Origin of the sequence: Streptomyces sp. rh34 (genome assembly GCF_002551245.1) — a bacterium.
Taxonomy (GTDB): Bacteria; Actinomycetota; Actinomycetes; order Streptomycetales; family Streptomycetaceae; genus Streptomyces.
The window spans coordinates 1-57671 of record NZ_NTGZ01000009.1; the positions used below are offsets into that span (position 1 = coordinate 1).

Annotated in this window: 42 protein-coding genes and 3 pseudogenes; 10 read left to right on the forward strand and 35 right to left on the reverse strand. The window is 68.6% G+C overall.

Features of this window, described 5'->3' with window-relative positions; genetic code table 11:
* Window positions 1-206 precede the first annotated feature (206 nt).
* From CR470_RS03825 to CR470_RS03890, 13 genes and pseudogenes are all read right to left on the reverse strand, one after another.
* Window positions 207-728 (reverse strand): hypothetical protein, encoded by a 522-nt coding sequence (locus CR470_RS03825; protein ID WP_179892123.1) that lies wholly within the window; start codon window positions 726-728, stop codon window positions 207-209.
* Window positions 729-1217: 489 nt separating this feature from the next.
* Window positions 1218-4379, reverse strand: coding sequence for a non-ribosomal peptide synthetase (locus CR470_RS03835; RefSeq protein ID WP_179892124.1), 3162 nt, complete (start codon window positions 4377-4379; stop codon window positions 1218-1220).
* 77 nt (window positions 4380-4456) lie between these two features.
* A complete protein-coding gene (locus CR470_RS03840) occupies window positions 4457-5257 on the reverse strand; it encodes an NAD(P)-dependent oxidoreductase (RefSeq protein ID WP_179892125.1) in 801 nt (266 codons plus the stop codon).
* A 113-nt stretch (window positions 5258-5370) separates the two neighbouring features.
* Window positions 5371-7200, reverse strand: a complete 1830-nt coding sequence (locus CR470_RS03845; protein ID WP_097866166.1) for a non-ribosomal peptide synthetase — start codon at window positions 7198-7200, stop codon at window positions 5371-5373.
* On the reverse strand, window positions 7197-8405 hold the full coding sequence (locus CR470_RS03850) for a pyridoxal-phosphate-dependent aminotransferase family protein (RefSeq protein ID WP_097866167.1): 1209 nt from the start codon (window positions 8403-8405) through the stop codon (window positions 7197-7199). Before CR470_RS03850 ends, CR470_RS03845 begins: the two co-directional genes overlap by 4 nt.
* Window positions 8406-8470: 65 nt before the next feature.
* On the reverse strand, window positions 8471-9811 hold the full coding sequence (locus tag CR470_RS03855) for an MFS transporter (protein ID WP_097866168.1): 1341 nt from the start codon (window positions 9809-9811) through the stop codon (window positions 8471-8473).
* Between the two features lie 100 nt (window positions 9812-9911).
* Window positions 9912-10121 carry an MbtH family protein gene (locus CR470_RS03860; RefSeq protein WP_097866169.1) on the reverse strand — a complete coding sequence of 70 codons (210 nt, stop codon included), beginning with the start codon at window positions 10119-10121 and terminating at the stop codon, window positions 9912-9914.
* Window positions 10122-10167: 46 nt separating this feature from the next.
* Window positions 10168-11523: a condensation domain-containing protein gene (locus CR470_RS03865; protein ID WP_179892126.1), complete on the reverse strand. Its 1356-nt coding sequence runs from the start codon at window positions 11521-11523 to the stop codon at window positions 10168-10170.
* A 269-nt stretch (window positions 11524-11792) separates the two neighbouring features.
* Window positions 11793-14972, reverse strand: coding sequence for a non-ribosomal peptide synthetase (locus CR470_RS03870; RefSeq protein ID WP_143663763.1), 3180 nt, complete (start codon window positions 14970-14972; stop codon window positions 11793-11795).
* A gap of 89 nt (window positions 14973-15061) precedes the next feature.
* Window positions 15062-16093, reverse strand: coding sequence for a guanitoxin biosynthesis L-enduracididine beta-hydroxylase GntD (gntD, locus tag CR470_RS03875; RefSeq protein WP_097866172.1), 1032 nt, complete (start codon window positions 16091-16093; stop codon window positions 15062-15064).
* Window positions 16094-16116: 23 nt separating this feature from the next.
* Window positions 16117-17235: a capreomycidine synthase gene (gene vioD / locus CR470_RS03880; protein WP_097866173.1), complete on the reverse strand. Its 1119-nt coding sequence runs from the start codon at window positions 17233-17235 to the stop codon at window positions 16117-16119.
* Window positions 17236-17480: 245 nt separating this feature from the next.
* Window positions 17481-17781, reverse strand: a pseudogene (locus CR470_RS41440) (IS701 family transposase); the annotation flags it as partial.
* 217 nt (window positions 17782-17998) lie between these two features.
* Window positions 17999-19210 carry a cytochrome P450 gene (locus CR470_RS03890; RefSeq protein ID WP_179892127.1) on the reverse strand — a complete coding sequence of 404 codons (1212 nt, stop codon included), beginning with the start codon at window positions 19208-19210 and terminating at the stop codon, window positions 17999-18001.
* A gap of 720 nt (window positions 19211-19930) precedes the next feature.
* Here CR470_RS03890 and CR470_RS41250 point away from each other — a divergent pair.
* From CR470_RS41250 to CR470_RS03905, 4 genes and pseudogenes are all read left to right on the forward strand, one after another.
* Window positions 19931-20113, forward strand: a pseudogene (locus CR470_RS41250) (hypothetical protein); the annotation flags it as partial.
* The gene (locus CR470_RS03895; protein WP_097866200.1) at window positions 20113-22005 is read left to right on the forward strand and encodes a non-ribosomal peptide synthetase; all 1893 of its coding nucleotides are present in this window, start codon (window positions 20113-20115) and stop codon (window positions 22003-22005) included. The pseudogene CR470_RS41250 and the gene CR470_RS03895, both read left to right, overlap by 1 nt.
* An 80-nt stretch (window positions 22006-22085) precedes the next feature.
* Window positions 22086-22532, forward strand: coding sequence for a phosphopantetheine-binding protein (locus CR470_RS03900; RefSeq protein WP_179892128.1), 447 nt, complete (start codon window positions 22086-22088; stop codon window positions 22530-22532).
* A complete protein-coding gene (locus CR470_RS03905) occupies window positions 22529-25912 on the forward strand; it encodes a thioester reductase domain-containing protein (RefSeq protein WP_097866176.1) in 3384 nt (1127 codons plus the stop codon). Before CR470_RS03900 ends, CR470_RS03905 begins: the two co-directional genes overlap by 4 nt.
* A gap of 208 nt (window positions 25913-26120) precedes the next feature.
* Here the strand turns inward: CR470_RS03905 and CR470_RS03910 are convergent, their stop codons facing one another.
* The 5 genes from CR470_RS03910 to CR470_RS39350 form a co-directional block, all read right to left on the reverse strand.
* Entirely contained in the window at window positions 26121-26669 is a 549-nt protein-coding gene (locus tag CR470_RS03910; protein ID WP_143663764.1) for a helix-turn-helix domain-containing protein, read from the reverse strand.
* Between the two features lie 1010 nt (window positions 26670-27679).
* The gene (locus CR470_RS03915) at window positions 27680-28201 is read right to left on the reverse strand and encodes a DUF4232 domain-containing protein (protein WP_179892129.1); all 522 of its coding nucleotides are present in this window, start codon (window positions 28199-28201) and stop codon (window positions 27680-27682) included.
* 312 nt (window positions 28202-28513) lie between these two features.
* Window positions 28514-28951, reverse strand: coding sequence for a hypothetical protein (locus CR470_RS03920; protein WP_097866179.1), 438 nt, complete (start codon window positions 28949-28951; stop codon window positions 28514-28516).
* Window positions 28952-29541: 590 nt separating this feature from the next.
* Window positions 29542-30255: a hypothetical protein gene (locus CR470_RS03925; RefSeq protein WP_097866180.1), complete on the reverse strand. Its 714-nt coding sequence runs from the start codon at window positions 30253-30255 to the stop codon at window positions 29542-29544.
* 194 nt (window positions 30256-30449) lie between these two features.
* Window positions 30450-30602 carry a hypothetical protein gene (locus CR470_RS39350; protein WP_179892130.1) on the reverse strand — a complete coding sequence of 51 codons (153 nt, stop codon included), beginning with the start codon at window positions 30600-30602 and terminating at the stop codon, window positions 30450-30452.
* Between CR470_RS39350 and CR470_RS41445 the strand changes: the two are divergent.
* Window positions 30601-30861 (forward strand): annotated as a pseudogene (locus CR470_RS41445) (transposase); the annotation flags it as partial. The gene CR470_RS39350 and the pseudogene CR470_RS41445 sit on opposite strands and share 2 nt — an antisense overlap.
* Window positions 30862-31575: 714 nt before the next feature.
* On the opposite strand, the gene CR470_RS40290 reads toward CR470_RS41445, so the two are convergent.
* The 4 genes from CR470_RS40290 to CR470_RS03945 form a co-directional block, all read right to left on the reverse strand.
* Entirely contained in the window at window positions 31576-32142 is a 567-nt protein-coding gene (locus tag CR470_RS40290) for an amidohydrolase family protein (protein ID WP_306667783.1), read from the reverse strand.
* Window positions 32143-34623 carry a S8 family serine peptidase gene (locus CR470_RS03940; protein ID WP_179892131.1) on the reverse strand — a complete coding sequence of 827 codons (2481 nt, stop codon included), beginning with the start codon at window positions 34621-34623 and terminating at the stop codon, window positions 32143-32145.
* Window positions 34518-35129: a protease inhibitor I9 family protein gene (locus CR470_RS39355; RefSeq protein ID WP_179892132.1), complete on the reverse strand. Its 612-nt coding sequence runs from the start codon at window positions 35127-35129 to the stop codon at window positions 34518-34520. The genes CR470_RS03940 and CR470_RS39355 overlap by 106 nt, the downstream gene beginning before the upstream one ends.
* Window positions 35130-35470: 341 nt before the next feature.
* On the reverse strand, window positions 35471-37627 hold the full coding sequence (locus tag CR470_RS03945) for a M4 family metallopeptidase (protein ID WP_097866182.1): 2157 nt from the start codon (window positions 37625-37627) through the stop codon (window positions 35471-35473).
* A 178-nt stretch (window positions 37628-37805) separates the two neighbouring features.
* Between CR470_RS03945 and CR470_RS03950 the strand changes: the two genes are divergently transcribed.
* On the forward strand, window positions 37806-40529 hold the full coding sequence (locus CR470_RS03950; protein ID WP_097866183.1) for a helix-turn-helix transcriptional regulator: 2724 nt from the start codon (window positions 37806-37808) through the stop codon (window positions 40527-40529).
* 129 nt (window positions 40530-40658) lie between these two features.
* Here CR470_RS03950 and CR470_RS03955 read toward each other — a convergent pair whose 3' ends face one another.
* Window positions 40659-41105 carry an Lrp/AsnC family transcriptional regulator gene (locus CR470_RS03955; RefSeq protein ID WP_242442166.1) on the reverse strand — a complete coding sequence of 149 codons (447 nt, stop codon included), beginning with the start codon at window positions 41103-41105 and terminating at the stop codon, window positions 40659-40661.
* Window positions 41106-41671: 566 nt separating this feature from the next.
* Between CR470_RS03955 and CR470_RS40295 the strand changes: the two genes are divergently transcribed.
* Window positions 41672-42469: a hypothetical protein gene (locus CR470_RS40295; protein ID WP_257138400.1), complete on the forward strand. Its 798-nt coding sequence runs from the start codon at window positions 41672-41674 to the stop codon at window positions 42467-42469.
* Between the two features lie 226 nt (window positions 42470-42695).
* On the opposite strand, the gene CR470_RS03975 is transcribed toward CR470_RS40295, so the two are convergent.
* On the reverse strand, window positions 42696-44024 hold the full coding sequence (locus tag CR470_RS03975) for a class I SAM-dependent RNA methyltransferase (protein WP_097866184.1): 1329 nt from the start codon (window positions 44022-44024) through the stop codon (window positions 42696-42698).
* A gap of 206 nt (window positions 44025-44230) precedes the next feature.
* Window positions 44231-46279 (reverse strand): APC family permease, encoded by a 2049-nt coding sequence (locus CR470_RS03980; RefSeq protein WP_097866185.1) that lies wholly within the window; start codon window positions 46277-46279, stop codon window positions 44231-44233.
* A gap of 322 nt (window positions 46280-46601) precedes the next feature.
* Here CR470_RS03980 and CR470_RS03985 point away from each other — a divergent pair, with 322 nt between their 5' ends.
* Window positions 46602-47270, forward strand: a complete 669-nt coding sequence (locus CR470_RS03985; RefSeq protein ID WP_007454533.1) for a potassium channel family protein — start codon at window positions 46602-46604, stop codon at window positions 47268-47270.
* Complete coding sequence (locus tag CR470_RS03990; protein WP_097866186.1) at window positions 47270-47947, forward strand: potassium channel family protein; 678 nt, start codon at window positions 47270-47272, stop codon at window positions 47945-47947. The genes CR470_RS03985 and CR470_RS03990 overlap by 1 nt, the downstream gene beginning before the upstream one ends.
* 77 nt (window positions 47948-48024) lie before the next feature.
* On the opposite strand, the gene CR470_RS03995 is transcribed toward CR470_RS03990, so the two are convergent.
* From CR470_RS03995 to CR470_RS04030, 8 genes are all read right to left on the reverse strand, one after another.
* On the reverse strand, window positions 48025-48816 hold the full coding sequence (locus CR470_RS03995; protein WP_097866187.1) for a DUF3159 domain-containing protein: 792 nt from the start codon (window positions 48814-48816) through the stop codon (window positions 48025-48027).
* Window positions 48817-48819: 3 nt separating this feature from the next.
* Window positions 48820-49245, reverse strand: coding sequence for an OB-fold nucleic acid binding domain-containing protein (locus CR470_RS04000; protein WP_170757205.1), 426 nt, complete (start codon window positions 49243-49245; stop codon window positions 48820-48822).
* A gap of 75 nt (window positions 49246-49320) precedes the next feature.
* Window positions 49321-50016: a response regulator gene (locus CR470_RS04005; RefSeq protein WP_097866189.1), complete on the reverse strand. Its 696-nt coding sequence runs from the start codon at window positions 50014-50016 to the stop codon at window positions 49321-49323.
* A 151-nt stretch (window positions 50017-50167) separates the two neighbouring features.
* Entirely contained in the window at window positions 50168-52711 is a 2544-nt protein-coding gene (locus tag CR470_RS04010; protein WP_097866190.1) for a sensor histidine kinase, read from the reverse strand.
* A gap of 179 nt (window positions 52712-52890) precedes the next feature.
* The gene (locus tag CR470_RS04015) at window positions 52891-53625 is read right to left on the reverse strand and encodes an ABC transporter ATP-binding protein (RefSeq protein WP_097866191.1); all 735 of its coding nucleotides are present in this window, start codon (window positions 53623-53625) and stop codon (window positions 52891-52893) included.
* A gap of 143 nt (window positions 53626-53768) precedes the next feature.
* A complete protein-coding gene (locus CR470_RS04020) occupies window positions 53769-54542 on the reverse strand; it encodes a DUF3710 domain-containing protein (RefSeq protein ID WP_097866192.1) in 774 nt (257 codons plus the stop codon).
* Window position 54543: 1 nt separating this feature from the next.
* The gene (gene dut / locus CR470_RS04025) at window positions 54544-55074 is read right to left on the reverse strand and encodes a dUTP diphosphatase (RefSeq protein ID WP_030080026.1); all 531 of its coding nucleotides are present in this window, start codon (window positions 55072-55074) and stop codon (window positions 54544-54546) included.
* Entirely contained in the window at window positions 55071-55655 is a 585-nt protein-coding gene (locus CR470_RS04030; RefSeq protein ID WP_029182603.1) for a PaaI family thioesterase, read from the reverse strand. The genes dut and CR470_RS04030 overlap by 4 nt, the downstream gene beginning before the upstream one ends.
* A 58-nt stretch (window positions 55656-55713) precedes the next feature.
* Here CR470_RS04030 and CR470_RS04035 point away from each other — a divergent pair, with 58 nt between their 5' ends.
* Entirely contained in the window at window positions 55714-56172 is a 459-nt protein-coding gene (locus CR470_RS04035; RefSeq protein WP_097866193.1) for a DUF3093 domain-containing protein, read from the forward strand.
* A gap of 60 nt (window positions 56173-56232) precedes the next feature.
* Here the strand turns inward: CR470_RS04035 and CR470_RS04040 are convergent, their stop codons facing one another.
* The gene (locus CR470_RS04040; protein ID WP_097866194.1) at window positions 56233-57186 is read right to left on the reverse strand and encodes a hypothetical protein; all 954 of its coding nucleotides are present in this window, start codon (window positions 57184-57186) and stop codon (window positions 56233-56235) included.
* A gap of 13 nt (window positions 57187-57199) precedes the next feature.
* A complete protein-coding gene (locus tag CR470_RS04045; RefSeq protein WP_003965732.1) occupies window positions 57200-57496 on the reverse strand; it encodes a DUF4193 domain-containing protein in 297 nt (98 codons plus the stop codon).
* Window positions 57497-57671: the final 175 nt, after the last annotated feature.

Here is a 57671-nt window from a genome sequence, read left to right on the forward strand (position 1 = left end):
AGCGGCCGGACGAACTCCCACTCAGCATCCGACAGTTCATGGCGACGTATCACGAAACCATGATCCACCAGCGACGATCATTTGAAGACACCGCCTAGGACGGACGGCCTCGGGCGAGTCCGGCTGCAGGTGTAACGGCGGGCTCGGGTATGGAAACTGCCTGAATGCCTCCACCTGAAACGTCGGTGGTGCTGACCGCGGTGGCGTCAGTCGTCAGCTGTGACAAGGAGGGTGAGTGTCGCTGCCGAGCGGTCGATGAGGACGAGTTCGTGGTAGTCGACGTGGATCGGGCCATAGTCGTGGAACGCGTCCTCGGGAAGCTGTCCCAGCAGGTATCTGCTGGCTGCCTTGCGGATCGGGGTGTAGATCTCCTGACGCAGGCGCGATGCGAGTGGTTCCGGTACGTCCCCATGCTGGTTGGCCCAGGAGCGGACGACATCGACCGCCGTATCGGCATCGATGGTCTCGTAGGCCTCGGGAGCGATGCGGTCAAGCCACCACTGGCCGTGCCGCGGCCAGTCTTGAACGCCGGCTCCGTCGTACGTGTCCCGAAACTGAGGATGCGCGATCAAGGCGGCCAGCACGTCTCGATCATCCGGTGCCTCGGACGATAGCTGGAAACGCTTGGCGTTGATCCAGCGGTAGCCGTGGGAGCCCTCGCCGAAGTCGAAGTCTCGGAAGTTGATGAAAGGGCTGTCCAGGTGGGCGAGGACGGGCAGTGGTTCCATGGTGGTCATCGTAGATTTTGCCGCTACTCACCCCCGTCGGTGAGCACTGTCCTGACCAGCGACTATTCCTGCCGGTGCCCATATCCGGGACCGGCGATTCCGCTCGGACGCACGGCTTGTGAAGTCGTGCGTCGGCTTGACGGCGAGGGTGATGTCGATGCCGAGGGTGCGGGCGAGAAGCTCGGCGGGCAGCTCGGTGGCGAGCACCCGGCACAACTGAACCATCGGGTAGTCCGCCTTCTCCGCATGGATGAACCGGCACAACTCGCTTGTTTGAGGAGTCGACGAGCGCCACATTCAACTCCGTCCCGACCTCATCGACGGCTGACTTGCCGGCACCGGACTCAGCCCTACCCACGACGTGACCACAACCCTAAGAAGGCGGTAAGTCCTTTCCAACGGCCCCGGCGGCTCAGGTCGAGTCACCGGGCTGAGCGTGCGGCAGGCCCTCCGGCTCGTGGCGGTGGCGGTCGTCCCACTCACGGTCGGTCAGCCGACCGGTTGGTCGGCCCCCGCCGCCACGATCAGTCGGGCGGCGTTGGTGACCGAGGAGTCCATGAAGAACTCGGCGATCGGGACTTGCACCGTGAACACACTCTTGAGGCGGGACAGGAGCCGCAGCGCGGCCAGAGAGTGGAAACCCAGCGCGAAGATGTCCGTCCGCAGGTCGATCGTCGGTACTTTGAGTACCTCGCAGTAGACCCCCGCGATCTTGACTTCGAGCTCGCTGCCCTGCACTTCCTCGGGGACGACACGCTCGCGGCTCTGCAGCGCGAGCAAGGCTGCTTGGTCAACCTTGCCATGCGAGGTGAGCGGGAACCGTTCCACTACGGAGATGTGAGCCGGAACCAGGTGTGGGGGAAGCTGGGTACGAACGTACGCCGCGACCGTCGCCTCGTCGGCGTAGGCACCGATCAGGAACGCGATCAGCTCAAGCTCGGCCGCTGGACCAGCCTCGGTGCGCCGAGGCACGACCAGGCTGCGCGCCACGTCCGGATGGCCGTCGAGTACCGATTCGATCTCGGCAAGCTCGACCCGATGGCCGCGCAGTTTGAGCTGACGGTCCACGCGGCCGAGGAATTCGAGGTCACCTTCGGTAGTCCATCGGCCTTGGTCGCCGGTGCGATACATACGTGCGCCCGGCTCGGCCGCGAAGGGGTCCGCCAAGAAGCGCTCGGCGGTCTGCTCGGGCCGGTTGAGCAAGCCGTCGGAGACGCCGGGGCCGGCCAGGTAGATCTCCCCCGGCACGCCGCGTCCAACCGGTGCGAGCAAAGCGTCGAGCACGTAGACGGCGGCGTGCGGCATGGGTCGTCCGATCGGCAGCGCCTCGCGGTCGAAGTCAGCACCGGGCTGGTAAGTCGTGCTGGTCACCGCCGTTTCGGTGAGCCCATAGACATGGGTGAGCGGAATCCCGAAGTCCAGCCAACGCCGGTAGACCTCGATCGGCGCGCGTTCGCCGCCGACCAGCACGCGCCGCAAGGTGTGCGGAATGGGGACAACAGACGGGTCGATCAGGCGCACTACTTCGATCCAGTAGGCGGTGGGGAGCTCACACAGAGTGATCTCGCGCTCTCCGAGGAGGTGCAGCAGTTCCTCCGGGCCGGTCCGGCCGAGCACGCCATCGAAAAAGACGACGCAGCCACCGGCCAGCCAGGTGGGGAAGAGCTCCTCGACATGTACGTCGAAGGTCATCGCGGCGAGCTGCAGCATCCTGTCTTCCGGGCCCAGATCGAACGTGTCCACCGCGGCACGGGTGAACGCGGTCAGGTTGACATGGGTGACGAGGGTGCCCTTGGGCACGCCCGTCGAGCCGGAGGTGAACGGGACATAGGCGACCTGACGGCCCGTCATAGCGATGTCCTCGAGATCTTCACCGGTCTGGGCCTCGATCGAGGAAGCAACCGCCGGATCGTCGAGGGCGAGCACGTGGTGGGCCCCGGCAAAGTTCTCGGCAAGGTCCATGACCGTGAGCACCAAGCGGGGCGCGGTCTCGGCGAGGACGTGGGCGTTGCGGCTGCCGGGCGCGTCCGGAGCCACAGGGACGTAGGCCCCGCCCGCCTTCAGCACGGCGAGCACGGCGGACGGCCAGGAGGAGCCATGGGGGAAGGCGAGCGCCACCCGCTCGCCCGTGCGAAGACCTAGCTGACGCAGATGCCGCGCGAGCCGGTTGGCCTGGCTGTTGAGCTGTGCGTAACTGACTGGAGTTCCGTCTTCACACTCGATCGCCGGCGCATCCGGGCTCTGTCGGACCCGTCGCTCGAACAGCCCGTGCAGGGTGGCCGGCTCGTCCCCCGGCACGGGTCGGCCGGTGAGCTCCCGATCGGGTGCGGCGTCGGTCGATGTGCGAAGCGCTCCCAGTGGGAGCTCGGGGTGGGAAACGGCCTGGCCGAGCAGCGCCAGGTAGCTGTCGGCCATTGCCTCGATGGTGCCCGGGTCGAACAGCTCACTGTCGTATTCGAACTGCAGGCTCAGCTCCCCCAGCGCGTCCACAGCGCCGAGACTGAGACGGAACCGGGCCCCGCCATTGGACAACTCGTATAGCTCCGTCACCGCGCAGCCCGGCAGCGTGGCCTCGAACTCCGTGGACTGCTCGAAGGAGAACATCGTCTGGAAGAGCGGGGTCTCACGCGAGGTGCGTTGGGAGTCGACCCGTTTGACAAGCTCGGTGAAAGGCGCGTCTTGTGAGGAGAGCGCGTCGAAAGTGCTCAGCTGGAGTTCGCGGACCAGGGAGGCGAAGGACACGTCCGCGTCCAGCCGCAGTCGCAGGGGCACGGTGTTGGCGAACAGCCCGATGAGCGACTGGTACTCGGGCCGGGTCCGGCCGGCCAGAGGTGTTCCGATCAGCAGGTCGTCCTGACGGGTGTAGCGGGCCAGCAGAACGCCCCACACACCGCCGAGCGTCGCGAAGGGCGTGACCCCGAGCCGCTTGGCGCAGACGTAGGTATCGGCCCGCAGTTGCTCCGGCACCACTGTCGTGAACGCTTCCCCCCGGTAGTCCCGGGACGCTCCTGAACTGTGATCGACCGGCAGCGCGAGGATCGTCGTCGCACCGGCCAATTCCCGAGCCCACGCGTCGAGCGCGTTGCCGTAACCGCCGTCCTCGGTGGTGCGCCGCTGTTCGGCGGCGAAGTCACGGTACTGCAGGGTGAGGTCAGGCAGACCGGGCTCACCGCCCGCGTGCCATGCGGCGTAGAGCGCGACGAACTCGGTCCAGAACAGACGCAGCGACCAACCGTCCGCAACGATGTGGTGCATATTGAGGAAAAACACGTAGGCGTCATCCTCAAGACGTAGCGCGGCAGCCCGCAGAAGCGGGCCGTTCACAAGGTCGAAGGGCTCGCGAGCGGCGTTATCGACGAACACACGCCACTCGTCGGGCCGGGAGCGAAAGTCGAACACAGGCAGCGCGAAGGGCTGCGGCGGATCTGTGATCAGGTAAAATTCACCGTTCTCCTCGCCCACCCGCGAGCGCAGCACCTCATGCCGACGCACGATCTCGGTCACGCAGCGCTCGGCGAGCTCCGTGTCCCACGCGCCACGCAGTCGGATCACCATCGGTATCCCGTAAACGCTGCGGTCCGGAGCGAGTTGTTCAGCAATCCAGATCTGCTCCTGCAGGAGGGAGATCCTCTCGATCTGTCGGTTGCCCATGGGTGCTCCGGTCGGGTGCGTGGCCTTCGGAGTAGTGGTTGACTCGGTCATCGTGTCCCGCTCTTCCTGACAGTCGGCTAGTAACCGAGTTCCCGGTCGACCAGGCCGATCGGCTCAAGGCCGTTCGCCAGTCGACGAATGTTGCGCAGGACCAGGTCGACGAAGGGTCCGAGTGCGTGATCCAGATCGCCCGCGCAGTGCGCGGTGATCACACAGGTGGGAAGGGACCACAGCGGGTGCTCCGGAGGAAGCGGCTCGGGGTCGGTGACGTCCAGGCCGGCGCCGGCAATCCACCCGGAGGTCAGCGCACGAACGAGGTCATCTGTGATGACGAGTCCGCCGCGCGCCACGTTCACCAGGCACGCGTCCCGACGCATGGACCTGAGTCTGACTGCGTCGATCAGACCGGCCGTGTCCGCGGTCAGCGGCGCCGCGAGGAAGACGACACGGGCCTCGGGCAGCCATGCGTCGAGGCGATCGGGCGTGCCGACCTCGGCGCCCGCCATCGGGGCGCCGCCGCGGCACACCACCTTGGCGCGGACCCTGAACGGGCGCAGCAGTGCGAGCAGTGCCCGGGCAATGCCGCCGCCGCCCACCACAAGCACCTCGGCGTCCGTCAGCCCGATGGCGGGGCGCGGCAGCCACGCGCCGGCCCTCACGGAGGCAGTGCCCTGACGCAGCACGGTCAGCGCGAGCATGAGGGCGTGTTCAGCCACCAGCTCGGACTGGACGCCCACGGCCCGGCTCCAGCGGATCTTCTGATCCATGAGCGGCAGGTAGCTTTCGACGCCGGTGCTCGCCAACTGGACCCAGCGCACCGACGGCGCGCACTCCAGTGCAGCTGCCAGCGCCGAGGGCCGCTCGCCGGTCCAGATCAAGCCCTGAGCCCGGGCTGGCGGAGCCAGTCGAACGCCTGAGGCATGCAGCGCTGTCATGAGGTCGGCGGGCGCCGGTTCCGGAAGCACTGCCACTGGTAGGTCGGGAAGCATGGTCACCAGCCACCGCCCGGCTTACCCACCGCCGTGACGTCCGCCTTCGCGTCGGCCAGCGCTGCCACTCCGCGTACCGAATACGCGTCGAAGACCGCGCGGAAACCGAGGCTGATGCCCAGGTGTTGGCCGATCCAGCTGATCAGCCGCACCATGAACAGCGAATCCCCACCCAGGTCAAGCAGGTTGTCGAGCACGCCGATCTCGTCGATTCCCAGCAGCTCCGCCGCGGCGGCGCCGACGCGCCGCTCGATCTCACCTGTCGGCGGCACGAACTCGGTGGGCAGGTCGGGCCGACGCTTCGGCGGCTGTGGAAGCATCGCGTGGTCGATCTTCCGATGCGTCGTCAGCGGGAAGTCGTCCATTCGGATCAGCGCTGAAGGGATCAGGTAGGCCGGCAGTTCGTCGGCGAGGAAGGAACGCAGCTCACCGCCGCTCACGGTGTCCCGGTCAGCAGTCACGTAGCCGATCAGACGCTGCTCACCCGAGACGTCTCGACCAGTCGTGACCAGGGCTTGACGCACCGCTGGGTGCCGGTCGAGCGCAGCCTCGATCTCGCTTGGTTCGACGCGATATCCACGCACCTTGACCTGTTGGTCGCCACGTCCGAGGAATTGCAGCCGGCCGTCGGGAAGACGACGTACCCGATCGCCGGTGCGGTACAACCTGGCCCCCGGGATCCCCGAGTAGCGGTCGGCGACGAACCGCTCCGCGGTGACGTCGGGTTTGCCCAGGTAACCGCGTGCCAGCGAGTCACCACCGAGGAGCAGCTCGCCCTCGGCGTCCGCGGGAACGAGATCGAGCCGCTCGTCGACGACGAACATGCGGGTTCCGGCGATGGCATCGCCTATGGACAACACCCCGTCCCTGGGTGCTTGTCCGGGCGGCACGCTCCAGTACGCCGCGGTCGCAGTGGTCTCGGTCGGCCCGTAGACGTGCACCAGCGGAAGGCGGAAGCGGTTCCACTGCTGGACGGCTTCGGGCATGGCGCGGTCTCCTCCCATGACGACCAGGCGCAGCGATGGGGGCAGTGCCCCGCCGGTGTCCACGAGGTGGCGAACCAGCAGGTGCCAGTGCGCCGTCTGCATCTCCAGCAGCGTGACGTCGTGCGCGGTCAGGAAGTCGAGCAGGGCCCCCACCGGGGAGAGCGCAACCCGGTCGGTCGGGAACACGCTTGTCCCGCCCTGTACGAGTGGGGGGAACAGTTCCTCGAGTGAGGCGGAGAATGCGGCGGCGGCCAGCATCAGGTAGCGATCACGCGGCCCCATGCCGAACTCGGCACTCGCGGCGGCTGCGAGATTCGCCAGGCCGAGATGGGTGATCATGACGCCTTTGGGCGCTCCGGTGGAACCTGAGGTGTAGATCACGCAGGCCAGATCGTCCGGCGCGGCTGCGGGGGCGCCCGGACGGGGAGGCAAGCGGCCCCGGTCCGGCGCAAGCGTCGTGACGGGCAGGCTGGTTGCCCCCTCCTGCGCTCCGTCCACGATGAGAATCTTGATACCGGAGTCCGCCGCGAGGAAACTCTTGCGCTGGTCGGGGTAGTCCGGATCGACAGGCACGTAGGCCGCTCTCGCACGCAGCACGCCGAGAATCGCGACCAGCAGGTCAACGGAGTGACGCATCATCACGCCGACGCGATCGCCGGGAAGCACTCCCGCCTCCGCCAGGCGCGCCGCCATGTGCTCGGCTTCGGCGTCGAGTTCGGCGTAGGTCAGCGCCCGCTGTGCGTCCTCGGTGGCGCACGCGTGCGGCGTCACCCTGGAGTGCTGTTCAAGCAGGTGCGGGATGAGCTTCGGCGCGTCGTTACGTGCTGATGGAACGGCGGCGTTCACGCAGCGGACTCCTCTGGGTTGGGCGACGTCGACGTCAAGGGGCTCGCGGCGGCGGCGTCGATCTGCTCTGCCATCAGCTTCACGATGGGTGTGACGCCACTGCCCGGCAGCACCGGGGCGCCAAGGGCTGCCAACCCGGTCTCAAGCGCGGCCAGCGCGGCAACCAGGTCGAGCGGGTCGGTGTGGCCGCAGTGACCGACCCGTACCACTTGGTCGGCCAGTTCTCCGTTGCCGGTGGCCAGTTGGACGCCTGTGTGCTCGACAACCGCATCGACGAGAGGTCCCGCGCCTATTCCGGGCGGTGTGAACGCGGCCGTCACGATGCCGTTGCGCGCTACTTCTGGGGTCAGCAGCCGGAGTCCGAGGCCGCGCAAGCCCGCTCTGGCCATCCGGCCGAGCTCCGCATGCCGCCGGTGGCGCTGCTCCATGCCTTCAGCGAGTACCTGTTCGAGCGCCGCAGACAACTGGAGCAGCACGCCGACCGCCGGCGTCCAGGGGGTACGCGGGATGGAGTGGTTCAGGCTGTCACGCGTGATCGTCCAGTCGAAGTAGTACCGCAGATGCCTGGCCTCGGCGTGCCGGCGCCAGGCGCGCTCACTGACCGAGACGAAAGAGACCCCTGGCGGCGCCATCAGCGCCTTCTGAGTCCCGCCGACCACGACGTCCAACCCCCACGCGTCGGCCTGCATTTCGCAGCCGCCGGCCCCGGAGGCCGAGTCCACTACCGTCAGCACACTGCGGGTCGCGCGCCCGATGGCCTCGAGGTCGGTGACGACGCCTGTGGAGGTCTCGCAGTGCACGACGATCGCCGCGACGATTCGCGAGTCGGCCTCCAGACAGGCTTCGACGACCGCAGGGTCCGGCTCGCAACCCCACTCGACGTCGAGCACGACGGTCTCCAGGCCATAAGCGCGGCACAGCGCCACCCAGCGGCTTCCAAAGGCACCGTTGTCCACCACGAGTACCTTTTCCCCTGGACTGAAGAGGTTTTGCACCGCGCTCTCGAACGCACCGGTGGTGCTTGACGAGAAGATCAGCACGTCCCCCGCGGTACCCAGCACCTGCCTGAGCCCGTCGATGATCCGTGTGAATACGCGTGCGAAGTCCACGGTGCGCTCGTCGACCATGGGATGCGTCGCCGCCGCGATGACCGCGGGCGGCAGCGGGGTCGGACCGGGTATGGCCAATCTGTCCTTGTAAATCATCTTCCTGATTCCTTCGTGCCGCGGAGGTCCGGCTTCGTCAAGGTTCGTGTGCGGTCGAGTACCGCTCAGCTGACCGACGCCTCACTGCCGCCGTCCGGCATGTGCGGTTCGATGGCGCGCTTGCGGAGCCCGGCATCGTCCGGCTCGTTCTGCGCCTGTAGCTCTGGTTGCTCAACCCTGGTCAGGGCAAGGGCGAACAGTGCCGTGCCCACCACTGCGACCACAGCACAGCCCACCAGGACCGGGCGTAGGCCGAACAGGATGCCCAGTGGGCCGGCTACGGCGAAGCCGACCGGCTGGGCGATCTCCGAGGCCATCAGGTCGAAGGCGGCCACCCGGCCGAGTACCGCGCTCGGCACGGCTCGCTGCATGAGGGTCTGGAAGAACACTCCTTGCAGGCCGATCGCGCAGCCGGAGAGCAGTGCGGCACCCGCCACCACCGCCGTCGGCACGCCGGAGCCGAGAGCCAACGCTTCGAAGACGATCAGCGGTGGCAGCCACGCCATGAAGACCACCGGCCGCTTCGGCTTGATCCGCCCGGCGGTGAACTGCGCACAGACCACGCCGATGGTCATGCAGGTGCCGATGACACCCCAAGCTGCGGGACCGCCCAGATGGGTGTCGGCCACCAGCGGGCCGAGGACCGCGAGGGGAGCCAACAGGACCAGCGAGAACAACGTCCACTGCAAGGTCAGCAGCCATAGCCAGGGGCGCATTCGAAACTCACGCCATCCTTCACCCAGCTGCGCGAGCGTCCCGCCCTTGCGATCCGGCTCGGCTCCGCTCCCAGCGGGGATCCTGGCGAATATGAGGCAAAGAGTAACGAAGAACATCAGCACGCTCTCCACCAGGAAAGCGGCTCCCGAACCGTACACCGCCACGACCACTCCTGCCGACGCAGGGGCCGCCGTCCAAGCCAGCGAGGAAAAGGTGCCGACCAACGCATTGGCCTCGTCCAGGTCCTCTTTCGCAACGATGTCCGGCATGATCGCCGTGCTGGCCGGACCGAATAGCGCGTCAGCGCCGCCGTATACGACTGCCAGAGCGAAGAACCAGCCGAGGGTCGCAGTATGCGTGAGTAGTCCCACGGCCAAGGTCGCCGCCGCGACCAGGCGTACGATCGACGAAGCGATGAGCAACGCGGCACGCGGAAAGCGGTCCGCCGCGACGCCGGCAAACAGCGACAGGACGAGCGAAACCGCCGCCTGAACTCCGAGGACAAGGCCGAGGTCACTCACAGAACCAGTGGTGTGGAGGATACCGAAGCTCTCCGCAACCGGCAGGAATCCGTTGGCCATGCTGGAGCCCAGCCGGGCGGCCAATAAGCAGGTGAAGTGCCGGTCAGTCAGCAGCCGTCTGCGTTTGCCTCGACGTTCTCGTTCGCCGGATACCACTACATCGCTCATTGCGCCTCTTTCCGCGCGTGCTGGTTTCAGGCCCCGGCACGAGGGCTGGGTGATGGCTTCTTTGGGTCCGGTCGGGCGGCGGTGCCACGCCGAGGTGCCCTCAAGTGGTTGTCGCCTCGGCCAGGGACCTGGGCCGCATGTCCGTCCAGTTCCGTTTCACGTACTCCAGGCAGTCCTCTCGCCCGGCTTCGCCGTGCACTACGGTCCAGCCCTTGGGCACAGTGATGGCGGCGGGCCACAGCGAGTGTTGTCCCTCAGCATTGACCAGCACCAGGTACACGCCGTCCTGGTCCTCGAATGGATTCGCCACTGCTTTCACTCTCCTAGGTAAGTTGTCATCATTCGTCAGCGGCCGCTCAACTCGATATGCGTGCCGCATTCATGGGCAGGTCGACTGTGCTGATCGGTGCATCCGGGTCCGCGGCAAGGGCGGCCAGCATCCGCCGGTAACCGTCGGCCACGTGCTGCGCGGTCTCCCGCTCGAACATGTCGAGCTGGTACTCCAGGAACACATCCACCCCGGCGGGCTCCTTGCCCGGGCCGAAGTTCTCCCGCAGGCTCAACGCCAAGTCGAACATGGAGCTGCCGCCGTCGATTTCCACAGGCACGTCGGTCAATCCGTCGAACGTGAGCCCGGCGTCCGCGTCGCTCTCCAGGGTGAGCATGACCTGGAAAAGCGGGTGACGGGTCCGCGAGCGGGGAGGATTGAGTGCCGTGACCAGGCGATCGAAGGGGATGTCCTGGTTGTCGTAGGCATCAAGGGCGACGGTCTGGACCCGCTTGACCAGGTCTCGCGGTCTCGGGTCGCCGGACACGTCAACGCGGAATACCAGCATATTGACGAAGTACCCGATGAGATCGGTCAGCGCATCATCCATGCGGCCGGCCACGGGTGAGCCGATCGGAATGTCGGTGCCCGCACCGAGCTTGCTCAGCAGCGCCGCGAACCCGGCCTGCAATACCATGAACATGGTCGCGTTCTCGGTGCGGGCGACCTCGACCAGTGCCGCATGCAGATCGGCGTCGAGGGTGAACTCGATCGTGCCCCCGGCGAAGTCGGACATCGGTCGGCGCGGGTAGTCCGCCGGCAAGCGCAGTTCCTGGGGCATGCCGTCGAGCACCGAACGCCAGTGCGCGAGCTGTCTCGACGCCAGGCTGTCCGGATCGTCCTCGCGGCCCAGCAACTGCCTGTGCCAGAGCGTGTAGTCGGCGTACTGGACAGGCAGCGGCGGCATAATCGGCTCGGCACCACGGCGCCTCGCCTCGTAGGCCCGGGCGAGGTCTCGGGTGAGCGGCCCCAACGACCAGCCATCGCTGACGATGTGGTGCATCGAGATGAGCAGCACGTGCTCCTGCGGCCCCAGTGCGAACAGCCATGCCCGAAGGGGCAGATCGCGCACAAGGTCGAACGGGCGTTCCGAGCACTCGTGCATCGCCTGATGCAGCTCTTCCTCGGCAAGCTCCTCGTACTCCAGTCTCACCGCGCATTCCGAGATATCCAGGACAACCTGGTGCGGCATGCCCGCACAGTCCCGGATGACCGTGCGCAGCGATTCATGTCGCCGCACGACGTCTCGCAATGCCTCCTCCAGGGCTGTGCTGTCCAGCTGCCCCGTCAGCCGCGAAGCGAGCTGCATGGTGTACATCGAACTGCCCGGATTCATCTGATGGATGAACCACAGTCCGAGTTGCCCGAACGACAGAGGGATCACGACTGGTCCCCAATGATGTTGGCGGTACGGGAGGATCGGATGTGGCTGATGGCGCTTTGCCCTTGATGGCTCAGGAGGAAGGATCGCCCGGTCCTCCGGGACGCTCCGACGGCTGATTGAGCGCTACGGGCATCGCTGGTGACCCAACAGGCGACGTTCGCCCCTCGGTTCGATCGGTCACGCATACGGCTTGACACAGTCATGGAGATCCCTACTGCTCTGTGCGGTCCCAGCCGCCCACACGGAAGTCATCCGGCGCCCGCCGTGGGTCAGCGGACCATCGGGAGGAGTGCCGGCCGGGTGATGACGGCGATCTGACCGGAGTCGATCTGCGCCGCGAGCAACGCCGCGGTGGGCGCCTGGAACAGGGCCTTGATACCGATCTCCACACCCATGACACTGCGGATCCGGCTCAGCAGACGCACCGCGTGCAGAGACTGGCCGCCGAGTTCGAAGAAGCTCTCGTCCACGCCGACCCCAGCAAGGTCCAGCACCTCGCTGATCAGCCTGCACAGTTGCTGCTCACGCCCGGTGCCCGGGCTGCGGTCGGTGACGGATGCACGATCATCCGGAGCAGGCAGGTTACGCCGGTCCACCTTGCCGTTCGTGGTCAACGGCAGGTTCTGCAAGCGCACCACGGCAGACGGGAGCATGTAACCGGGCAGCTGTGACGCGGCGTGGGCGAGGATCTCCTCGTCGGGCGCCTGGGCCACCACGTAGGCGACGATGTGCCGCAGCCCCGGTCTGTCTTCGCGTACCACCACGGCGGTCTGTTCCACATCTGGGTGCGCTGCGATCACGTTCTCGATCTCGCCGAGCTCGATCCGGAAGCCGTTCATCTTGACCTGGTCGTCCCGGCGCCCGACGAACTCAAGATTCCCGTCGTCACGCCGACGGGCCCGATCTCCGGTGCGATACATCCGCCCCCCGGCCGGGCCGAAGGGGCTGGCAACGAACCTGGCCGCAGTGAGGTCGGGTCGGCCGAGATATGCGCGGGCCAGCCCAGCGCCGCCCAGGTACAGCTCGCCCGCCACACCCACCGGCAGCGGCCGCAGGCCCTCGTCCAGAACAAAGATCTGGGTGTCGGCGATCGGCCGGCCGATGGGTGGCGGTTCGTTCCCCTCGTTCCCCGTCAGCGGGCCGATCAGCGTTGCGCACACCGTGGCCTCGGTAGGCCCGTAAGCGTTGAACATATGGCAACGCCCGGACCAGCGTGCGGCGAGGTCGGCGGTCAGGCTTTCCCCGGCTACCACGATGGTCAGGTCCGCGGGCAGATCCTCGTCGGGGGAAAGCGAGGCGAGTACCGAGGGCGGCAGGGTCACGTGCGTCACGGTCTCCCGGACAAGCACTGCTTCGAACGAGCCCCCGACGAAGTCGTGAAGACCCGGGACGAACACCGCCGTGGCGCCGCTGAGCAGGGCCATGCAGAGCTCCGAGACGGAGGCGTCGAAACTTGGACTGGCGAATTGCAGGACCCTGCTGCCGGACCGTACGCCGAATGCCTCGATCTGCGCGCCGGACAGCCCAGCGAGGCCCTCGTGCGTGACCGTCACGCCCTTCGGTGTCCCGGTCGAACCGGAGGTGTAAATGACGTATGCCGGGTGCGCGAGGGTGAGGGGGTGCGACCGCTGTGCGTCGGAGAGGTTCGACGCGTCCGCGTCCGTGTCACGCCCGGTCTGCTCTTCGTCGAGGACCAGGATCGGCGTCGTCCAGGGCTGGGCCGTGGCGCCGGCGGCATCGGTCAGCAGCAGGGCGGGACGCGCGTCGCCGACGATGTACTCGATTCGCTTGGTCGGACAGGCCGGGTCGAGCGGTAGGAACGCGGCACCCGCCTTGCTGATCGCGAGGATGGCCAGGACGAGGAGCGGGCCGCTGGGCAACGCGACCCCCACCAGCTCCTCGGGTCCCGTTCCGCGGGCGATCAGAGCTCTGGCAAGCCGGTTGGCCCGCTCGTTGAGTTGTCGGTAGCTCCACCGCAATGCGCCGCAGGAGACCGCGCATGCGTCGGGGCGCCGCGCGACCTGGGCCTCGAAGAGCGAGGGGAGGACGACGGGATCGTATGGTGCGCCGTCTCCGCTCTGCTGCGCTACCAGCAGAGCGTGCTCCTCCTTCGACACCAGTGGAATCTCGCACAGCGGTCGGTTCGGCGAGCGGACCGCGTTGGCGAGGAAGGTGGTGTAGTGCGTTGCGATGCGGCGGATCGCCTCCGGCGCGAACAGGTCGGTCGCGTACTCGATTTCCGCTTCGAGTCGGCCGTCCCGCTCAACGACCTCGATACTCAGGTCGAGTTTGCTGACGGTACGCGGTGGCGGTGCGGCCCCCTCGATCGTCAGTCCCGCGACGTGTACGGACTCCTCAAGCGCCTCGTCGTAGATGAATGCCGTCTGGAACAGCGGATTGCGGCTCGGGTCGCGTGGCGGACGAAGTCGCTCGATGACGTTCTCGATCGGCGCTTCCTGATAGGCGAGACCTTCGATGGAAGCCCGGCGTGTCTGGTTGACCAGTCCGTGGAAGGTCTGATCTCGCTCTGGACGTACCCGGAGGGCCAGGACATTGACGAACATGCCGATCATTTCCTCGGTGCCCGGCTCGGTCCGACCGGCCATGGGGGTGCCCACCAGCAGGTCCTCTTGGCCTGCGTAGCGGCCGAGAACGGCAGCCCAGCCGGCGAGCATGACCACGTAGGGGGTGACGCTCCAGCGGCGGGCCGTCTCCGCGAGTTCGACGCCCAGCGAAGCCGGAAAGGTGAAGGAGTGGCTGGCGCCATGGAAGCTCATGCGTGAGGGGCGCTGGTAATCGGTGGGCAGTTCAAGTGCGAAGGGCGCGTCCCCGAGCTGGGTACACCAGTGCTCGACCTGACTGGTCAACAGGCCCTCGTCGAGCGAGCGACGTTGCTCAACGGCGTACTGCCCGTAGGTGAAAGGCAGCACGGGAAGCGCGGGTGTGCGGCCCTCGGCCCCCGCGGCAAGAAGTTCGACAAGCTCCTGGACCAGCACGCCGGCCGAGACTCCGTCGAAGATCAGGTGATGTATGTCCACCAGCAGGCGGTGATCCGCGGGACCGAGGCGGTACAAACCGAACCGCACGAGCGGCCCATGCGAGAGGTCGAACGGAGCTGCCGTCGCGGCGCTCACCCGCTCAGTCATCTCCTGCTCCGAGGCCACATCCTGTGGATCGAGTCTTACGGGGCGAGCGGGGACGACGACGAACCGGGGCGAGCCAGACGCGATGGACACCACAGAGTGCAGCACTTCGTGCCGTTCAACGATATGGGTCAGAGCCACCTCGAGCAGCCCAGGGTCCAGCTCGCCGCGCAGGGCGAACACCACCGGGGTCCCGTAGTGCGAGCCCGCATCGGCGAGCTGCTCGGAGACCCAGATCCGCTCCTGTGCCAGGGAAAGGGGGAAATCCCTGTCAACGCGGCGGTCCTGGCCGTCTTTCGGTTGCATCGCAGAGTCTTGGGTAGTCGACACTGACGTCTCCCAGTCGTTTCCGGGCAGGGTCCGTCCGGCCGCGAGGGCCGAGGCGCTGTAGGTCGTCAATGGATCACTCGCGCGTCGTGGCTGATCCTGCGATCGCGCGACTTCCGCAGGTCGCGCGCCACGTTCAGCCTCTTGAGCCAGCGGTCCGTACCGTCGAAGCGGGCAGTGAATGGCACCCTGCCGTGCACGATCTTGTAGTTGTCCAGGAAGAGCAGTTCACCTGGTTCGAGCACGTGATCTCGTATGTTGCGATCGACCTCCGCGACGATGGCCTTCATTGCGCGGGCGCTGTCCGGGTCGGCGTATGCGTCCTCCATGAAGAAGGGATCGATGCGTAGATAGGGTGCTGCGCGGTCGCCGGAGAGGATGGCGACTCGGTCGGGCTTGCTGTCCTTGGCCATGATCCATTCATAGCTGCGCGAGAGCAGCTCGCGCTCGCGCGTCGAAATCGCCCGGTTGTCTTCGCCGTGGTGGGGCAGATGCGAGCGGTCGGGCTTGATCGGGTACCGCTCCTGACAGAGCAAGTCCCTGATCTCAACAGTGAGCTCGAGGTCGTCGACCGAGGCGAAGGTCGTTGCCACCCGGTCGTGGTTGCGTAGACAGGCCAGGCCGAGGTAGTCGGCCCGCAGCGGGTGGAACGCCTCCTCGGTGTGCCAGGTCAGCAGTTCTTCGCTGCCCGAGCCAAGCTGCTCGTTCTCGTGACCCTTGATCGGAAAGATGTCGTGCATGATCCGGCCGTCCTGCTGGGTCGCCCAGGCGATGGGGTCGCCCAGCAGGGATGCGCAGAGCATGAAGTACACCTCCGCGGGGAGCGTGGACGCCTGGCCAACGTGGGTACGCCAGTGCTCGGGAGTGGGCCCGACAGCAACGTCGTCGATCCGGAAGCCGCGGATGGACAGCACGCCACCGGAAGCCTCCAGGCGGAACGCGTTCAACTCGGCCCGCAGCCGCTGCGGCAGTTCGTGTGCGTACACCGCGCACTGCCGGACGAACTCCGGGTCACTGATCGAGTGGAACTTCGCCGTGAGCGAAGCGAGTAATTCGTGGACTGTCTTCAACTCGATGTCCGAGAGTTCAATGCTCTGCATGTTCGTCAGGGTTCCTTTCCGCCTCACGGTTGGTGACTCGCGGCGAACTCAGCGCTCAAAATGTCCAGACCCTTGCTCAGTTGGCTGCGATCGCCGCCAAAACCGAGTCGGACGCGGCACGGGTGGTCGAAGGCCCGACCGGGGACGAGCAGTACGTTGCTGGTCTCTCCCAGCCGCCGGCAAAGCTCGGTCGTGTCCCGCCACGGGCGCAGTTGCGGGAACGCTGTCACTCCGCCGAGGGGCAGTGGGAGGTCGACACGATCCTCGTGTCGCGCGGCCCAGTCGGCCAGCAGACGCCGGTTCTCTGTGGCGTTCTTCAGCTTGGGAGCGATGAAGGCTTCTGCACGGCGTACGACGCGCAGCGCGATGAACTCGATCAGCGGAGAGAGGCTGAGGGTGATGCGGTCGCGCAGGTTGGTCATCGCCCGCAGAAGCTCCGGGTCGGCCATGCACCATCCGAAGCGCATGCCGGGTAGACCAAAAGCTTTTGAAAAGGTTCCGATCGACACAGTGCGCGGATAGGTCAGTCCGGGGTCCGGCAGCGGTGCGTCATCGTAGACCAGGTCCGTGAAAGCGCCGTCCCACAGGAGATAGGCGCCAACATTGTCAGCAATCTCAAGCAGGCGATGGAAACCAGGAAGGTCGAGTGTCGCGCCGGTCGGGTTGTGCGGAAAGTTGACCACAATAACCTTTGTGCGCGCAGTGACGAGCCTCGCGAGTTCCTCCACGTCAGGCCGGAATGTGTCCTCCTCGCGCAGTCGCCAGCGCAGAACCTCGCACCCCATGGACTCTGCGACGGATACGTGCGAGTGGTAGGCCGGGTGCAGGGCGACGACTTGATCACCTGGCTCTAGGAGGGTCTGGAGCGCGACGTAGATAGCCTCGCTGGCGCCGTGCGTAAGCATCACCCTGCGCGCGTCACCGTCCCCCCAGCGCGAGGCGATGGCCTCGCGCAGGTCGTCCCGGCCCAGGCACGGGCTGTCCCGGAAAACGATCTGGTCCACATCACCGGGCTCGATGCCGGCGAGTTGTCGCACCTGTCCGAACGAGTAGTCAAGAACCCCGCTCGACCCTATGTCTATCGCAGCGTCATGGTAGTGGTCGCGCATCCAGTCTTCGAGCAATGCCCCATCAAAATTCATCGTTCTCCAGAACCTTGTCCGCGCGACCCGAGAACCGCGACCCCATCCAGAGATCACAAGAGGTAAGTAGATTCAGTCCGCCAGAGATGCCGATCTCGCGTTTCTGGTCCAATGCCTGTGATTCCTCAAACTCCCAGATCGAGGGTGTGAGGTCTTCTGTGGAGCAATGTATGCCCTCTCCGATATGGGAAGTTGACAGATATTGCCCGCTGCGGGATCTGCGTTGCTGCCCATGCGGCTGTGCGTGCAGTTGCAGGCTGCTTGCGCGGCAGTTCAAGCCGCCGGTCGTTGACCTGCTCGGTCTCCCAGGGCGACTCGGACAGGAAGAACTGCAGCCGCTGCGCCCCCGGGCATCCCCGCGCCGGCGACCGGCTCCGCCGCTTCCAAGCAGGTGATCGCCTGGTTCCGCTCCCGCGGCGCCGGCAGCCCGGTCAGGTACTCACGAAATCCCCGCCGCTGGGCCCGGCCGAGGAAGAGGTCACCGAACCGGGCCGCGTATTCCTCCAACGGCCCCGGCGCAGGCCGACACGGACGGCGAGCAGTCAACGTGAGCCATCACCAAGCCGGTTGACTCCTGCCACCGGCCTTCGACCAGTCCGACCTGCCGCAACCCACACCATCGCCGGATTTGACGGACTACCGCCGTCGTCCCGTCGGAAAGCCGCTGTGCGCAGCAACGGTGCCCGACCGAGGTCGAACGGGCGGTCCGCCAGTTGCCGCACGGCATCAAGGAGCTCCCCTTCGGCCGGGGCGCATGCCACATTCAGGCGATTGCCTCAAAAGTGATCGGAAGGGATGCGAGGAAGCGGAAGTTTATGCTTTCGAGCCACTCGGGCTGCGCCACCTCGCACTTCCAGTTGGTGGTCCGACGCAGCAGCGTCCGCAGTGCGACGTCGATCTCGGTGAGAGCCAGCGAGGCGCCCAGGCAGTAGTGGATGCCGTGCCCGAACGACAGGTGGTCAGCGGCCGGTCGGGAGACATCCAATAGGTCAGGGTCGGTGTAGCGGCGGGGGTCACGATTCCCTGAACCAAGAACCAGGGTCACCGACTGGCCGGCTCGGATCAGGTGCTCACCGAGGTCGATGTCGGCGAGCGCCTTCCGAGTGGTGAACTGGACCGAACTGTCGTATCTCATCAGTTCGTGCGTGGCGGGTGTCATCAGCTCAGGATCTCTGCGCAGCCGCTGAGTCTGCTCGTCGTTGTTCAACAGGGCGAGGGCCGCGTTCCCGATCAGATGGGTGGTAGTCGCCTGCCCCGCGTCGATGAGCAGCAGGAGGTTGGCGAAGACTTCGTCCTCGGTGTAGTCGGCTGACCGGAGTTGGGGACTGATCATCTGGCTGAAGAAGTCATCGGCCGTGCTGTTTCGACGAGCGGTGGCAGTGCGGTCGAAGGACTCCCTCAGTGCCTGTATCCGCGCGTTCTGGGAGCCGGACTGGGTAAAGAACTCATGCAACAGCCCCTGCCAGCTCTCCAGGAGGTGGGTGGCGTCGTCGGATACGCCTGCCAGTTTCGCGATCACGCCACGGCTGAGCGGTTCCGAGAAGTCGTGAATGATGTCCATGCGCCCGCTCGGCAGGACCTTGTCGAGCAGTTCGTCAGCCAACTCCTGGACATGAAAGCGTAGTTCCCGGGCAAGGCGGGGAGACAGGCTCGGCCTGATCAGTCGGCGCAGCCGGGTGTGATGCGGCGGATCATTGAACAGCATCATGTCTGACAGTGTGCGAGCCAGCAGTGCAACGTCGCCACGGGCTTGTTCGGGGAAGCTCTCATAGAAATCCGATATTCTGGCCACAGAAAGACGCCTGTCTTTCGAGAGAGCGAGAATTTCCGGATGGCCGAACACCGCCCAGGTCTGCATCCATTCATCCCACTGCACTGGCGATTTTGTACGCACCTCGGCATAGAATGAATATGGTTCCGCCGCATGTTCGGGATCGAGCAGGTGAGAAAGATTCGTCGTATGGGGAGTGCGCATGGAAGGTCCTCCAGTCCACCGCATCGAATAGGTCGAAACCCGATGCCTTGAGTGGGGGGTCTAGATCGATAGGAGTCGGCTTTCATTGTTGACTCTGCATCGAATATTGCCGTAACGGAATTCCCCAGCATCGATCTGACAACGGCGGTCGAGCCAGACCACGAGGTACGGGACAGCTCCTGGATCGCCGAACAGGGTCGTCCAGTAACTCAGGGGTCAGATTGCCGCGAGCGCACAGAGTACGCGAAACGAGCAGGGTTTCAGGAAAGAAGAGTCGGATGAACTCGCGCACCGGTTCCTCCCTTTAAGACCCACCGGATCATGAACGATATACGGGAGTCAGGCACTGCTCCGGTGATAGAATATCGAGATAGGCTAGCAACGCCCGCGAGTTGGCGTCAAGCGCCGCCGGCAAAGCACGGTTGACAGTTATTGCGCTCTCCTGGACACATATTGCGCGCCGCCTCGCCGGCCCTTCCTGCGGCATTGACGCTGGGGTGAACGGATGCCAGAGTGAATCCTCTCCTGTCTGAGCGGAGTTCAGTGACCGTCCGATGAGCGTGTACTGCTCATGTTCGCCCGCCACTCCTGCCCATAGGAATGCAGTCTGTTTTCGTGAGTTGATACCCGTAGTACCTGATCCGCTGGCAACGCCAGCCGGGTTGTGACTGAACTGCTTGGACACACCGATCTCCGTGACGACTTCGACTTCTTCGAGCTGGGGGAGATTCACTGCTGATCACATTCCTTACCCTCCAGCTCGACCAGCGTCTCGGCTTTCAGGCCCCCGCCCGGGCGATGGTGGCCACTCGCACGCCGGGGCGGCAGGCCGAGGTCGTCCTTGGCCTGTTGGCACGCCATGAACCGAGCAGCATCAGCCGAGAATTAGTGTGGGAATTTTGATGACCTTGCCAGAACAGAACTTTGTGTCGAACGCTCCACACGAGGAGCTCAGCCCAGTCCATGCGGTCGTGGCCCGGATAGCCGGCAGTGATCCGCTGAGGGTCGCCGTTCGGAGCAGGGACACCGAGCTGAGCTACGGCGAGCTCGACGCTTGGGCCAGGCGCATCGCAGCGTCTGTCCGTGCGGCAGGTGCGGGCAGAGGCGAGCGAATCGGTGTGCTCGTCGAACCTTCGAACGCGATGATTGCCGCCGTGCTCGGAATCCTGTACGCCGGTGCCGCGTACGTCCCGGCAGACCCGGCCCACCCTGATCAGCGGATCGCTGATGTGTTCGCTGACGCGGGCGTCTCTGCCGTGATCGTCGCAGACGGCACGTCTGCCCGACTGCCCACGCTCACATGCCCGGTCATTCGAGCGGAGGACGCCCGAGAAGGAGAAGAGACCACGGCGGCGGCGGTCGCGGTGACACCCGAAGACGCCGCATACCTCATCTACACCTCGGGCAGCACTGGCGAGCCCAAAGGCGTCCTGGTCGAGCACCGTCAGCTGTCCGCTTCCACTTGGGCACGCCGCAGGGTGTATCCCGGCGCTCCAGTCTTTTTGCTTGTGTCGCCCTTGTCCTTCGATTCCTCGGTTGCCGGGGTGTGGGGGACCCTGACCGCGGGGGGATGCTTAGTCGTAGCCGCATCTGATGAAATCCGCGATCCTGAGCGCCTGGCCCACCTGGTGGAACGCCGGCAGGTGACCCGGCTGCTCTGTGTACCGCTCCTCTACAGCGCACTGCTGGACGCGGCGGAACGGCAGGGCAGGCGGCTGGATGCGCTGGATACGGTGATCGTGGCCGGCGAGTCGCTGGCTGAGGGATTGATGGAACGCCATTTCGCCTTGCTCGGCCGCACCGTCGCCCTGGTCAATGAGTACGGCCCGACCGAGGCCACTGTATGGGCTAGCTTCCGCCGTTACGAGGCCCCTGGACCGATATCCATCGGCGGGCCGGTGCCTGGTGTCCGCCTGTACCTGCTGAATGAGGAGCTGGAGCCGGTCCCACGCGGTGTGAGCGGAGAGTTGTTCATCGGCGGAACAGGGGTAGCGCGAGGATACTTCGGCCGCCCTGAAGCGACTGCCCAGGCTTTCATCGGCGACCCTTTCACCGATGTCGAGGGCGCCAAGATGTACCGCACGGGGGACCTCGCCCTGTGGAACGACGATGGTGAGTTGGAATTCCTCGGCCGCCGCGATCAACAAGTCAAGATCCGTGGCCATCGGATAGAGCTCGGCGCAGTCGAGGCTCATCTGCGCACTGCACCAGGGGTCAGCGACGCCGTCGCGGTGACGAACGCGGAGCGGACCCAGCTTGTCGGGTTCGTCCTGTCGCCTCCTGATATTTCTCCAGAACCAATCCGCGAGCACGTGGCCCGCAGGCTGCCGCAAGCCATGGTTCCGAACTGGATCCACGTGCTCGATCGGTTTCCAGTGACCGCCAACGGCAAAATCGACCGAAAGCACCTCAGCACTCTGGCAGAAACCTATCCGGGCTCCCAGACAGAGGATGCAGCCGCCGCCTCCACGAACGACACGACTGGACGAGTGTCCGACGCGTGGGCCGAGGTACTGAAGCGGAATGGCGTTCCGATCGAGGTGAATTTCTTCGATCTGGGCGGCCACTCGGTCAAGCTCTTCGAGCTTCAGAACGCCCTTGAGCGGCATACGGGGGTTCGGCTCTCGGTTGTGGCTCTGTTCTCGCACACCACGGTGGCGGCGCAGGCAACGCTGATCCGTGACGGCGTGCCGTCGGACGATGATTCGGCTGTGGTCGGGCGAGCGGCATCGGCCAGGCGCTCTCGCGCGCTGCGAGCACGGCGCCGGCGTTTGGAGGCAGGGGAACGACGGTGACGGTGGAGTTCTCAACGTCAGGGCAACCAGCCGGAAGGACTCGTCTCATGCAGGTCAACAGGGAGAATAGGGAGGTAACCGTGCCCGCGCACTTGATGCCGTCGGCCATCGTTGTCCTCGACCGCATGCCCATGACGACGAAGGGGAAGGTGAACGATACTGCGCTGCCCTGTCCCCCCTCCTCGCGCCCCGAGCCGAGCCGGTCGTACACCGCCCCGGACAGCGCGGCCGAGCGGCGCGCGGCCCGGGTGTGGCAGCAGCAGCCGACGCTGAACCGGGTCGGCGTCCACGACAACTTCTTCGACTCGGGCGGCAATTCGATACGGCTGTCGGCCGTCCTCGCGGCGCTCCGGAAACACCCGGAGTACCAGGACCTCATCACCCTGACCGACCTGTTCCGGCACCCGACGGCGGCCGCCGTGGCTGCCCGTCTCGACCGGACGGCCGAGCAGGAGGCGGCCCGGCGCGGCGGCGACCGCCGGGCCGCCCCGCACAAGCTCCGTTCCAGGAAGGGCACGACGCGATGACGACCGAGGAAGCCGCACAGCACGACCTTGAGCAGGCGGTGGCCGTCGTGGGGATGAGCGGACGCTTCCCCGGCGCCCCCGACCTCGACGCCTACTGGGCCAACCTGCGCGACGGCGTCTGCTCGCTGTCCGAGTTCACCGAGAAGGAACTGCTCGCCGACGGGGCGGACCCGGCCGAGCTGCGCAATCCCGCGTTCGTCCCGGTGCAGGGGCATCTCGCTGACGCGGACCGCTTCGAGGCCGGGCTCTTCGGCTTCAACCGCACCGAGGCGGCCGCCCTGGACCCGCAGCACCGGGTGCTCCTGGAGACCGCCTGGTCGGCACTGGAGGACGCCGGGTACGCCCCGCTGAACGCACCGCCCCGCACCGGCGTCTACATGGGCGGCAGCTCGACGGACCACGCGCTGGCCGCCGAGACGGACCCGGCGCTCGCCGCGTCGATCGGCGCGATCCAGATGCGTATCCTCACCGACCGCGAGTTCCTGGCGCCCTGGATCTCCTACCGGCTCGGCCTGGACGGGCCGAGCATGATGGTCCAGACGGCCTGCTCGACCTCGCTGACGGCGGTCCATCTTGCCGTCCAGGCCCTGCTGCTCGGCGAGTGCGACACCGCGCTCGCGGGCGGCGTCGCCATCGGCACCGTGCGCAAGGAGGGCTATGTCTACTACCAGGGCGGGACCTCCTCCCCCGACGGCCGCTGCCGCCCCTTCGACGAGAAGGCGGCCGGCACGGTGCCGGGCAGCGGGGTGGGCGTGCTGGTGCTGCGGCGGCTGGAGGACGCGCTCGCCGACGGCGACCCGGTGCGCGCGGTGATCCGGGGCACGGCCGTCACCAACGACGGGGCCGGCAGGGTCGGCTTCACCGCTCCGGGCGTGGACCGGCAGACGGCCGCGATCGCCGAGGCGTGGAAAGCGGCGGGGCTGGAGCCGTCGGTGGCGCAGTACGTGGAGGCGCACGGGACCGGGACCGAGCTGGGCGACCGGATCGAGCTGGCGGCGGCGAGCGCGGCGTTCACCGCCCGAGCCGGCCTCGACGGTGGCGCAGGCATCGCGCTCGGTTCGGTGAAGTCGAACATCGGGCACGCCGACACGGCGGCCGGTGTGGCGGCGCTGATCAAGACGGTCCTGATGCTGGAGCACGCCACCCTGGCCCCGACGGTGAATGTCACGAGCCCGGTCGCCGCCCTGCGGGACTCGCCGCTGCGGCTGGTGACCGAGACCTGTCACTGGCCGCGCAGGCCGGACCTGCCCCGGCTGGCCGGCGTGACGTCGGTCGGCATGGGCGGCACGAACGTGCACGTGGTGGTGCAGGAGGCACCGGCACGCGAGCCGCGCGCGAAGGCCGACGCCCGCCCGACGGTCCTGCCGCTGTCGGCCCGCACCGAGCATCAACTCGCCGTCGTGGCATCGCGGTTGGCAGCACGTCTGCACGAGGCCGACGCCCCCGCCCTCACCGATGTCGCGCACACCCTGCGCACCGGCCGGGTCGGGATGCCCGTGCGTGCCTACGTGGTCGCCGCCGGCGTGCAGGACGCGTCGGACAAGCTCATGGCACTGGCCGAGGGCCACCCGGATCCGGTGCGGGAACCGTCGGGGGAGGCGTGGCTGCGCGGCGAGGAGGTGACCTGGCCGACGCTCGACGGCGAGGTGCGCCGGGTACGGCTCCCGTCGTACCCGTTCGCCGGCGAGAGCTACGGCGCGCTGACGCCGCGCGGCCCGGCCGCTCAGGCGCCGGCCGAAGGCGCGGCGCCAGGACTGGGGAGCGAACTGGAGGACAGGGTCGCCGAGTTGGTGTTCGAGGCGCTGGATCTCGACGGAGCCGCCGGCCTGGAGAAGACGTACCTCGAGGCGGGCGGCGACTCGCTGACGTCCGTGCATCTGGCCGGTCGGCTCCGCGACGAGCTGGACATCGACGTACCGATCCAGCTGTTCCTGGAACCGGTCACGCTCAAGGAGATGACGATCCGCATCGTGGAGTTCAAGGAAGGCGGCGAGGGCGCCGGGCGCGCTTCTGTTACGGCCGTGCGACGGCCCGCCTTCGCCTCGGTGCACGGCGAGGGGGTGACCGAGGTCCACGCGCAGGACCTCACCCTTGACAAGTTCCTCGACGCAGACCTCCTCGCCGACGCCCCCGCGCTGCCCCGCGCCGAGCGGGAGCCGCGCACCGTGCTGCTGACCGGCGCGAACGGCTACCTCGGCCGCTTCCTCGCCCTGGAATGGCTGCGCACCCTGGCGCCCACCGGCGGCCGGCTGATCGCCCTGGTGCGCGGCAAGGACGCCACCGCGGCCCGGCAGCGGCTGGACGCGGCCTTCGACAGCGGCGACCCGGAGCTGGTGCGGACGTACGAGGAACTGGCCGCGGTCCATCTCGAGGTCGTGGCCGGTGACATGGCGGAACCGCGGCTCGGCCTGGACGAGGCGGCCTGGGACCGGCTGGCCGACGAGGTCGACCTGATCGTCCACGCCGGTGCGGTGGTGAACCACCTCCTGCCGTACCCGCACCTCTTCGACGCCAACGTCGTCGGCACCGCCGAACTCGTCCGGCTGGCCCTCACCCGCCGGACGAAGCCGATCACCTACATCTCCAGCGTCGGCGTCGCCGACTCCTGCCGTCCGGCTCTCGACGAGGACACCGACGTCCGCGTCGCCATACCGGTCCTGAACGTCGACGGTGGCTACGCCAACGGGTACGCGACCAGTAAATGGGCCGGCGAAGTGCTGCTGCGGGAGGCGCACGACCTGTGCGGACTGCCGGTCACGACCTTCCGGTCCAGCATGATCCTCGCGCACAGCCGGTACGGCGGACAGTTCAACGTCACCGATGTGTTCAGCCGCCTCCTGTTCAGTGTGCTCGCCACCGGGGTCGCGCCGCGCAGCTTCTACCGTGCGGACGGCGAACGCGCCCACTACGACGGCCTGCCGGTCGACTTCACGGCCGCCGCCGTGGTGGCGCTGGGGGGCCGCGGCACCTCTGAAGTCCCGTCCGGATACCGGACGTTCAGCCTCGTGAACCCCAACGACGACGGCGTCTCCCTCGACGCCATCGTCGACTGGCTCGCGCAGGACGGCCACGCCATCGAGCGGGTGGACGACTACGCCGAGTGGTACCTGCGGTTCGAGGCGGCGATGCGCGCCCTGCCCGAGGCACAACGGCAGTACGCGGCGCTTCCCATCCGGCACGGCTTCAAGGAGCCCGAGGACCCGGTACCCGGATCCGTCATCCCCTCCGACCGGTTCCGCGCGGCCGTCCGGGCCGGCGCCATCGCCGGGCACGGGGACATCCCGAGCCTCACGCGCGACCTCGTCACCAAGTACGCCCGGGACCTGAGGTACCTGATGACGGCGGGGCGCCCCATGGACGGCGGCCGCGTCAACCATTGACGTGCCGCCCGGGACGCGGAGCCGGGGCCATCCCCCGTCCCCGGCTCCGCGTCCCGCAGTACAGCCCCCGGGACGGCCGGAAGGGTCTGGTGCCCTACCGAACCTTCGGTGGGCCCGATGCCGTCCCACACGATCGGTGACTGCTGGTGGCCGGTGGTCTCCACCACCGTGTTCGCTGGGGCCATGGCCCGTCGTCACGTGTCGGCGTTCAAGGAGAGGGCGGACACTGCCCTCGCTGCCGGTACTCCGAGGGCGAGCAGCCCATGTGCTTCCTGAACACCCGCGCGAAGTTCTCCGGATTCGGGAAGCCACAGAGCCTGCCGATCTGGGATATGGGGTCGCTGCCCGCTGTGAGCAAATGGCGGGCAGCGTCGATGCGTAACCCGGTCAAGTACCGCATGGGCGTCTTTCCCGTGGTGACAGAGAATCGGCGCAGGAAGTGGTACCGGCTGAGACGTGCTTCTCTGGCCAACTGGTCGAGTGTGATGTTCTCGGACAAGTGCATCTCCATGTAGGCCCGCAGTGTGAGCAGTTGTTCCGGGCTGAAACCGCCCGTGCCCGGCGATGCGGAACGGAATGGATGGAGCAGGTATTCGGCCAGGTAGTGGGCTGCACTCAGAGAATACCGCTCTCCTGCACCTGTCTTTCGGGCGTGAAGTAGAGTTTGCGCCATGGATGCAACATGTGGATCGAAGGCGCGCAGTGTCTGTAATTCCGAAACATCACGGACAGGAGCGGTGGTGTGTGTTTCCAGCACTCGTTGAAGGAACTCTACGGAAAGCTGGACACAAACGACTTCGAATGGGAGACGTCTGGGTGGTGTCCTGCTGAGCCGGATCAGGTTGTTGGGTGCGACCCGGCAGACCTCTCCAGGCGTGAGCGTGGTTCGTCGCCAACCGTGTCCGTCTCGACGTTCAATTTGACACACACCTCGTATTGGCGTGACAATCCCGAACCACTGATCCGATAATTGGTATGTCCAGGAGCCGCTGTCGTGTCCAGCGACATACTCTTCCACAACGAGTTTCTGAGAGGATTGGTCTAGCCACGTAATGGTCACGTAGTTTTCCCTTGCGTGGGTCGGGGAAACGAGGAGTAACAGGCGCCAGGTTCGTCACATTTGAACCGGGCCGGAAAAATTACCCTCTGTGTCAAGCAACGGTCGGCGACACGTTATTGGAGCTAGTGCCCGCCCTGGATGGCACTCGCGGAACGGCAGCAGAGGGAGGGGCGTCACGGCGGGGCGATCCGCCGTGCGCTCAATGGGACGGCGGTGTTTGCCGGCGTCTCTTGAACTCACCCAACCACTTGTTCACGTCTATCCTTCACGATCTATTTCGGCGTTCACCGCCGCCTCGTACGGGAGGCTCTCTCCTCGCCCGTTCTCACACCCCGCCGCCAGCCGGTGCAAACGTTCCTCACCCGCCATCACCTCCGCCGACGACATCGACACCGAACCGAGCCTCGAAGAGATCGGAGAACCCACACCGAAGGATGATCGCCCTCCGTCCTGAGACGGCAAGGGCGGGCCGAAGGGCTCCGACGAGGACCGGGAGTGGTGCGCGCGTGAGGTGAAGGGAGGCCGGTGCACGGCTGACGCATCGAGCGGTAGGCGTCCATACGCCGACTCCCGACAGACCACCGGTGGGGGTCGGTGGGGCGGGAGCCCTCAACGGCTTCTCTGTGCGCAGGCGCCGCCGGGCGGAGGCCGACCGGAGAAGCGGGTCAGCAGGTGAAGAAGGTCAGCTGGTCAGACGGAGAAGTGCGTCAGATGGAGACGGGGACGGCGTCGGCGGGGTCGGCGTGCCAGTTGGTGGCGATGGGCTGGTCGACCAGGACGGTGACGGGGAGGTCGAGGGTGATGGAGTTGACTTCGTCGCCGGCGACGGAGAGGTGGAGCTGGTCGGATTCCCAGCCGAGGTCGTCGTTGGTGATCTTGGGGTTGATGCCGGCGTAGGCGGTGGTGGAGCGTTCGAGGGTGATGCTCTCGCTGACAGCGTGCTCGGCGGGCGACACGGCACTGTCGGAGGAGGGGCCGAAGGACGCGGAGGGGGAGACGCCCTCCAGGGTGCAGGAGATACCGGGCTTGGCCTTGGCGGTGAGGAAGAGGTAGCCGCCCGCCTGCGTCTCCTCGGTGACCGTGAAGGTCAGGTCGTCGGTTACGCAGGCCGGCGCGGCGGTGCTGCGGCTGTCGGCCGTGGCGGCGGCCGTCGCGGCGCCGGTGAGGGCCAGCGCGGCGACCGTGGCGAGGGCGAGGCGGGCGGAACGGGCGACAAGGCGCGAACGCATCTGGATCTCCATGGTGCTGAAGGGTGCGGAAGTGGTTCGTCCAGCGGGTTGCTGGGACGACCGCAGCTTGTTCGGTGATCCGTCCCGCCCGCCACAGATCACGACCACTACGGGACGCCGGAACGTTGAAACATGCCCTGACCAGCACAGACGTCGTGGGCGTGGAACGGGACGTTGGGACACCGGGACGCCGTTCGCCGAACGCTCTCTGACAAGCCGCTCCGACCAGCCGGACGACCACCGGTCCGAGGATGACCACGGGACGAAGGGCATGAGCCGTGGCCGTGGGCGCAGACAGCGGGTGGATCCGCCTCACTTCGGTACCGAACGCCAGAACTGCCACTCCCCCACCGCCTGAGGACGCCACAACGTGAACGCAGAAGTCCTGGTCGTCTTCGCCACGGCCGCGGCCATGAAACCGACGAGCCCTACCGCTCCGGTCGTCGAGCCCCGGCCGTTGATCCCGTAGTACCCGTTGGTGGCCAGTGGCAGGATGACAAGCCCGAACACCGCCAAGCCGATCAGCGTGCCCACGCCGAGCGCGGCCCCGGCCCCCCGCCCGGCCACGTCCGCGGCCGGGCGGCGCTCGGTCCGGCGTACCACCCACCCGTAACCGAACACCGCGAGCACAGCCGTCAGGACGCCGGGGACGAGCGTGAGCCAAGGGTTGTCCTCATGCACCGCGGCGATCCCCCGACCGCCGATGAGGGCGATGGCCGTGACGGCCACAAGCTGCCATACCAGTCCCACCAAAACTCCTGCGCCGAATCCGCAGCCGGAGCGCCGCGGCTGTGCGCAACGCTATGGATCCGACGCCCTCGAATCGTCACCACGCGGTGGACACTTCCGCGTAGCTCGCACGAGGGACAGAGCCCGCGGGCCGAGCAGCCCCGATCAAAGAGAGTTCTCAGGCGTGTGTCGGGAGTGTTTTGGGTTGGCCGAGGTGAGGGGGGAGTTATCGATATGTCGGACCGGTCGAGCTGAAGGCTGAGGGGCCTGCGCGGCCGCGACCTGTGGATCCCCGACCGCGTCGCCGTCGGCACCCGCGTCCTCCCGGACGGCGAGGACTTCGCCGCGGTCCGGATCGGCCGGCCGGTCCTCTGTATGGCGCTCCGCTGTACGGCCCGTTCCGCCCGCCTCGCCGTCCACGCCCCAGACCCGGAGCGCGTACTGCGCGAGCTGGACCCGTACGTGCCCCGGGACCGCATGGACTGACGCTCCGGCATCTGCCCTGCTCAACCGACGACTTGCTCCATCGCCTCGGCGGGCAGCCAGGATGGGCGTGCCGGGTCCGCCGTTCGGCTGCGCGTCGTTGGACGCCCAGCCGCACAAGGGACCGGTCAGGAGGAGGCCTTGTCGTAGATGATGACCGACAGCATGCCGCTGCCGGTCTCGATCGGCGCGGTGTACACGGAGAAACTCGGGAAGCCCGTGTTGCCCGTGTACGTGAAACCGAACATCTGCAAGGCCTTGGGGTAATTGTGCTTCCCGCTGCCGTCCACCAGGGCGGAAAGCTTCCACCGTCCCGGGTCTCCCTCGTTGGTGTAGGCGAACCACAGCCTGAACGGGGCACAGTTCACCCCGTCACCGATCATGAAATCGAGCTCGACGGACGAACTGTCGTCGATGAGGCTCTGCCGGGTCAGCGTGAACACATCACTCTCCCCGGTGGAGAGCAGATTGGGCACGTTGCTGACATCGAGCTTGGTGGGGCGGTAGTTGAAGAGTGTCACCGGCAGCGACGCGTTGTTGGTGATGGTGATCTCCACCTGCCCCGTCTTCGCGCTCATGTTGGCCAGTACCGTTTGGGCGACGGACACCCCGGCCTGGGCCGAGCCGACAAGGTTGAGCATGCCCGTTGCCAACGCGGTCCACCCGGCAGCTCCGATCTCGGGCAAGGGTTCCGCAGCGGTGGGGGTGACTGCGACGGGGTCCTTGAGCGCATGCCGCGCTGCTTGTCGGTCCTTGTCGTGGAAGACGACCGTGCCGTTCTTGGTGGCCATCTCGGTGGTCTCTGCACCGGTGCTCGCCGTGTCGATGCTCTCTGCGGCCATGCCAACTCCTTCAAGCGGGGGGTCGGAAGTGCGCGGATGCGGCACTGAGAGGCATGGCGCGCGACAGCGTCGAATTGTCGCCACCCTCGCTTTGTATGATATGCATAGATTTGATACTGAGTGAGATTTTATGTGGCATTTGAGTCGGACTCCGAGAGTCGGTTCCGGCAGCTGCGGAACCGCGCGCGACGACCTCAGGTCTTCGTCTCCGCGTCCCGCTCCAGCGCCGCCTCGCCCTCCGTGTCCAGATGCGGCAGCAGACGGTCCGCACCGCAACGCCGTCGGCTGCGACCTTCCTGCCAGCGGCCCGGGCGGTCGATCTCGAGCCGTGAATGATCACGGTTCATGGGCCGGGGTGATCTCACGGATGAACAGTGGGCGGCGTTGGAGCCATTGCTGCCGAAGGGCCTGAAGGCGGAGAGGCCGCCCGTCTGGTGCCGCCGGCGGCTGATCGACGGCATACGGTTCCGGGTCCGTACTGGTGTGCCGTGGCGGGATGTGCCCGCCGAGTACGGGCCGTGGGGCCGGGTCTACGACCTGTTCCGCCGATGGCAGCGGGAGGGCACCTGGCACCGGGTCCTCACCCGGCTGCAGTCGCCGGCCGATACGCCAAGGGTGTCGTCGAACTCGGCATGGAGGTGGGCCCGCCGGAACCGTTTTCCCACGGCGCTTGGTTCCAGTCGCTGGCGGCGACGCCGGCCGGCGTCTGATCCGGCTGGACGGTCGAGGGACGGGCGCTCCACAGCCGCAAGACGGCACGAACGTGGACAGCATCGCAGGACCGAGCCTTCGCGAGACCCCTCCTGAAGGTCCGACCGGCCGGTGACCGCAGTCCTTTGAGGACATCGCCAGGGCCTCAACAGCGCAACCCGGAGGAGACCCAGGCGATCCGCAGTCCGAAAGCGGATGTATCTCAGCGCCCTGACCGCACCAACGAGGCCAGGACGGCTACACCGACCTGGCCACCCGGGCGGCCAGATGGCTCGCGGCGGCCAAGAAACCTCTCCTCCACAATGACGCGACGACCCGTACTGCGCCGTGGGTTCAAGCTCACCTGACGCACCATAAGAACAGGCGTCAGATGAATGTCGAGCCCGTCGTGCACCATTCCCGACGAAGACCACCGCACACTGCTTGCCTCTGCGCTCTTGGGTGGAACCGCAGGTCAGAGCAGTGTGCCTGAACGGCCGTGCGCTCCACGCCGTGTCCGGTGGGAAACCTGTCGAGCGCATCCCGCCATGCCTGAGATCCCTGGGAGAACTGCAGGTCAGAGCCCTCTCGCAGCAGGCTCAAGGATCGCCACGCACTCCACATGATGCGTCATCGCGAAACATGTGGAACAGAAATGTGTGAAAGGAACCGCTGGCCAGCGGCCTGGACAGGAGATTTCGGGCAAAGCTTCTGCGTGCAGAGTGTGCGCTTTGGGCATTGCGTGCGCGAGTTTGACGCACGTCCCAGGACTCCCGCTCGTCTGCTCTTTCGCCTGTCAGGCAGTCGTTCTGCGGTCGTGGTGAACAGGCGCTGGGCGTTGCGCTTGGTGAGTTCCCGCCAGGTATCGATAGCGGAGGGCTGCGCGGCCGAGTCGACAGAGTGGACCTGGGCGAGGGCCATGTCGACGGGTGTCCAGCAGTAATCACTGCCATAGAGAAGACGCTCGGTACCGAAAGCGGGGATCTGGCGGGGTAAGGGCGTTCCTGCCAGGTCGTACCAGAGGCGGCCCAGCCGTTCGACGGCACTCGGGGCGTCCGCTGAGCCGCCGGCCAGCAGGACACGGAACAGTTCGAAGCGATCGGCGACCCGTGGCAGTGCTCCGCCGTCGTGGGTCAGGAGCGCGTGTGCGGGGGCGGCACGTGTGTGTATGCCGCCCCCGCCGTCGGGTGCCGGGATTCAGTTGAGGGTCAGGAAACTGCCCGCCCCGTTGCCGTACTCGATCCAGGCGCCGGACCGGGTGTCCGCCGGGACGCCGGACCACGTGGCGGTCAGGTCGGTCGGCTTGCCGGGGGTGACGTGGGCCCGCTCGGGCGTGACGGTGACCTTGCCGGTGGCGGGGCTGTCCGCGGTGATGTGGTTCACCTGATAGGTGTAGGGAGTGACGGTCTCGCTGTCCGTCCCCATGGCGACCAAGGACACGAAGAGGGCGTCGGCCGTGGGATGCGGCACGGTGAGGGTGATCGTTCCGTCACTGTCGGGGACGGCGATTTGGACGTCCTGGAGGACCCCTTCGACCTTGTCGCCCCAGAGGAGGCCCGTGATCGTGTCCTCCGCCGCGTCGAAGTGGACCGTGATCTGCGATGCCTTGGTGCCGGACGGGATCTCGGTGTCGTAGGTGATCTCCTGCATCTGGGTCAGGGTGCCCTTGGTGACGGGCGAGGAGACCGGTCCGTAGGCGGTGGCCGTCAGGGTGCCGGTGGCCGGGGTGACCGAGAATCCGGTCGAGCCGCTGGAGCCGGAGCCCCTGATCTCGCTGGGGGCGCGGACGATCTGCGGGGTCACGACGATCGGGCTGCGGACGGTGGTGCGGCCCGAGGTCCAGGTGAGGGATCCGGTGGCGGCGCGTCCCACGGTCGCGGTGGTCACGTCCAGGGTGACGGTGAAGGTGCGCTTCTGGCCGGGGTGGCTGAAGTGCAGTACGGACGGGCTCACCGTGGCCTTGACGCCGGGGACGCTCGCCCGGGCGCGGTAGGTGCCGGCCGCGGTCGCGGTGACGGTGCGGGTGATGGTCTGCTTGCCGAAGAGGTCACCGATGGCTATGGACGGGTAGTTGAGGTCGCTCGGGTCGATGGCCTTGACGCCGGTCGCGGTGTCCACGCCGGAGCCTTCGAGGTACGCGAGCCAGTCCCGCTCGCCCGAGTCGTAGACGAGTCCGGGGCGCAGCATGGCCCGTGCGTCCACCTCGCCGGAGCCCTGCGCGAAGACGTCGTCGCTGTTCTTGCCGTCCGCGGTCTTCGTCGGCGTGGCGGTGGTCATCATGGCCGACTTGATGCTCATCGGGGACCAGGTGGGGTGCTCCGTGAGGTAGAGCGCCGCCAGCCCGGCGATGTGCGGGGTGGCCATGGAGGTGCCGGAGTAGTAGTCGAAGTCACGGCCGTGGTTACCGTCGGGGGACACGGCGGCGAGGATCGTGGCGCCGGGGGCGGTGATGTCGGGCTTGAGCAGGTCGCCGTTGCCGACGAGCGAGGGGCCGCGCGAGGAGAAGCCGGCCACCTGCGGGTAGACGCCCGAGGCGCCTCCCTCGGTGAGGGTGGCGGTGGCTGCGCTCGTGGCGGCGTAGGTGCGCACGGGCGCCGCTTCCGCTTTGTCGAGGTGGACGGCAGGCACGCTGTGCAGGTCGCCGTCCGTGCTTTCGTCGCCGGAGTTCACCAGCACAAGGCCGATGCCGCCGGCCCGCTCGACCTCGACGGACTTGTCGGCGCGCCCGTTGACGCCCCGTTCGCAGACGACGATCTTCCCGGCCGTGCGGGCGGGGTCGAGGGAGTCCGGCATGCAGTAGTCCGCGTAGATGTCCACGGTGTCCGAGACGCGGACCGCGGAGCCCAGGACGAGCGGGGCGGGGCCGACCTGCCGGTGCACGGTGGTGCTGATGCCGGTGTAGTGCGCGCCGTTGCCGAGGGTCACCGTGCCGGTGTGTGACTTGATGGTGCCGGCGGCGACCGTGGTGGTCCAGGGCGCGGTGTTGGAGAGGCTGGACGCTCCCGGGCCGGAGTTGCCCGCGGCGGTGGCGACGAAGACTCCGGCCGCGGCGGCGTTGCGGAGCGCGACCTGCGCCGGATCGTTGTACGCGCTCTCGAACGTGGCGCCGAGCGAGTAGTTGATGACGTCCACGCCGTCGGCGACGGCCTGGTCGATGGCGGCGACGAGGTCGCTGGTCAGACCGCCGTCCGCCTGGCCGTCCTTGCTCTGCCAGAGGGCCTTGTACACGGCGATGGTGGCCGCCGGTGCCACGCCGGAGACGGTGCCGAGGTCCTCGCCGCCGGCCGTGGCGCGGACGTTGGCGTTGCCGGCCGCGGTGGATGCCGTGTGGGTGCCGTGGCCCTGGCTGTCGCGCGGGGAGATGTATCCGGCCCGGTTGGACTCCGGAACGGCGTCCAACCAGCCCTCGCCGAAGTAGCGGGCGCTGATGACCTTCTCGTTGCAGGCGGCGGTGAAGCTGTCGCCGGTCTGGCAGGTGCCCTTGAAGATGCCGCCGTCCGCCTTGTGCATGAGGGTGGTGGCGCCGCTGCGGTAGGGACGGTGGGGGTCCCTCTTGCCGGGCTTGTGAGAGGTCAGGGCCGGGGCGTCGAAGGAGGGGTTCTCGGGCCAGATGCCCGTGTCGATGTCGCCGACGACGATGCCCTTGCCGGCTTCGGCGGTCCCGCCGAGGGCTTCCACAGCCCCTTGCGGCCGGAAAGGCCGAGGAAGTCGGTGGAGTTCCGGTCGTCGGTGGCCTGGTGGAAGCGGTCGGGGGCGATGTTCACGACGCTGCCGGTGTGGGCGAGCCGCACCAGTTGACGGGCGTCGAGCCGGGCGCTGAAGGTGTTGGTGGTGACGGCGTAGTGCTGCCGGACACTGGCGCCGACCTTCTTGGCGACGCGGTCCTGCTGGTCCGTCAGGTGCGTTCGGTACCGCTTGGCGGCGGCCGATGCGACGTCGAACTTGCCGCCGTGGGCGGGCTTGGTGGCAGGGAGGTCGCCGACCCCGCCGTCGTAGGTGACCAGCGGCTCGTCGGCGAGGGTGACCAGATAGGTACCGGTGGCGGATTCGGCGAACGGAGCGCCGACGGGGACGGCGGTGGCGGTCGTGGCGAGGGGAAGGCTCAGCGCGGCGAGGCCGGTGGTGAGCGTGGCGGCGAGGGCGGCTCGCCAGTTGCGCGACGTTCGTCGCGGCAGGATTGACACGGACTCTCCTCATCGGTTTCCACGCATGCCGGGGAGGCGAGCGTGGGCTGCTCGCGTGCGGTGTGGGCGGGAATCTCCAAATCGCCTCTCCTCAGCGGTGGCTGACGGGCGGTCCGAGATAAGTGAGCGCAATTTCCTCCCCTACAAGGCAATTTGACCTTCCGGGGAGGGGCATTCACGACCAAAGCTGTCATGCACGGGACGGATAGGCAGATGGTGGTTGACCACACTGGACAACCCGCTGAGCGGGAACCGGGCCGCCCCGTGCTTGCGGTGGCACCTGCGGCCGGAGCACCCGACAGGGGCTCCGGCCGCGGGAGTGCGCGGGGTGAGGGGGCCGGTCAGCCGATGGCGATGTTGTCGAGGAGGAAGATGGTCGCCAGGTAGGTGTCTTCGGTGCCGGCGAACTCCAGCTTCACCGACTGGCCCTTGTAGGCGGACAGGTCGACGGTCTTCTGGACGTATCCGGAGCTCGCGTTGGCATTGGAGTAAGTGGCGAGCGTGGTGCCGTTGATCTTGACCTTGAGGGTGTCGTAGGCGGCGTAGCCGGACTCCTGGGTGGAGACCTTCAGCCAGAACGTGAGCTTGGGGGCGCCGGTGGCGGGCACCGCGATGTTCGACTGGGACACGGACTCGACGGCGTCGGCACCGTAGCCCATCATCCAGGCGTACCAGGACCCGTCGCGCGCCGGTTGCAGGGACGAGTTGGTGATGATGTTGTCGCTCTGGGTCCAGCCGCTGGTGCCCTGCTCGAAGCTGCCGTTGGCCAGCGCGTTTCCGCTGGGGGGATCGGTCGGATCGGGCGTGGGCGTGGGTGTCCCGGTGCCGGGGTCGGGCAGGGCGGTGCCGACGCTGACGGCCGCCCAGGCCTTGGAGACGAGGTACCGCTCCTGGGAGTTGGTGCCGTACAGGTCGGCGGCGGCCTGGAGGGTGGCGGTACGGGCGCTGGCGTAGTTGGTGGTCGAGGTCATGTAGGTGGACAGCGCGCGGTACCAGACGGCGGCGGCCTTGTCCTTGCCGATGCCGCTGAAGGTGTCGTTGTTGCAGGTGGTTCCGTTGTGCGAGCGTCCGCCGATGGTTTTCGCGCCGGTGCCTTCGGCGGCCAGGTAGAAGAAGTGGTTGGCGATGCCTGAGGAGTAGTGGACGTCCACCGAGCCCGCGCCCGAGGTCCAGCAGGAGAGCGAGTTCCCGTCGGCGGAGGGGTTGTCCATGCGGCGCATGTAGCCGCCGGACATGTTGAGCTTCTCGCCGATGTAGTAGTCGCCCTGGTCGCCGGTGTTGTTGGCGTAGAACTCGACCATGGTGCCGAAGATGTCGCTGGTGGCCTCGTTGAGGCCGCCGGACTCGCCGGAGTAGTTGAGGTTGGCGGTGGCGGCGGTGACGCCGTGGCTCATCTCGTGGCCGGCCACGTCGAGCGCGGTGACCGGGGTGTTGCCGTTCTGCGAGGAGCCGTCGCCGAAGAACATGCAGAAGCAGTCGTCGTCGTAGAAGGCGTTCAGCACGTTGGTGCCCATGTGCACATACGCCGGGGCGCCGCGGCCGTCGTTGCGGATGCCGGAGCGGTTGAAGGAGTCCTTGTAGTAGTCCCAGGTCTTCGCCAGGCCGTAGGAGGCGTCCACGGCGGCGCTCTCGCGGCTGGACGCGGTGCCGTTGCCCCAGGTGTTGGAGGTCTTGGAGAAGGCCCTGGCGTTCTGTCTCGGGTTCGACTGGGGGCTGTTGTAGGAGTCGTAGATGATCGTGCCGCCGTGTGCGGCGTCGGTGAGGGTGTAGCCGCTGCCGGTCTGGGTGGTCTCGATGGAGACCTGGCCGACGGTGACGCCGTTTCCGGTGCCCGTGACGGTCTGGTGCAGTTCGTACTGGTCCAGCAGCGCACCGCTCGCGGCGTCCACGATCACCGCCTCGCGCGAGGCCGGGCCGGTATCGCCCGCGCCGGTGACGGTCGAGCGGTAGGCGAGGACGGGGATCTTGCCCGCCGCGTACACCACCAGGGTGCTGTCCTTGCTGTCGGCCTTCGCCTTCCTCACGTGCTTGGCGTGTCTCACGGCCTTGGCCGAGGCGTCGGCCGCCGTCAGCTTCGGGGTGGTGCGGGCGACCTCGATGGCGCCCTGGTGCGCCAGGTCCGAGCCGGTGATCTCACCGTTCTTGGCCAGGTGGACGACCAGGTCGCCGCCGATCACGTCCAGGCCGCTGTAAGTGCGGTCGTAGCGCACGTGCCGGGCGCCGTCGGTGTCGATCAGCACGTCCTTGGCCACCAGGCGCTCGTCGGGGCCGAGGCCGAGTTCGCGGGCGGTCGCGGCGGCGTTCCGGCCGGCCGTGCGTATCGCCTCGCTGCGCGTGTCGGCCGTCATCGCCCGGAAGCCGGCGCCGGGCTGGGCGGCGGAGGTGCTGGCGGCCGCGGTGGACTGGGGGACGGCGGTGGACTGGGTGGCCACCATGTTCACGGAGCCCAGTGCGAGGGCTGCCGCGACACCGGCAGCCAGGGCGTTCTTGCGGTACATGACAATCCTTCCGCCGGGCCTCGTCGGGGAAATGCCGCAGAACGTCACCTGGGGTGCGGGGGGTGTTCGGTGGCAGTTGGCCCGGCTGTGGCCCTGAGGCTAGAGACGAGGGGGGCTGCGGACATCGGGGAAACCCCTTGATCTGGACGGGGAGCCCCGGCGGGCGCACCATGGCCCGATGCCAGACTCTGCGATGTGGACGAACGCCTCCCACCAGGCCGGCACCGTGCTGCCGGTGGTGCCGGACAGCGCACACGGCACCCGCCGCGTCGTCCTGTTCGGGCCGCCCGGAAGCGGCAAGACCACCGCGGCCGGTGTCCTGGGACGGCAGTCGGGCCTGCCGGTCCTGCGGCTGGCCCCGGGCCCCCAGGACGCCCGGGTCGCCTGTGCCGGGCTGCTCGAACTCGCGCTGGCGCTCCCGGCCCTGCCCGCCGCGCGGGAGCTGACGGCGGCACTCGACGAGACCGCCGGCCGGTCCGGTTCCCCGGACGATGCCGGTCGGGCACTGCGGCTGCGCCGCCTGACCGCCGCGCTGCTGCGGGAGGCACCGCCCATGACGCTGGTGGTGGACAACGCCCAGTGGCTGGACCACGCCAGTGCGGCCGTCCTGGGCTGGGCGCTGCGCCTGGCCCCGGACCTTCCCGTCATCGCGGCCGAGCGCATCTGGCGCCCGGGAGTCGCGGGTCACTGGTGCGGTGAGGACACGTGCGCCGTGCCCATCCCGCCTCTGACGGCACCTCAGGTCGCGGCCCTGCTGTCCCCGTTCCGGCTCGCCCCCCGCGAGGTCACGCGCGTACACGCCCACAGCGGTGGGAACCCGGCCCTGGCCCTGGCGCTGGCCGACGCCTCGCGCCCTCTCGCGGACCGGGAGGGCGAGGGCGAGCCAACCCTGCCGCCGGCGGCCCGCCGACTGGTGGGCGAGTGGCTGGGAGAAGTACCGGCGCAGGTGCAGGAACTGCTGACGTTCGCCGCGCTGGACGACCGGCCCGACCTCGAACTGCTCGCCCGCCTCGCCGGCCCGGCAGCCGAGGCCCTCCTCGCCCAGGCCGAGGCAGCGGGACTGCTCGACATCGGACGGGCGGACAGGAGCGTGCAGTTCACCGCCTCCGCGATCGGCACGGAACTCACGACGCGGCTCCCGGGCGACGCGCGCAGGCTTCTGCACGCCCGCCTGGCCGAGGCCAGCAACGACAGCGTCCGCCGCGACCGGCACACCGTACTGGCGGCCGACGACACCGACCCGCGGTCGGCCCAGCGCGCCGCCCGCGCTGCCGTACGCGCCCGGCAGCGCGGTGACCACGCGCTCGCCGCGGAACTCTCCTTCCTCGCTGCCCAGCGCACCTCGCACGACGACAGCGGACTGCTCACCGAACGGGCCCTGACCGCCGTACGCGACGCCGCTCACTACGGCGACCTCCCCCGCGGCCGGGCCGCCGCCCGCCTCGTCCTGGGCCACGACACCACCCCCGAACAGCGCGTCGACACCCTCATCGCCCTGATCGACGCGAGCGGCCGGCACCTGCACGGCGCGGATGAACTGTTCGCCGACGCACTCCACACGGCGGCCGGGCGCCCCGGCCTCACCGCGCAGATCCTCATCCGCCAGTCCATCTGGGCCAATGTCAACGAGGGCGACCCCCACCGGGCGTGTGCCCTGGCCGGCCAGGCCACCGTCCTCGCCGAGACCGCCGGCGACACCACCGCCACCGTCATGGCCCTCACGATGCGGGCCCGTCTTCAGCGCGTCCTCGGCCATGCCGACGCCGAGACCACGCTCGGCCGCGCCCTGTCTCTGCCACGGGCCGCCGCCATCCCGGTCAACGGCACACCCCAGCACCTCGCCGCCCGGCACGCCCTCTTCGACGACCGCCCGGATGAGGCCCGCGCCGTGCTGCTCCCGCTGCTCGTCGAAGCCGAGCGGGCGGGTGACGCCGAGGCGACCGTGGACATCCTCCGCAGCCTCGCCGAGGCCGAACTCCGCGCCGGGCGCTGCGCCAGAGCGCTCCACCACGCCGACCGTGCCCAGGCGCTGACCGACGGGACCGCGCTGTCGGCCGCACCGGCCTGCTACACCTCCGCCCTCGTCGCGGGCACCGCCCGGCGCACTGACCTCGCCCTCGTCCACGCACGCCGCGGAGTCGACACCGCCCGGCAGGAGGACAACAAGGTCTTCCTCTCCCGCAACCTCTTCGCCCTCGGTCACCTCCTCCTGGCCACCGGCCGCCCCAAGGAAGCCCTGGAGGTCCTGGAAGAGGTCCGCTCACTGGAAGAGCTCCAGCAGGTCGGCGACCCGTCGGTCCTGCGCTGGCAGCCCGAACTCGCCGAGACCTTCGTCGCCCTCGGCCGCCTCGACCAGGCACAGAGCCTGCTGGACGACACCCGCCGCACCGCGACCGATCTCGGCAGGGACGCGGTCCTCCCCCCGCTCGAACGCACCCAGGCACTCCTGGACGCCGCCCGCGGCCACTACGACACCGCAGCCCGGCGCCTCACCGACGCAGCCGACCGCCTCCACCACCTCCCCCTCGAACGCGGCAGGACCCTCCTGGCGCTCAGCCACACCGAACGACGCGGACGCCGCCGCGCCAGCGCCCGCGCCGCCGCGCAAAGCGCCGCCGACCTCTTCACCGCCCACCAGGCACGCCCGTGGGCCGAAACCGCCGCGCACACCCTCCGCCGGCTGGAAGCCGTCCCCACGGGTGGAGACGCCCACCCCCGCCTCACCTCCGCCGAGCAGCGCTGCGCCGAACTCGCCGCCGCCGGAGCGAGCAACCGCGACATCGCCACCACCCTCACCGTCAGCATCAAGACGGTCGAAGCGACCCTCACCCGCGTCTACCGCAAACTCGGCCTGCACTCACGCTTCCAACTCGCGTACACCGTCAGACCAGCACGTGAGTAACCCGCCCGACAGCCCGGCATCCACCGGGTTCAGTCATGTACCGGGCGACGACGTCGGGCCCGCACCACCGATAGAGTCCGCGGTCGGTAGGCGGACGACCTCCGGCCACAGCACGACGTCGTTTCGGGATTACGGGGTACCGGCCTGTTCGGTCGCACGGGTCCAGGTGTTCATGATGATGAAAGTCTTGGTGCCTTCCACCATGCCGGTCCGGCGTACGGCGTTGATCACCTGCTGAAGATGCTTCACGTCCCGGACCCGGAGCCTGAGCAGGGCGTCGGAGGTGCCAGCGATGCTGTGGCTCTCCTCGATCTCCGGGATGCTTTCGGCGATGCCCTGGATCTCGTCGCTGTCGGTCGCGCCGAGCAGGCGGATCTCGATGAACGCCTGAAGCATGCCCACCCGGCTGTCCTCGATGACCGCCGTGTAGCCGCGAATCACGCCCTCCCTCTCCATGCGCTCGATGCGGCGGGCGCATGGAGCCGCCGAGAGTCCCACAGCACGCGCGATCTCAGACACGGGCGCTCGCCCGTCCTTGCGGAGGATGTTCAGTATGTGACGGTCGATCGCGTCCACGGCCAACTCCCCAAATCATGCGCGCCACGCACGAGTCGCGCGCCGAAAGCTCCCCTGCTCCTTGCAGGTCGAGTGAAACACGCTCGACATGTGCGTGATGATGCCCGGCCTATCGCCTGGGGACCGTCGCCCTGCCATCGTCATGGCGTCCGGGTGATCCCCGGCAGGAGGCCCGCACCGGCCAACCCCTACGGCGCGGACTCCGACCAGGTGACAGGTGCGCGGGTATCCCCAGCACCCCGCGGTCGGCCCCACATCCTGGGGCCGACCGGGTACCGAGCCAGACCCACCAGCAGCGATCACCGCGTGGGGACCCGTCCATTCCGCCTCCCCGCGTCGCGGCGAGCTCGCTGTGGACCCGGGGGAGCTGACCGAGGCCGTCCGCACACGCCCACGGCGTGCGTCCTGGACACCGGAATAGCCCAGAAGCATCCGCCGCTGAAGCCGGCACTGCAGGAACACGCCTACAGTGTGCTGCCCGGCAGAGCCCCGGCTGACCGAGATTCCGGCCAGACTCACCAAACCCCACCCCCCTCGTGGCCGCCCTCTAACAACGGCCGCAGCCCATGGGGCTCACCAAATCCATCCAAGGCCGAGCCCTACGCATCATCCAGGCCCCCATCATCGCCACCGAATCACAAGGCCATAAGGCAGCACTCGGAACCACGCAAGGCGCTCCCCCACCCCACCGTCGCCGCAGCGCACCACTGCACTTCACCATCACCGCCCAAGGCGAAAGCGTCGGATTCCTCGTCCTTCAAGAACAGGACCGCAGCGACCACATCCCCACCGACAAGGAACTCGCCGACGCCAAGAAGCACACATGGATGCGCATCGCCCGCTTCGACTACACCCCCTCAAACCGCTTGCGCTTCATCCTCCGCGGCGGCAGCCCGCACCGCGCCAGCGAACGGGCCGATGTCCCCGACCGACCACTGGAAGACCAACTCGCCGAAATCGCACAAGAAGTCGGCCTCCGCGGCAAAGCCGCAGAACAGCAACACCTTGCAGACCAGCAGGCCAGGGAAGCCCAGCAGAGGCGCTGGGAAACCGCCATAGAAGCAGCGTGCACCGCATACACCCACACCTATCGCGTCAAGCACCTCGAAGAACAAGCAGACGCCTGGCACCAGACCAAGCGCCTGACCGGATACGTCACCGCAGTACGCGACCACGCCACGTCGCTGCCACCCGGACAGGAAAGGACAGAGATCGAGGCGTGGCTCGCCTTCGCGGACGCCCGGCTCCAACACCTCACCGAGTCCGCCGCAGCGCCGAAAATGCCCTGCCCACCCAAGCCCGCCGGCGGCGACCTCAAGCCCTTCCTCGGCCACTGGAGCCCCTACGGACCCCGTTCCTACTGAGCCTCAAACCGGGCCATATCGAGCACGACTTCACCAAGAGGCGGTAAAGAAGAAACCCCTTAAAGGGGTACTCGACACACCGTCACCTGCAGAAACGAGCACCTGACAGCCCATCAGAACGTGCGTCAAACGTGCGTCAGAAGGGCCCAACGTGCGTCGAATATGCGTCAAGATATCGCCCGTAACGCACACAACGCACATAACGCACACTCGCTAAAACAGCAGGTCAGCGGCCTTTTTCGGTGGGCTCAAGGATCGCCACGCACTCGACATGGTGGGTCATGGGGAACAGGTCGAACGCCCGCAGCGTCCGCACCTTGTACCCCCCGTCCCGGAAGTACGCCAGGTCCCGTGCCAGCGCCGCCGGGTCGCAGGCCACGTACGCGATCTTGCGTGCGCCCAGCCCCGACAGGTGCTTGACGACCTGCTTGCCCGCGCCCGCGCGCGGCGGGTCCAGGACGATCAGGTCGCACTCCGTGATGCCGGTGCGGGGCAGTACCTGGTCGACCTTGCCGTGTTCGATGCGGACCCGGTCGAGGTCTCCGAGGTTGTGGCGGGCGTCCTCGACGGCGCGCTTGCCGGATTCGATGCCGAGCACCGCGCCCTTCTCGCCGATGCGCTGGCCGATGGCGCCGGCGAACAGGCCGACGCCGCAGTAGAGGTCGAGGGCCGTGTCGTTCTTTCGGGGCAGCAGGCCCTGCATGACCGCGCGGACCAGGGTGTTGGCCGCCTGCGGGTGGACCTGCCAGAAGCCGCCGGAGCCGACGCGGTAGGTGCGGTCGTCTGCGCGCTCGCGGACGAAGGCGCGGCCGTGGACACGGTGGACGCCGCCGTCCTTCTCGTCGACGCGGAGGACCGAGACCGGCTTGTCCAGCTCGACCAGGGGCAAGCGGCCGCCGGGCTGCGGGGTGAGGATGACCTGGCGGTCGTTCGAGCCGGTGGCGGTGATGGCCTCCACCGCGGCGATCTGGGGCCACTCGCGCTTCTCGACGCCGAGCTCCGAAACGCCCGGCGCGGCGATCAGGCAGCGGTCGATCGGCTGGACGTCGTGCGAGCGGTGCTTCCGCAGGCCCGCGCGGCCGTCGGCGTCGACGGCGTACTGGACGCGGGTGCGCCAGGCCGGCACCTCGCCCGCGGGGAGCTTGTCGCCCTCGGCCGGCATGACCGTGCCGTCCCAACCGGCCTCCTCGGGGGTCAGGCCCGCCAGGCGCAGGAGCTGCTCGGCGATGACCTCGCCCTTGAGGCGGCGCTGCGCGCCCGGCTTGGCGTGCTGCCAGTCGCAGCCGCCGCACATGCCGGGGCCGGCGTACGGGCACGGCGCCTCGACGCGGTCCTTGGACGGCTCGATGATCCGTACCGCGTCGGCCCGCAGGAAGCGGGAGTCCGTGTCGCCGTCGGTGACCTTGGCGATGATCTTCTCGCCGGGGAGCGTGTGGCGTACGAAGAGCACCTGGTTCTCGGCGGTGCGGGCGATGCAGTGGCCGCCGTGCGCGACGGGCCCGACCTCGACCTCGTACTCCTCCCCGACCAGCGACGACGTGGGTTCGTTCTGCATGAGGGGAGGCTCCAGGGAGAAAGGGGGCAAACGGTCGGGCCTGCGGCCGGACGACAGCCCACCAGTCTACGCGGACGCGGTCAGGGTGCTGACCACAAACGGCCCCCGTCGCCGGCAGGTCATGCATGGCCCCGGCCCGTCGTCCGTGGGGCGAGCGCCCTCACCAGGAACGGCCTCACCACGAGCGGACTCACCCCGCGTTGGTCTCAGCCCTTGTGGTTCGGCTCCTTGCTCCCCCGCCCCACCAGGCCCCGGCGGACCGAACCCGGGGCGTTCCAGTCGGCGCGCCTGCGCGCCCGCCTCTTCGCCGCCTCGGAGGACTGGAGCTGGTACGGGACGGAGGTCACCATGACGCCCGGGGTGAAGAGCAGACGGCCCTTCAGGCGCAGGGCGCTCTGGTTGTGCAGCAGGTGCTCGTACCAGTGGCCGACCACGTACTCGGGGATGTAGACGCTGATCACGTCGCGCGGACTCTCGCGGCGCAGGCCCTTCACGTAATCGATGACCGGGCGGGTCACCTCGCGGTAGGGCGAGTCGAGGATCTTCAGGGGGACGTTGACTGCGCGCCGTTCCCAGTCCTCGCGCAGGGCCTTCGTCTCGTCCGGGTCGACGCTGATGGAGAGCGCCTCCAGGTGGTCGGCGCGGATCAGTTTGGCGTAGGCGAGAGCGCGCAGCGTGGGGCGGTGGAGCTTGGACACGAGGACGATGGCGTGGACGCGGGAGGGGCGCACGCTCTCGTCCGCGGGCGTCTCGTCGGCGGCGATCTCGGCGGCGACCCGGTCGTAGTGTTTCCGGATCGCGGTCATCGTGCCGTAGAAGATGACCATGCCGAGCAGGGCCACCCAGGCGCCGTGGGTGAACTTGGTGGCGAGGACGATCACCAGGACCACGCCGCAGAAGAAGGCGCCGAAGGCGTTGATGGCGCGGGAGCGGACCATGTGGCGGCGCTTGGCCTGATCCCGTTCGTCGGTCAGCAGACGGTTCCAGTGCCGCACCATGCCGGTCTGGCTGAGGGTGAAGGAGACGAAGACCCCGACGATGTAGAGCTGGATCAGCTTCGTGGAGTCGGCGCCGTAGATCCAGACCAGCAGGATCGCCGCGCCGGCCAGCAGCACGATGCCGTTGGAGAAGGCCAGGCGGTCGCCGCGGGTGTGGAGCTGGCGCGGCAGGTAGCGGTCCTGGGCGAGGATCGAGCCGAGCAGCGGGAAGCCGTTGTACGCGGTGTTCGCGGCGAGGAAGAGGACCAGCGCGGTGGCGGCCGCGAGGACCATGAAGAGGAAGGAACCGTGGCCGAAGACCGCCTCGGCGACCTGGGCGATGACCGGGTCCTGCGTGTAGTCCGCTCCGACCGGGACACCGTCGCGGATCAGGTCGATCCCCGGGTTCTCGGCCATCTTGACGTCGGTGGCCAGGGCCAGGCCGATGATGCCGCAGAACATGGTGACGGCGAGCAGGCCCATCATGGCGAGCGTGGTCGCGGCGTTCCTGCTCTTCGGCTTCCGGAAGGCGGGCACCCCGTTGCTGATCGCCTCGACCCCGGTGAGGGCGGCGCAGCCGGAGGAGAAGGCCCGCAGGAGGAGGAAGACGAGCGCGAAGCCGGCCAGCCCCTCGTGTTCGGGCCTGATCTCCAGTTCGGAGGTGGGGGCGTGCATCGTGTCGCCGAGGACCACTCCCCGGAAGGCGCCCCAGAGGATCATGAGGAAGACGCCGGCCACGAAGAGGTAGGTGGGGATGGCGAAGAGCTTCCCGGACTCCTTGACGCCGCGCAGGTTCATCAGGGTGAGCAGGACGATGGCGCCGACGGCGCAGAACGTCTTGTGCTCGATGACGAACGGGATCGCGGAGCCGAGGTTCTCGACGCCGGAGGAGATCGACACGGCCACGGTGAGGACGTAGTCGACGAGCAGGGCGCTGGCGACGGTCAGTCCGGACCTGGGGCCGAGGTTGGTGGTCGCGACCTCGTAGTCGCCGCCGCCGCTCGGGTAGGCGCGGACGTTCTGCCGGTAGGAGGCGACGACCGTGAACATGAGGACGACGACCGCGACGGCGATCCAGGGGCTGAAATGGTACGCCGACACCCCCGCGATGGACAGCACGAGGAGGACTTCCCCCGGTGCGTACGCCACCGAGGACAACGGGTCGGACGCGAAGACGGGGAGCGCGATGCGCTTGGGAAGGAGGGTCTCCCCGAGCTTGTCGCTGCGCAGCGCCCGGCCGATCAGGATCCGTTTGGGCAGGTCGGTCAGTTTGGACACGCTGAGGATCGTAAGCGGAGCCCGTGGCCGAAACGCACGCCCTTTCGACGTGGCCCCGCAATCTCCTGCGGTCGGCGGAGAACGCCTCGCCATTCCTTAACGCGATCCTTGCGCTCGTTCCGCCTATTTTGCTTTCCCTTTGCCGGAGTGCGCGAGGATGCGGACACTCGGATGAGGGATTGACTTCCCCGGCGCTTAAGCTCGACTCCGGGCCGCACCGAGGGTGCGTGCACCGTTGTTTGCCCAGCAAGCTGAGAGAGAAGTGTGAGCAGCGTGTTTTCGCAGGTCAGCCGGATGACCAGGACGGCGGGGTAGGCGCACAGTGCACATCGTCATCATGGGCTGCGGGCGCGTCGGAGCCGCTCTCGCACAGACCCTGGAACAGCAGGGGCACACCGTCGCGGTGATCGACCAGGACCCCACGGCGTTCCGTCGCCTCGGATCCGGGTTCGGCGGTCGCCGGGTCACCGGGGTCGGCTTCGACCAGGACACCCTCCGCGAGGCGGGGATCGAGGACGCCGGTGCGTTCGCCGCGGTCAGCAGCGGCGACAACTCGAACATCATCGCGGCCCGGGTGGCCCGCGAGATGTTCTCCATCGAGAACGTCGCGGCGCGGATCTACGACCCCCGGCGCGCCGAGGTCTACCAGCGCCTCGGCATCCCCACCGTGGCGACGGTCCGCTGGACGGCGGACCAGATGCTGCGGCGGCTGCTTCCTTCGGGCGCCGAGCCCCTGTGGCGCGATCCGAGCGGGGGGGTACAGCTCGCCGAGGTGCACACGACGCCGTCCTGGATCGGCCACAAGATCAGCACGCTCCAGGAGGAGACGGGGGTCCGGGTCGCCTTCCTCACCCGGTTGGGCGAGGCCATCCTGCCGAGCTCGCAGACCGTCCTCCAGGAGGGCGACCTGGTCCACGTGATGATGCGTACGGACGAGATCGCCAAGGTCGAAGAGGCTTTCGCCCAGGGTCCCGAGGAGGACGGTCACTGATGCGTGTGTCGATTGCCGGGGCGGGCGCGGTGGGCCGTTCCATCGCCGCCGAGCTGCTGGAGAACGGGCACGAGGTGCTGCTGATCGACAAGGCGCCGACCGCCATCTCGGTGGAGCGGGTCCCGATGGCCGAGTGGCTGCTCGCGGACGCCTGTGAGATCACGTCGCTGGACGAGGCGGCGCTGCAGCGGTGCAACGTGGTGATCGCCGCGACCGGGGACGACAAGGTCAACCTGGTCGTCTCGCTGCTCGCCAAGACCGAGTACGGCGTGCCGCGCGTGGTGGCCCGGGTGAACAACCCGAAGAACGAGTGGCTGTTCAACGAGTCCTGGGGCGTGGACGTCGCCGTCTCGACGCCGCGTCTGATGTCGGCCCTGGTCGAGGAGGCGGTGAGCGTCGGCGATCTGGTCCGGCTGCTGCGCTTCAGCCATGGTGACGCCAACCTGGTGGAGCTGACCCTGCCGCCGGAGTCGGCGCTGGCCGGTACCCGGGTCGGGGACGTGGCCTGGCCCGAGGACACCTCGCTGGTGACGATCATCCGGGGTACGCGGGTGCTGACGCCGAGCCCCGAGGAGTCCTTGGAGGCCGGTGACGAGCTGCTGTTCGTGGCCGCCCAGGCGCGCGAGGAGCAGCTGGAGGACCTGTTGTCGGTCCGGCACGATCCGTCGGAGGACTGACCGCCGGAAGCCTGGGAAGGGCCCGGAACCGCTGAGCGGTTCCGGGCCCTTCCCAGGGGGGATGCCGGGTGTACGGGTCAGGCGTCCGGGTCGCGGAGCGCCGCGGCGGCCTGCGCCTTGCGCTCCTTCTCGGCCTGTTCCTCGGCCTCCATCTCGGCGAAGACGTCGATGGGAGCCGGCGCCTTCGCGAGGAAGACCCAGGTCAGGTAGACCGCGAGCAGGAACGGCGGGATCTTCAGCGCGATGAGCACCCAGCCGAACTCGGTGGTGTCGGCCCACCAGTAGAGCGGGAAGAGGATCGCGCACTTGGCCAGCAGGATGAAGCCCCAGGCGTAACTGGCCTTGGTGTACGCCTTCTTCCGGCCCGGGTTACGGGTCCGCCAGGAGAGGTTCTCCTTGAAGACCGGGCCGAGGATCAGTCCGATCAGCGGCACCCCGGCCACCGCGGTGCCGATATAGGCGACCGCGAGGCCCAGGGTGTAGAGCATGCCCGGCAGGTAGAAGTCCTTGGCGTTGCCCGTCATCTTCGCGAAGGCGACGCCGAAGGCCACGCCGAAGACGCCGCTGAAGGCGTGCTTGACGGTGTCCCGGCGGATCAGCCGGACGGCGACGAGGGCCAGGGACACCGCCAGGGCCGAGATGGCCGAGATGTTCAGGTCCTTGTTGATGGTGAAGATCGTGACGAAGAGCAGCCCGGGAAGGACTGTCTCCACCATGCCGCGCACGCCGCCGAAGGCCTCGAAGAGAGCGGCCTCGGTGACGGCCTTCGCCTCGTCGTCCTGCTGGGCGGCGTGCCTCCCGCCGGCGTGCCGCGGGTCCGTGCGGTGGGGCTGGTCCGTTTCGGACGTCGGCTTGTCGAGAGACGTCACCGGCTACTCCTTGCCGAGCGGTCGGAGTTCGTATGTGGGGTTGAACAGCACCCGGCGGCCGTGGCTCATGGCGACCCGCCCCGAGGCGATGATCCTGCGGCCGGGCTCGATGCCGACGATGGACCGACGGCCGAGCCAGACCACGTCCAGCGGCTCGGTGCCGTCGAAGAGCTCCGCCTCCAGGGCGGGCACTCCGGCCCGGGGGCGGAGGGTGACGGTCCGCAACGTACCAGCCACCTTCACGATCTGCCGGTCGGAGCACTCGGAGATCCGGGTGCATCCGGTGGCCTGCGCGTCCTCCCGCAGCTCCTCGGACTCCAGGTCCTCCTGGGAACTGGAGAGCCGGTCGAGCATACGGCGGAAGCGCCCGGAAGGTCTCGCCGCCTTCCCGGCCTTCCCGGCTTTCTCGGATCGGGGAACAGCACTCATACCCGAAGGGTACCGGTCCTGCGGGCTGTGCACGGAGGCCGTGGTTGACCACTCGAAAGGGTGGCCCGGCGCCGGTCAGCCGCGCTCGAAGCGGTAACCCATGCCCGGTTCGGTGACGAAGTGCCGGGGGTGCGAGGGGTCCGCCTCCAGCTTGCGGCGCAGCTGGGCCATGTAGACCCGCAGATAGTTGGTCTCGGTGCCGTAGGAGGGGCCCCAGACCTCCTGGAGGAGCTGCTTCTGGCTGACCAGGCGGCCGCCGTTGCGGACGAGGACCTCCAGCAGATGCCACTCGGTGGGGGTGAGACGTACGTCGCGGCCGCCCCGGTGCACCTTCTTCGCCGCCAGGTCGACGGTGAAGCCGGCCGTCTCGACGAGGGCGACGGCCTCGGCTCCGCCGTCCTGGCCGACCGGCTCCGCCCGGCGTACCGAGGCGCGCAGCCGGGCCAGCAGCTCGTCCATGCCGAACGGCTTGGTGACGTAGTCGTCCGCCCCGGCGTCCAGGGCCTCCACCTTCTCGTCGGAGGTGTGGCGCGCGGAGAGGACGAGGATGGGGACCCGGGTCCAGCCGCGCAGGCCCTTGATCACCTCGACCCCGTCCATGTCGGGCAGCCCGAGGTCGAGGAGGACGACGTCGGGGTGGCGGGCGGCGGCGAGCTGGAGGGCGGTCGCCCCGTCGGGCGCGGCGTCGACCTCGTACTGGCGCGCCTTCAGGTTGATCACGAGGGCGCGGACGATCTGCGGCTCGTCGTCGACCACAAGCACCCTGGTCATCGCGGACCTGCCTTTCTGCTGCACGGGGAGACGGGAAGAACTCTGCTGTACGGGGAGGAGGACGGAAGATCGCGGGGGCGGGCGGCGTACGCCCGGGGGCGCCCCGGGCCGCGAGGGCGTGTCATGGGGTGGCCCGGGCCGTGGGAGCGCGTCATGAGGTGGCCCGGGCCGGCAGCTCGACGTCGGCCCGGACGCCGCCCGGCGCCGCGGTGAGGGTCAGGACCATGGTCAGCCCGCCGCCCGGGGTGTCCTCGGCGTCGAGGGTGCCGCCCATGGCCTCGGCGAAACCCCGGGAGACGGCGAGTCCGAGACCCACTCCGGCGCCGCGCGGGGCGTCCCCGTACCGCTGGAAGGGCTCGAAGATCCGTTCCTTGGCCTCGTCGGGGACGCCCCGGCCGCGGTCCACGACCCGCAGCTCGACCCGGCCGCCGAGGGCGCTGGCGGCCACGGCGACGGGCTCCTGGCCTGGGTGGTACTTGACGGCGTTCTCCACGATGTTGGCGACGACCCGCTCCAGGAGCCCCGGGTCGACGGCGACCATCGGCAGCGTCTCGGGGATGTCGAGGTCGACGCTGCCCTCCGGGACGCCGCCGAGCGCCATGGGGACCACCTCGTCGAGGTCGATCTCGCGGATCAGCGGGGTCACGGTGCCGGTCTGGAGGCGGGACATGTCCAGCAGGTTGCCGACGAGGTGGTCCAACCGGTCGGCGCCGTCCTCGATGCCTTCCAGGAGCTCCGCCTCGTCCTCCTCGGACCAGGCCACGTCGTCGGAGCGCAGCGAGCTGACGGCGGCCTTGATGGAGGCCAGCGGGGTCCGCAGGTCGTGGCTGACGGCGGCGAGCAGGGCGGTCCTGATCCGGTTGCCCTCGGCGAGCCTGCGGGCCTGCTCGGCCTCCCCGACCAGGCGCTGCCGGTCCAGGACGACGGCCGCCTGGGCGGCGAAGGCGCCGAGCACCCGGCGGTCCTCCGCGGGCAGCACCCGGCCGGACAGCGCGAGGGCCATGTTGTCGCCGACGGGCATGTCCACGTCGGCGTCGTCGGGGCGGGCGGCCGGAGCCGGTCCGACGGATCCGGCGCAGGTCCAGGGTTCGACGTCGCTGCTGCGTTCCAGCAGGGCGACGGACTCCATGGCGAAGGTCTCGCGGACCCGTTCCAGCAGGGCGTCCAGGGCGGTCTCGCCGCGCAGCACACTGCCCGCGAGGAAGGAGAGGATCTCCGACTCGGCGCGCAGCCGGGCGGCCTGGTGGGTGCGCCGGGCGGCGAGGTCGACCACGGAGGAGACCGCCACCGCCACCGCGAAGAAGATCGCGATGGCGACGAGGTTCTCCGGGTCCTGGACGGTCAGGGTGTGGGTGGGCGGGGTGAACCAGTAGTTCAGCACCATGCAGCCGACGGCCGCCGAGGCGAGCGCGGGCCGCAGTCCGCCGAGCAGGGCGGCGGCCACCGTCAGGAAGAGGAAGAGCAGGACGTCGTTGGCGAGGCCGGGGGCGTCCTCCATGCTGCGCAGCACCACCGCGAGCAGGACCGGGCCGAGGACGCCGACGAGCCAGCCCCAGATGATCCGGGCGCGGCCGAGCCGGGCGCCGCGGGCCATGGGCAGGCCGCGGCCCTTGGCGACCTCCTCATGGGTCACGATGTGGACGTCCAGGTCGGGGCCCGACTCGCGGGCGACGGTCGCGCCGACCCCGGGTCCGTAGATGTACTGCCAGGTCTTGCGACGGCTGGAGCCCAGCACGATCTGGGTGGAGTTGACGCCACGGGCGAACTCCAGCAGGGCGGCCGGTATGTCGTCGCCGATGACGTGGTGGAAGCTGCCGCCGAGGTCCTCGACCAGGGTGCGCTGTACCGCCAGTTCCTTCGGGGACGCGGAGGTCAGACCGTCGCTGCGGGCGATGTAGACGGCGAGGATCTCGCTGCCGGAGCCCTTGGCCGCCATCCGGGAGGCGCGGCGGATGAGGGTGCGGCCCTCGGGCCCGCCGGTCAGGCCGACGACGATGCGTTCGCGGGCCTGCCAGGTGGTGCGGATGTTGTGCTCGCCCCGGTACTGCTGGAGGTACTCGTCGACCCGGTCGGCGACCCAGAGCAGGGCCAGCTCGCGCAGGGCGGTGAGGTTCCCGGGGCGGAAGTAGTTCGAGAGGGCCGCGTCCATCTTGTCGGGCTGGTAGATGTTGCCGTGCGCCATCCGGCGGCGCAGCGCCTGGGGCGACATGTCGACCAGCTCGATCTGATCGGCCCGGCGCACCACCTCGTCGGGCACCGTCTCACGCTGCCGGACACCGGTGATCGACTCCACGACGTCGCCCAGCGACTCCAGGTGCTGGATGTTGACCGTGGATATGACGTCGATCCCGGCCCTGAGGAGCTCCTCGACGTCCTGCCAGCGCTTGGCGTTGCGGGAACCGGGGACGTTGGTGTGGGCCAGCTCGTCCACCAGGGCCACCGCCGGGGCGCGCTCCAGGACGGCGTCCACGTTCATCTCGGTGAAGACGGCGCCCCGGTACTCCAGCTCCCGGCGCGGCAGGAGCTCCAGTCCGTGCAGCATGACCTCGGTCCGCGGCCGGTCGTGGTGCTCCACGAAGGCCACCACGCAGTCGGTTCCGCGCTCGACCCTGCGATGCGCCTCGGAGAGCATCGCGTACGTCTTGCCGACGCCCGGTGCCGCGCCCAGGTAGATCCGGAGTGTGCCGCGTCCCATGGCCCCATTGTCTTCTTCCGTCCGGCCCTGTCGTGTGGAGGGCCGTGGCGCCCGGTGCGGCTGCCGTCCTCGACGCTACTCCGCCGGGGGCCGTGGTTCGGTCCCGGAAGTGCAGGTGGGGAGCGTATTGACGGAACTCTGATGCGCGCCGGGGCGGGTGCGGGGGCGCTACGGGAACGTCAGCCGTGTTCGACGATGTGGCCGTCGCTCAGCTCCAGGACCCGGTCGGCGAGGCCCAGCAGCTGGGGGTCGTGGGTGGCGACGAGGGCGGTGACGTTCTCGCTGCGGACGACCGCGCGGAGCAGTTCCATCACGGCGAGCCCGGTCTCGGCGTCGAGCTGTCCGGTGGGCTCGTCGGCGATCAGGAGGGCGGGGCGGTTGGCGAGGGCGCGGGCGATGGCGACGCGCTGCTGCTGGCCGCCGGAGAGCTCGCCGGGGCGCTGCTCGGCGTGGTCGGCGAGGCCGACGAGGGAGAGCAGCAGGGCGACCCGCTCGTCGCGCTCGGCCGGGTCGGCCCTGCGCAGCCGCAGAGGTACGCCGACGTTCTCGGCGGCGGTCAGGATCGGGATGAGGCCGAAGGACTGGAAGATGAAGCCGACCCGGTCCCTGCGCAGCTCCAGGAGCCCCTTCTCGCCGAGCCCCGCCAGCTCGGTGCCGTCGACGGTGATCCGGCCGTCGTCCGGGGTGTCCAGGCCGCCGACCAGGTTGAGCAGGGTGGTCTTGCCGGAGCCGGAGCGGCCCTTCAGCGCGACCAGCTCACCGCGGGGGATCTCGAACGACACCCCGCGCAGGGCGTGCACGGCCGCCGCTCCGCTCCCGTACGAGCGGTGCAGGTCCTCGACCGTGACCATGACCGTACGGGCCGGGTTCTCGGCAAGGGCCGTGCCGGACTGCCCGCTGGTGCTCTCGGTCATGCTGCTCCCCCGTCATCACGTGGCCTGCGCCGTCGCCCGCCAGTATGTGCGTCCGGTACACGGCCGGGCAATGGCCGGTGGGCCGCACCCGCGGAAAGGGGTGCGGCCCACCGGCCTGTGCCGCTCGGTGCCGCGGCGTGCCGCTAGCGGACCTCGGTGATCTCGGGACCGCGCTGGAGCTGGCCCATGCCGCCGGAGAACTTCGAGCCCTCCTGCTCCTCCTGCTGCACGCCCTCGGGAACCATCTGGGCGTCGTTGGGGAGCTTGAGGACGATCGGGTCGCGGGGGGCCATCGGGCCGTCGCCGCGGACGACCACGGTGTCCCGGAAGACCGTCTCCAGCAGCCCGGCGGCCTCCGGCTGGACGGCGCCCTGGCCGGAGATCACTCCGCGCAGGAACCAGCGCGGCCCGTCGACGCCGACGAAGCGCACGAGCTGCACACCGCCCGTGCCGTCCGGGAGCTGCACGGGGACCTGCGCGCGCAGCTCCCAGCCCAGCGGGCCCTCGACCTCGTCGATGATGCCGCCCTGCTGGGTGATGCCCGAGGCGATCTCGTCGCGGACCTCGCCCCAGATGCCCTCTTTCTTGGGGGCGGCGAAGGCCTGCAGCTGGACCGCGCTGTCGCGCAGCACCACGGTGGCGGCGACGATCGCGTCCCCGGCCACCTCGACGCGCAGTTCCATGCCCTCGACCCCGGGGACGAAGATGCCGCCCAGATCGACCCGGCCCTCGCCGGGCTGGGTGACCTCGGTGCTGTCCCAGGGGCCGTCCGGCCTGGGGGCCGGCGGAAGATTCATCCGACGGGAGCCCTTGGCGGCGTCGCCGCCACCCTCGGGCTCGTCGGCGACCTGCTCGGCCTCGCGCACCTCGTCCGCCGCGTCCTCGGCGGAACCACTCTTCTTGCGACGTCCGAACACGTCACTGTCCTTCCCGGTCGGATACGACCGAAGCGTAGCTGTTCCCACCGTGGGTGATCCCGCCCTCGGCGCCGTCCACCGACGCGTGGCCGCCGGTGGACCCGAAGCCCCCTTCGGCCCGCGCCGAGCCGGGAAGTTCCGCCACCTCGTGGAAGCGCACCTTCTCGACCTGCTGGACAACCAATTGGGCAATCCGGTCGAACCGTTCGAATCGCACGCTCTCACGTGGATCGAGGTTGACCACGATCACCTTGATCTCCCCACGGTACCCGGCATCCACGGTCCCTGGGGCATTCACGAGGGCCACTCCGCAGCGGGCCGCGAGGCCGGAGCGCGGGTGAACGAACGCGGCGTACCCGTCGGGCAGGGCGATGGACACCCCGGTGGGGAGCACCGCGCGCTCGCCGGGTGCGAGTTCGGCGGCCTCGGTGGTCACCAGGTCGGCCCCGGCGTCGCCCGGGTGTCCGTACGCCGGAATCGGCACGTCCGGGTCGAGGAGGCGGATCAGTACGTCGACGGGGCTGCGCGTCACGGGTTCACCTCGAAGGCGCGGGCGCGCCTGACCTGGTCCGGGTCGGACATGGCCGCCTGGATCTCGGCGGGCCTGCCGTTGTCGATGAAGTGGTCGACCTTGACCTCGATGAAGAGGGCGTCGGCCCGGACCGCGACGGGCCCTTCGGGGCCGCCGATCCGGCCGGTGGCGGTGGAGTAGATCTTCCGGCCGTGCACGGCGGTGATCCGGGCGTCGAGGTGCAGCACGGTGTCCACGGGTACGGGGCGGACGAAGTCGGTCTCCAGCCGTCCGGTCACCGCGATCGTGCGCAGCAGCCAGTTCAGCGAGCCGAGCGTCTCGTCCAGCGCCGTGGCGAGCACGCCGCCGTGGGCGAGGCCGGGGGCGCCCTGGTGGGCGGGCTGCACGGTGAACTCGGCGGTGACGCTCACGCCTTCGCCGGCCCGCGCCATCAGGTGCAGTCCGTGCGGCTGTCCCCCGCCGCAGCCGAAACAGTGTTCGTAGTGCGCTCCGAGGAGTTCGCCGGGGGCGGGCGCGTCGGGGTGCCGGACCGGCGCGACGGCGTCGGCCGGGGGTGTCAGAGCTGCTGATGTTCCACTCACAGGCGCAGACCTTACCCGCGCGGCAGTCGGCCGGTCGCGCCGTGCCAAGCTTGGTTCCATGCAGCCTTCCGCACCGGCCTTCGACGAACGTCTCACCGCGCCCCGCTCCTGGTGGTTCATCGCCTTCGGGGTCGGTATCGCCTGTGCTCTGATGCTTCTGCCGCTGGGCACCCTGCCGCTGCTCGCCGGGCTGGCCGGCGGCACGGTCGCCGCCGCGCTCCTGGTGAGCAGCTACGGCTCCGCCCGGATCCGGGTGGTGGCGGGTGCGCTGGTCGCCGGCGACGCCCGGATCCCGCTGTCGGCGCTCGGCGAGCCCGAGGTGCTGGACGCCGAGGAGGCGCGGGCCTGGCGGACGCACAAGGCCGACGCCCGTGCGTTCATGCTGCTGCGCGGCTATGTGGAGACGGCGGTGCGGGTGGAGGTCACGGATCCGGACGACCCGACTCCGTACGTCTACCTCTCCACGCGGGACCCGCAGGGCCTGGCGGCGGCGCTGAGCACCGTCCCGACCGCCTGAGCGGGCGTCGAGGGGGTGGGGCTCCGGAACCGGTGCGGGGGTTCAGGGGCCCTGCGTCACTCAGGGGCCCTCGATCTCCTTGGGCAGCTCGGCCGGGTTCAGGGGTTGCTCCAGCGGAGGCAGCGCGGGCAGCCGGTCCCAGCGGATCTGGTCCTTGCGCAGGTCGTTCCTGACCCGGTCGGCGAGTTTGCGGGTGTCGCGGCGGTTCATCGTGGCGCCGACGGCGGCGCCGATCATGAACGGGATCAGGTTGGGCAGATTGCGCGCCATGCGCTTCATGATCTGCTGGCGCAGCTCGCGCTTCAGCTGGCCGCCCAGTGCGGCGTTGAGCGTGGTGGGGCGGGTGATGTCGATGCCGCGCTCCTCCGTCCACGACGTCAGATACGCGGTGCTGCGCTGACCGAGATTGCCCGGGGGACGACGGCCGTAGACCTCGTGGAGTTCGGCGACGAGCTTCATCTCGATCGCGGCGACGCCGGTCACCTCCGCCGCCAGCTCGGCGATCATGGCGGGCGGCACGGGCATCATGGCGGCGGCTCCGATGCCTGCGCCGACGGCCGCGGTGGCCCGGCAGGCTCCCGTGACCAGCTTGTCGGCCAGCTCCTCGGGCCCCAGCCCGGGGAACTGCTTTCGCAGGGTGGCGAGGTCGCGCACCGGCACGCGCGGGGCCGTATCGATGATGCGGTCGGCCAGCTGTGCGGCCAGTGCCTTCGTGCCCTCCCGGCCCTTGCTTACACCCCGTTTCACTGCGTGCAGGCGGCCCCCTGTCGTGGGCTCCGCCCGGTCCTGCTCTCCGGGCCGGTCCGGCGACGCTGCCGCCCCGGCCACCTCGAGCGAGGCCGAACGGCCTCGCTCGTCGTCGAAACCGCCGGAGTGATCCGGCAGGGCGGCGGACCGCTCGGCAGACGCGTTACCGCCTTCTGCCGGGCCTGTACCGCCTGTACCGTCCTGGTTCGCCTCCGGGCCGTGCCGGCGCCAGGGGCGCCGCTTCCGGAACGGTGTCTCGCCTGCCACGGCCGACTCGACCTCAGTCGCAGTCGCGGCAGATGGGCTGACCGTTCTTCTCGCGGGCCAGCTGGCTGCGGTGGTGCACCAGGAAGCAGCTCATGCAGGTGAACTCATCGGCCTGCTTGGGCAGCACCCGGACGGCCAGCTCCTCGTTGGAGAGGTCCGCGCCGGGCAGCTCGAGTCCCTCGGCCGCGTCGAACTCGTCGACGTCGACGGCGGATGCCGTCTTGTCGCTCCGACGCGCCTTGAGCTCTTCGAGGCTGTCCTGGTCCACGTCGTCGTCGGTCTTGCGTGGGGTGTCGTAATCCGTTGCCATGTCGCTCTCCCCCTCTTGGGTGTCTACGGGTGTCTCAGCGCACGTAACGCGTGAGAGGCCGGACTTGTGCCCGACCTGAGGCGGAGATTTTGCCTCACATCAAGGTCTGTTACTCAATCGACACCCAACCGGGCGCCTCGGCGAGGCTCGGCTTGGGTGGCGATGGGGACCGTAC

Excerpts from the sequence above, each read along its gene's own strand:
- CR470_RS03825 (WP_179892123.1), bottom strand. The coding sequence starts at position 728 with ATGGAACCACTGCCCGTCCTCGCCCACCTGGACAGCCCTTTCATCAAC.
- CR470_RS03835 (WP_179892124.1), bottom strand. The coding sequence starts at position 4,379 with ATGGGCAACCGACAGATCGAGAGGATCTCCCTCCTGCAGGAGCAGATC.
- CR470_RS03850 (WP_097866167.1), bottom strand. The coding sequence starts at position 8,405 with ATGATTTACAAGGACAGATTGGCCATACCCGGTCCGACCCCGCTGCCG.
- CR470_RS03855 (WP_097866168.1), bottom strand. The coding sequence starts at position 9,811 with ATGAGCGATGTAGTGGTATCCGGCGAACGAGAACGTCGAGGCAAACGC.
- CR470_RS03870 (WP_143663763.1), bottom strand. The coding sequence starts at position 14,972 with ATGCAACCGAAAGACGGCCAGGACCGCCGCGTTGACAGGGATTTCCCC.
- gntD (WP_097866172.1), bottom strand. The coding sequence starts at position 16,093 with ATGCAGAGCATTGAACTCTCGGACATCGAGTTGAAGACAGTCCACGAA.
- vioD (WP_097866173.1), bottom strand. The coding sequence starts at position 17,235 with ATGAATTTTGATGGGGCATTGCTCGAAGACTGGATGCGCGACCACTAC.
- CR470_RS03890 (WP_179892127.1), bottom strand. The coding sequence starts at position 19,210 with ATGCGCACTCCCCATACGACGAATCTTTCTCACCTGCTCGATCCCGAA.
- CR470_RS03895 (WP_097866200.1), top strand. The coding sequence starts at position 20,113 with ATGACCTTGCCAGAACAGAACTTTGTGTCGAACGCTCCACACGAGGAG.
- CR470_RS03905 (WP_097866176.1), top strand. The coding sequence starts at position 22,529 with ATGACGACCGAGGAAGCCGCACAGCACGACCTTGAGCAGGCGGTGGCC.
- CR470_RS03915 (WP_179892129.1), bottom strand. The coding sequence starts at position 28,201 with ATGCGTTCGCGCCTTGTCGCCCGTTCCGCCCGCCTCGCCCTCGCCACG.
- CR470_RS03925 (WP_097866180.1), bottom strand. The coding sequence starts at position 30,255 with ATGGCCGCAGAGAGCATCGACACGGCGAGCACCGGTGCAGAGACCACC.
- CR470_RS39350 (WP_179892130.1), bottom strand. The coding sequence starts at position 30,602 with ATGAACCGTGATCATTCACGGCTCGAGATCGACCGCCCGGGCCGCTGG.
- CR470_RS03945 (WP_097866182.1), bottom strand. The coding sequence starts at position 37,627 with ATGTACCGCAAGAACGCCCTGGCTGCCGGTGTCGCGGCAGCCCTCGCA.
- CR470_RS03950 (WP_097866183.1), top strand. The coding sequence starts at position 37,806 with ATGCCAGACTCTGCGATGTGGACGAACGCCTCCCACCAGGCCGGCACC.
- CR470_RS40295 (WP_257138400.1), top strand. The coding sequence starts at position 41,672 with ATGGGGCTCACCAAATCCATCCAAGGCCGAGCCCTACGCATCATCCAG.
- CR470_RS03975 (WP_097866184.1), bottom strand. The coding sequence starts at position 44,024 with ATGCAGAACGAACCCACGTCGTCGCTGGTCGGGGAGGAGTACGAGGTC.
- CR470_RS03990 (WP_097866186.1), top strand. The coding sequence starts at position 47,270 with ATGCGTGTGTCGATTGCCGGGGCGGGCGCGGTGGGCCGTTCCATCGCC.
- CR470_RS04000 (WP_170757205.1), bottom strand. The coding sequence starts at position 49,245 with ATGAGTGCTGTTCCCCGATCCGAGAAAGCCGGGAAGGCCGGGAAGGCG.
- CR470_RS04005 (WP_097866189.1), bottom strand. The coding sequence starts at position 50,016 with ATGACCAGGGTGCTTGTGGTCGACGACGAGCCGCAGATCGTCCGCGCC.
- CR470_RS04010 (WP_097866190.1), bottom strand. The coding sequence starts at position 52,711 with ATGGGACGCGGCACACTCCGGATCTACCTGGGCGCGGCACCGGGCGTC.
- CR470_RS04015 (WP_097866191.1), bottom strand. The coding sequence starts at position 53,625 with ATGACCGAGAGCACCAGCGGGCAGTCCGGCACGGCCCTTGCCGAGAAC.
- CR470_RS04035 (WP_097866193.1), top strand. The coding sequence starts at position 55,714 with ATGCAGCCTTCCGCACCGGCCTTCGACGAACGTCTCACCGCGCCCCGC.
- CR470_RS04045 (WP_003965732.1), bottom strand. The coding sequence starts at position 57,496 with ATGGCAACGGATTACGACACCCCACGCAAGACCGACGACGACGTGGAC.